Below are 57,356 nucleotides of genomic sequence, written 5' to 3'. Positions count from 1 at the left end.
GCGTTCTTAGCGAGTTCAATCTGCATCGCCATGTCGGCCAGCTTATGTTGGATGGCTTGAAACTTAGAAATCGACTGACCAAACTGAACGCGCTGTTTGGCATACGCAAGGGCGGTGTCAAAGGCAGACCTCGCAATGCCCACAGCTAATGCTGCAATCGCCACCCGTCCTCCATCCAACGTGGACAGGAACTGGCGAAATCCGGCATTAAGGGGTCCGAGCAGGTTGTCTGCCGGGATACGTACGTCCTCAAAAATGAGTTCGGCCGTGTTGGAGGCGCGCATGCCCAGCTTTTCGTACGGTTTGCCCACCCGAAACCCGGGCGTGTCGGTGGATACGATGAACGCACTGATACCGCGATCGTCCGGATTGGTCAGGGCGGTAACCACGACAATCTGGGCAACGCCCCCGTTGGTGATGAAAATCTTGTTGCCGTTGATGACCCACTCATCGCCCTCGCGCCTGGCGGTCGTTCGCGTCCCGCCCGCGTCCGATCCGGCCCCAGGTTCGGTCAGGCCGAACGCCCCAATCGCTTGGCCGCTGGCCAACGGCTTGAGATACTGCTGCTTCTGCTGCTCGGTTCCGTATAGATAAATCGGCATGCAGGCCAGCGACACATGCGCTTCGTAGCTGAGACCCGTGCCACCGCAAGCGTAACCAATCTCCTCCACCGCCAGGCAGTAGGAGATAAGGTCGCCACCGGAACCCCCGTAGGCCTCGGGAAACGGGATGCCCAAGAGACCCAGCTGCCCCATCTTGTGAAAGACTTCAACTGGGAAGTGCTCGGTCTGATCCCATTCAGCTGCGTGTGGAGCGATTTCTGCCGCGGCAAAGTCCCGCACCATGTCGCGAATCATCCGCTGTTCTCGAGTCAAATCGAAATCCACGCGGTCATCCTCTCCTCACCGCTGCAACCGCAGCGTGTCACTGAACACTTTCAGAAAATATTATAAAACAGCCAAGAAAGCGCTTGCAAAACGTGGTGAAAAATACGCCCCGCCAAACGACAGGGCGGGGCACAAGCTTAAACCGCATGGAATTTGTATGGATGGTTAAGTTTAAACCGACACGCTCGCGTGTCTGCCGTACACGAGCCGCACTTTACTCGAGGAAGTCCTTGAGACGCTTGCTGCGGCTGGGATGGCGCAGCTTGCGTAAAGCCTTGGCCTCAATTTGGCGAATCCGCTCCCGCGTCACCCCAAATACCTTGCCGACTTCCTCTAAGGTGCGCGTCCGGCCGTCATCCAGACCAAAGCGCAGGCGTAGGACGTTTTCCTCCCGCTCGGTCAACGTGTCCAGCACGTCCTCCAGCTGTTCCTTGAGCAGCTCATACGCGGCCGCATCCGCCGGCGCCAGAGCTTCGTCGTCCGGAATGAAGTCGCCCAGGTGCGAGTCGTCCTCTTCGCCGATAGGGGTCTCCAGCGACACCGGTTCCTGGGCAATCTTCTGGATTTCCCGGACCTTGTCCGGGCTCATGTCCATCTCCGCCGCGATTTCCTCTGCGGTCGGTTCGCGCCCCAACTCCTGCAGGAGCTGACGCGACACCCGGATGAGCTTATTGATGGTCTCGACCATATGCACCGGAATCCGGATGGTCCGCGCCTGGTCCGCAATCGCCCGCGTAATGGCTTGGCGAATCCACCACGTGGCGTAGGTGCTGAACTTATACCCTTTGCGGTAATCAAACTTCTCGACAGCCTTGATGAGCCCCAGATTTCCTTCCTGAATCAGGTCCAAAAACAGCATCCCGCGGCCTACGTAGCGCTTCGCGATGCTGACGACCAAGCGTAGGTTGGCCTCCGTCAACCGGCGCTTTGCCTCTTCGTCGCCTTCCTCAATCCGCTTCGCCAGCTCAATTTCTTCCTGGGCCGACAACAACGGCACCCGACCAATCTCCTTGAGATACATCCGCACCGGGTCACTGATCTTGACCCCGGGGGGCATCGTCAAGTCATTTAAGTCAATGTGTTCACCGTCTTCTGCATCGGTGTCCGGTTCCGCGTCGTCGTGACCCTCCAAGTGGAAGTCGTCCTGCTCTTCCTCGTCCTCATCAACATCGTGGTCTCCACGGACCTCGATGCCCATCTCCGACAGTTGATCAAACAAATCGTCCAGCTGATCCGGGTCTTGCTGCTCCAATCCGGTCAAACGCTTCGTGATCTCGGCGTATGTCAAGAAGCCTTTTTTCTTCCCCAACTCCATCAGCTGGGCCTTTGCATCCTGAAGGGTGTACTCGCGGCTATTGTCGCGTGTTTCTCTCTGTATCTCTTTCTTCATCGACTCCCCGCCTCCTTCCCCCCTCGCTCGCATCAGCCGAGAAGGGGCCGTTTCAATCGTTGGATCTCCTGCTGCAGCGTCTCCGCTTTCTGTCGCAACGTCTGTGCCTGTATCGCGTCCCCGCGCACTTGCGCGTACCCGCTGTCAATCAGGGCTTGCCGCCATGCCGCCTCGAGCGTGTTCAATCGAACCGTGCGCAGATACCCCATCATCTCCGACGCGTCCATCTCAGGAATGTCTTCCACCAGCAAGGAACTCGCAAAGCGGATGAGGTCCGGATCGTCCAAGGAATCTAAAAAAGATTGAACATCCCCCGAGCTGTGGGTCGCAAAAAATGCATAAATAAACGCCAATAAAGCCGTTTGCTCGGGAGTGGCCAATTCATCCACACCTTCATCCATAAGCAACTGGCGCGCCTTGTCATCCGTCAGCGCAGCCTGCAAGAGCCTGCGTCCAGCCAATACGTACCCAGGCTCCAGTGATCTACGAGGGGTTTGCTCGTGGACCTTAGCTGCCGGGGCATGGCGCCGTTTAGGCCGAAGACGCTTGCCGATGGATGCCAATTCCTCTTCTAACGCCTCGCGCGAAACATGAAACTCCTGCGCCAGACTGCGCAGATGAGTGTCCCGCTCGATGGGGGACGCCCGCTCCCACAACACCTGCAGGGCTTTGTGCAAAAAATCGGTACGCCCAGCCACCTGACTGAGGTCCGCCTCGGCCCGCAGACGCGAGATGAGAAATTCGACCGCCGACATGGCTTGATGAAAGATTAACTGACGAAATGCGGACGGACCTTCCTGACGAATGAACTCGTCCGGATCGACCCCTTTGGGGAAGACGGCAATCCGCACTTCCAACCCGGCCTCTTCGGCGATTTCCATCGCCCGCACGGCCGCCGATGTGCCTGCCGAATCGCCATCATAGGCGATGACTAGCCGATTGGTCATCCGTTTCAGCCGACCGGCTTGCTCTAGCGTAAACGACGTGCCGAGACTGGCCACCGCATTCTCGACACCGGCCTGCCACGCGGAGACGACATCCAAGTTCCCTTCCATCAGCACGGCTCGATCCGTTTGGCGAATGGCTCGTCGGGCCGCATACAGGTTGAAGAGGAGGCGCCCCTTGTGGAAGATTTCGGTCTCCGGCGAATTCAGGTACTTTGGCTTGCCGTCTGGAGACAAAACACGTCCTCCGAACGCGACCACGCGCCCCTGTCCGTCTTGGATGGGAATCATCAACCGGTCGCGAAACCGGTCGACCATGCGTCCCCCCAGCTCCACCACCAAACCTGCATCCACCAGGAGACGGTCTGTGAACCCCCTGCGCCGCAAAAACGAATACAAGGTTTTTCCGTCAGCGGGCGCAAACCCGAGCCGAAAGTCCATCGCGCTTTTCCGCGAAATTTTCCGGCCTTCCAGATAGCTTAGGGCTTGCACACCGGCAGACGTATTCATTAAAATGTAGTTGTACAGTTTCGCCGCCAAATCATGAGCCTGATACATCGCCTCCCGTCGGTTCTTTTGGGATGAAACCGTTTCGGAGGAATCGGGTTCAAAAGGTAATGGCAGATTGGCCCGGCGCGCTAAGGCGACAACCGCCTCTTGGAAGTCCAGACCCTCCATATCCATCACGAATCGGATTACGGTTCCACCCGCACCGCAACCAAAGCAGTGATACAACTGACGGTCGGGCGATACTGAGAACGAGGGTGTTCGCTCGTTGTGGAAAGGGCAAAGCCCGACAAAGGAGCGACCCGAGCGACGCAGCTGGACGTGCTCCGAGATAACGTCCACGATATCCACCCGCCGCCTGATTTCCTCGACGAACGAATCTGGAATGCGAGACATCTCATCACCCTCCCGCCCCTCAACATCCGTGGCACGCGGAAGTGGGAGACCGCCATCCGTTCGTATCCTGCTTACAAATCAGGTATTCTACAGGAACCCCGATTTTTCCTCCCTACAAACAAAAATCCTTTGCGAAACGTGGCGCAACATGTCGACAGCCTTGACACCCCGTTGTAGTGACTCATTCTAGTCAGGACTGTCGTATGGCGTTTCGGACTTTTGTCACAAACATTGTCTATTATCGACGGGCACTGGGCAATTTATCCTTCGTGCTGCGCTCCATGTACCCGTCCATTTCAACATATGGCGCCGATACCGAGCTTATGTGCGCGAGTGCTTTTCCCGCTTGTGAATATATTCGAGAATGATACCCGCGGTCTCTTCCACCGCTTTGTCACTGACGTCAATGACAAAGCACCCCAACCGCCGCATGATCTGTTCGGCGTAAGCAAGCTCCATCTCAATCCGCTCGTGGCTGGCGTAGTTCGCGGTCGGTGTCAGGCCGAGCGAGCGCAGGCGTTCCCGTCGAATCGCGTTTAACTTATCCGCGCGAATCGTGAGCCCCACAACCTTGCCTTTATCTCGAATTTGAAACAGTTCCTCGGGAGGATTGACTTCCGGTACCAATGGGACGTTGGCCACCCGCATGCGCCGGTGTGCCAAATACATGCTGAGCGGGGTCTTCGAGGTCCGCGAGACGCCAATCAGGACAATGTCCGCCCGTTCGAGTCCGCGCGGATCGCGCCCGTCATCGTACTTCACGGCAAACTCCACCGCCTCGACACGGCGGAAATAGTCCTCGTCCAGTTGATGCACTAACCCCGGTTTGCGCCGCGGGGGCTGACCGATAACCTGCTCGAACGCGTCCATCATCGGGCCCATGATATCCACGGCGTGCACACCAAGTTCGTTCGCCCTCTGCAACAGTCGTTCGCGCAATCCCGGAAGCACCAGCGTGAAGGCGATGATAGCCTGCTCTTCGTACGCGCTTTGTACGACCTCGTCAATGACCGCAGCACTATCCACGTGCGACACCCGCCGCAGTTCAAAATTTCCGCCGTCAAACTGACTCGCAGCAGCCCGAGCGACAAACTCGGCCGTCTCACCGACGGAGTCGGAAACAACATAAATGATTGGCAGCGTCACCAGATCCACCTCTTGTCCTCCATTCGCCACTCAAACTTCATGGTATGCCCCCAGCTCCACGAAGGCGCGCGCGATGGTGGTCTTGGAAACCCTTCCGATGAGCTCGAGCTCTGGATCTGCAGCCTCAGCCTGACCCGGCTCTCTCTCCTTTTCCCGCACCACGGGCAACGAATCCACTTCGTTCTGAACCATGCGCAGCGCCGCCTCGTACAGGGACTCCTCCGGGTGAGCCGTAACCACGTGCGCCCAGCGGGTCATCGCCACATTCACCGGGACATCGTGAATGTCTCCGCCGCCAATGGCCACTTTGAGCAAGTCCTTCCGCGAAATGACGCCAACCGGTTGCCTGTCACGCACCACGATTAACGTTCCCACGTCCTCCATGAACATCGTCACGATGGCGTTGTAGACGGATTCCGTTTCCTCAATGACCGTAGGGACCGATTTGTAGTCTTTGACTTTCAACTTACGCAGGGCATCTCCAAACAGATCTGCATTTTTCTTGCCGCTGTAAAAATACCCTACGCGCGGGCGAGCGTCCAGATACCCAGCCATCGTCAGAATCGAGAGGTCTGGCCGCAGTGTGGCCCGGGTTAGCGACAACATCTCCGCAATCCGTTCACCTGTGATGGGACCGTGCCGCTTGACGATATCGAGAATCGTTTGTTGTCGTTTGGTTAACTCGATGGTCCTCACCCTCCCGCCTAACCCTCTGGCATAGGCAAGTCAGAACGATACCTTATATAATAGCATTTTTCGCGAATTCGAGCCGCGCTACAAATTCAGGCTGTCGAGAAAACGGGCAGACTTCATAGACAGACCGGCATATTCGGTGAGCTGATGACGCAGCACAGCGCGCAACCGCTGCTGGGAATCTGCGGACAACTGGATGCGGCCGATGCGTGGCCACGGCACCGTAGAAAACTGTTCAAGTACACGTGCCAGTGCGGGGGAGAGCCAGAACAGGCGTTGTGGGTCTTCCTGCGCGGAGCAAATGGGGCATAGTAAACCGCCCTCAGCTCCGTCATAGGCAATACGTCCTGGAGGGACGTCATCGTGCCCGGAGGTCCGCCCGGGATGGACGACGTCGTGACCACAGCGGACACAGGTCAACCAGGATGGACTGGCGCCGAGCCAACGGAGAAGCTTTGCCTCCCAGACGAGCGAGGTCAAGCTCGCCTCGTCCGGGTGGGCGGCGAGTCGATCGAACGCTCCTTCCACCAACCGATAGAAAGCTTCGCTCCCGACAGGGGTCTGCTCGGCCACCCGTTCGGCCAGCTCGGCAAAATAGGCGGCATACGCCGCCAATTCCAGCTGCTCACGAAGCTTTCGGCGGGAGTCGGTCACCTCGGCCTGCAGCAAAGTGCCCATCCCATGGCCGCGCCGGATAGAATACACCCCTTGTACGCCAAGCTGCACAGCCGTGGCGAACCGGCTCTGAGGCTTCTTGGCGCCCTTGGCCATGACCCCCATTTTTCCGGACGGAGTCAGCAGGGTGACAATGACATGGTTTTCCCCATAAGCAAGACTGCGCACAACCGTTGCTTCCGTATTGAAAATCAATCTCGGTACCTCGATTCCGCCGTTAAAACCACCTAGGAAGACTGAATCGCATAGGTTTCCGGCCCACTGTTCTCCGCCTCGGTCTCAGTTTGCTCCTCGTCAGCTAACTCCTGCTCTGCCTTGAACAGTAGATACGCCTCAATGTCTCCGGTCATTGTAAAGTAACGCCATGAAAAGTCCCGCACGCAATCATCCCCTTGTGACGTGTTGCGTGGTACAGAAATTCGCGTCCGGAAAGGCCGAACAACCTATAACGTAGACAGAACAACCTATAACGTAGACATCTGTAGCATCCCGCCCACGCAGCCCCCTATACAGGGAGGAATTTGGCAGGAATACAGACGCCGCAAGGGTTTGCGGGACGGCGTGGCATTGGCGTGAACTACTGTTGGTCAAATCCCCACCGGTGCAAGAGGCTCGGCTCGTTCCGCCAATCTTTGCGCACTTTGACACGCAACTCGAGAAAGACCCGAGTTCCAAACAGGCTCTCCATTTCTCGACGCGCCAAGGCACCCACCTCGCGCAGCATCTGCCCGTGTTTGCCGATGAGAATCCCTTTTTGACTGTCCCGCTCGCAGTAAATCACGGCATAGCTGTATAAGACCCCATTTTCTCGGCGTTCCAGGTGTTCAACGTCCACCATAACCGAGTGCGGAACTTCTTCACGGGTTAACCGCAGCACCTTTTCCCGAATCAATTCGGCCATGATGAATCGTTCCGGATTATCCGTGACCATCTCGTCCGGGTAGTACTTTGGCCCTTCCGGAAGTCGTTCCGTAATCAACTCGCGCAGGGTGTCCACCTGTGTCCCTTCTCGGGCCGAGATGGGGACGATTTCGGCAAACGCAAAACGGTCTTTGTATTCGGCCATCATCTCCAGAACCGCCGGTTTGGCCACTGCATCCACCTTGTTAATCACGAGAAATACCGGGGTATGCACCCCTTTGAGCAAATCGATAACATGCTCATCCCCTGGGTGGTTTGGCGTGGTCGCGTCGCAGACTAGGAGAATCAGGTCAACCTCGCGCAAGGTCGCCACCGCTGCTTCCACCATGTACTCACCGAGCCGGTGACGGGGCTTGTGAATCCCTGGCGTATCAATGAATACCGCCTGCGCGTGGTCGGTAGTCAAAATCCCGCGGATACGGTTGCGGGTGGTCTGCGGGCGATTGGACATGATGGCCACCTTCTGCCCAACCAAAGCGTTAAGCAGGGTCGACTTGCCGACGTTCGGCCGACCGATTAAGGCGGCGAATCCGGAGCGAAACGAGCGCTTCTCCTCATTCATGGGTTAGTCCTCCTTGCGCAACCAAGCCAGTGCAGCAGTCGTCCACAGCGCCACGAGGACCACGGCATTGAGGACGGCCGCCGCAGCAAATTGATGACTGAACAGGCGCCAGTGCCATGGGTATAAGTTCACGGCCATGAGCACCGCTACGGCCACGCTCGCCACGGCCAAAATCAAGACGGCCCCTGCGGCGCAGTCTTTGGCCATCCGCACCAAGGGATGAAACGCCCCCTCGGCGATCCGGTCGCAGATGCATTCGACGGCTGTATTCATGAGTTCCGCCGCGAGAACCAAGGCCATGCACAGCAATAACACGCCCGCCTGGATAAGAGAAGGCCGGACAATCAATTCGGCCACCAGGACGACGCTCGCAGCCAGGATGTGTAAGCGCAGGTTCCGTTCACTGCGAATGCCGGCCAGGATCCCCGAGAACGCGCACGCAAAGGAACGCCTCAGCGGCATGGGGCGCCGTCCGCGCCCACGTCTGCCCCCGCGGGCGTCCTGAGTTTCTGGACTAGTGCGTGGCATCCCTGGTCAGCCCCAAATCCGCCAGCACTTCTTCCTGGATGGTGAACATTTGTCGTTCACTCGCCTCATCCTGATGGTCATAACCATTCAGATGCAGGAACCCGTGCACGAGCAAAAACGCGACTTCCCGATATACAGTGTGCCCATACTCCGCCGCTTGGCGTACAGCCGTCGGCATGCTGATGACTATATCCCCGAACGGCACGGGCTCCCCTGGAGGCAGGGGCATCTCCTCGCCTTCACTAAGCGAAAACGATAACACGTCGGTCGGCCGGTCAATGCCGCGATACGTGTGGTTCAACTCGTGGATCTCGGCGTCGTCTACCAGCGAAACCGAGACCTCGCCGGATACATCCAGGCGTGTTGCGGCTGCCTCCAGCACGCGCGCGACAAACGCCTCATCCACATCCGGCGCCTCGTCCATGTTCACCCGTATATCCAAATCCACAATGAGCCGGTGGTCACTCATCCCTTCGCCACCTCCTTGCGGATTTTGTCTGGATCGGGATATTCAATGCGGGAGTGATAGATCCCCTTTAAGGTTTTCATAAACGCCCCCACCATCGCATCTAAATCCTGTAGAGTCAAATCGCACTCATCCAGTTGTCCGTCCTGCAGCCGATCTCGAATGATCTTTCGGATGACGCCCTCCACGCGATTGGGCGTGGGTTTTGCCATGCTGCGCACAGCCGCCTCGACGGCGTCACAGATCATGACAATCGCGCACTCACGAGTTTTCGGCTTGGGCCCAGGATAGCGAAAGTCGTCCACCTTGACTGTTCCGTTTTTGTCTTGCTCCCGCGCTTTGTTGTAGAAGTACCACAAAATTGTCGTCCCGTGGTGAGTGGCGCAAATGTCGCGAATCGGCTTTGGCAGGCCGGCCTCCTCCAACATCGCCAGTCCGTCCGTCACATGCGAGGTGATGATTAAGTGACTGAGACTCGGTGCAATCTTGTCGTGCGGGTTTTCGCCGTTCATCTGGTTTTCCACAAAAAATAAAGGGCGACGTGTCTTGCCCACGTCATGATAGTACGCACCCACTCGGCAGATGAGCGGATCGGCCCCGACAATTTCGGCCGCAGCTTCGGCCAGGTTCCCGACGATGAGACTGTGGTGATACGTGCCCGGCGCCTCCATAAGTACTTTCTTCAGCAACGGATTATTCGGATTGGATAACTCCAACAGGTGAATCGCCGTCAGCAACCCGAACGCACTCTCAAAGAAAGGCAGGACACCCATGGTCAGGATGGCGCTGATGACGCCATTGAGCGCCATTAGACCGACGTGCAGCAGAAACGTCTGCCAGCTGAGCGAATGGTCGGTCTGCAACAGGTGGCGGGTACTGACCGCGAGCACCCCGATGCCGGCAACTAAGAACCCGGCCCGCATAAACGTGCCGCGCGACGTCACCTTGGCGACGCCATAAGCGCCGACCAAGGAACAGACAATCCCTAAAAACGTATACCAGTAGTCAAACCCCAAGGCGGCACCGAACAAGAGCGATACGTAGAAGCTGCCGACCACGGCCAGGGAGGAATCCACAAGGACCGCGAGCAACATCGCCCCGAGCGAAATCGGGGTCAGATACGGCGTGGAAGCCGGTCCACCCGCGTTGATGATCGCCTTCGTCACGGCGATTAAGATGGCCATTAAGACGATAATCAGGCTCGTGACCAGGAGCATCAGGTTATCCAAGCGGCGGCGCGGTGAGCGGTGTTCGATGTAGACTGCGAGCAGTCCAACCGCGATAGCAATCATAAGCGCGAAGCCAAACACCATGCCGTAGTTCGGACGGGTACTATAGAGACCGACGTCGCGCAGTTTACTCAGGACGCCAGCGGTAACCACTCCGTTTTTAGAGACAATGACATCTCCTTGATGGATGAGAATATCCGATACGGAGTTTGCTGCGGCCTCCCGCGCCTGCTCTGTCTTCTCGCGTTGATAGACCATATTCGGTTTGAGGACGCTGACGACGATGTCCTGGACGACCGCCCGCGACGTCCGGTCCAAATCGTAGTTGAGCAGCCTGCTATCGACCAAAAGCCGGGCCTGCTGAGCAGACTGTTGGTTAAAAGGAGCGCCCAAAAGGTCTTTGACGATGCTATCGGATACGGTTTGAGTGTCGTGGATTTGCCGCGGCGTCATGCCAATCAGGGTCTTGAGCGTGGCAGCCGAGACCTTGGCCGGTGCCGCCTTCTCAACCGTCTGCAGCTTCTCCTCTTTGGTCATGGACTTGTTGGCCACCGTTTGCGCTGCCGTCGTCAACAACTTGTCCACCGCGGCCAGCGCATTGGTCTCCACTTGCGACGACATTTCGTACTGTTTCGGAACCTTGTCCATGGCGGCTTTTCGCGCCGCCTCGGTGGCCTGTGTATCGACCGCGGTGATGGGCGCCCGAATCGTGACCGGGCTGATGTCACCAACCGAGAACTGATAGCGTACGGGCAGGATGCTATCCAAGAGAACCAGATACAAAACCACGCCCAGAAGTATGTATATCCCGATACGAATCCGCCTGTGAGAACGGAACGTATCGTCTTCGAGGTACCGGCGTATGGCCTGACCCCATCTACGAAACATCATCCGTGCAACCCCTCGACCCTTCTCGTGCCTTCAGGGAGAGCCAAAATGCGCCCCCCGTGTGCAGCTTGATTCACACGTTGTCGTTTTCGAGCGGATCCATCCGTTCATAGGCGTCGATAATCTTCTGGACCAAGTGGTGGCGCACCACGTCATGACCGGAAAAATAATGAAACGCAATCTCCGGGATGGACTTTAAGATGCGTGAGGCTTCGATGAGCCCGGACAGGCGTCCGCTGGGCAGGTCAACCTGCGTCACATCGCCTGTAATCACCATCTTCGAACCGAATCCCAGTCGTGTCAAGAACATCTTCATCTGTTCCGGCGTGGTATTCTGGGCCTCGTCCAAGATAACGAAGGAATCGTCCAATGTTCGGCCGCGCATGTAGGCCAACGGAGCCACTTCGATGGTCCCCCGCTCCATCGCCCGCGCCACCTGTTCGGCTCCATACACATCATACAGACTATCGTACAACGGACGCAGGTACGGATCGACCTTTTCCTGCAAGTCTCCCGGCAAAAAGCCAAGCCGCTCCCCCGCCTCCACCGCCGGGCGGGTCAGGATGATGCGCTTAACGTCCCCGCGTTTGAGCGCGTTCACTCCCATCGCGACGGCCAGATACGTTTTGCCTGTGCCGGCCGGACCAATGCCAAACACGATATCGTACTTCTGGATGGCTTCCACGTAGCGACGCTGTCCGACCGTCTTGGCGCGCACGACCTTGCCGCGGTGCGTGATTGTGACCTCCGAGGTGAATAGGTGGACCAATTCCTTCAGCTCACCGTTTTGCGCCAGTTCGATTGCGTAACGATAATCACCTTCGGACAACTGTGCACCAAGCTCTGTGAGTCTGGAAATGGTACGCACGATATCGACCATTTCCTCCACCTCAGCTTCCTCACCAATAAAAGAAACCTCGGTGCCGCGGATGACGACTTTTGCCCCGTATGCCTCATCGAGCAAGCTGAGCAGCAAGTCGCCCGGACCCAAGGTGTGCATCGCTTCCTCATTGTTCGCAAAAACCCATTTTCGGCACGTCGTTTCCCCGGCCAACCAACTACCAGCTCCTTCGTCAAGACACCGGCTGTACCCTAGAGGTAATCCGGAAAGGGTCAGAACACACACTGATACGGGTAAAAGCGGTCAGGCAGAACCCGTATTTGGCGCCACCTTATGTTTCTCAGGTGCAGGGGGAATCGGCGCTTCGGTGGCGATGTCCTCCTCGACCCGAGTAAAGACTTTTTCGTATAGCTTACCATGCGACACTTTCCGCTGTAAAACCTTTTGCTCAAGAACGACCCCATCGCCTCCCATTTGTCGACGCACGTCTGCCTTAGCCAAGGTGAGGGCCCGTTTTTCCGCCTCCGCCACGGAACTTTCCACCGCCTGCGGGTGGGCTTCGTAGACGGTCACCGTCTGTAGTTGCACCGGGAGAAGCCACTTGCCAATGTGCCACTGTGTTTCATCCGTACGCTCCACAGAAGCCTGGTAACGCGGCTCCTGCCATCCCCACACCCGGACAGCCAAGGGACCAAGCCGTAAGTATTCGCGCTGTACCGACTTACCGGTCAATCCGGATTGCGTCACCTGCATCGGCAGGGAAACCTGTGAGGTGTACCAAACCTCGGCCCAAACCTGCCCCTCGGCCGGAACTTCCTTCCCATCCGCCAGCAGTCCAGAGATTAAGAGCTGACCAGCCTGAACCACCTGCCCGGGCTTGACCACGGCCTTGCCGCGGCTGGCGAACACGCGACGGATGGTGGCCGGTTTGGCAGCGACGACGTTATGCGGCTCATCTCGCTCTTCCAATACGCCAGGGATTTTCTCCACCGCTTCGATATGCGCAATCGTCCCTTGCACATTTACCCCAACCCAGGTGAGATTTGGCAGACGCTTTTGGATATCCGCCTGGATTCGATCCATATCCGCCAGGCGCCCTCGCCAAGCGCCCACGTACAGTCCAGACTCGGCTGCAGCCTGCCGAACCGCTAATGCGGTATCCTCCGGGACCCCGTCAATCGTCACGCGCCAGATGACCTGGCTTTGCGTATACACCAAGAACACGAATAACAGCATGCCCGCCACAAACGTTTTCCGCCGCTTGATGCGGCGCACCGTAAACGGCATCCCGGCCCGCTCGAGGAAGCGGATCTTCACCCGATGTCTGCGGCAAACCTGGTATACCGCCCCAAAGTCGCGAACCCCCGCCAACAAGGTGGCCGACTCCTGACCGAGACGAACGTGTCGCAGTTCAACGCCCTTACGCTGCAGTTCCACGATCACGTCCGGCACATCAATTCCGCGTAACTCCATATGTAACGACCCAAACCACCACTCTTGTACGCGTGTCCAGTTCATCGCCAACTCTCCTGACCGCGAACAAACTCAATATGGTCAACCCGTCCCTGGATGTGAATTTCCCCTGAGGCAGCAAAGGTCACCTCAAACCCGGTCCCCGTTAACCGGATGTGTGCATGTCCAATATCGACCACAATCTCCGTTTCCCCCACCCGCTCCAGGCCCACTATGTTCTCCATCACCACTTGCTGGTCCGCCAAAATGAGAACCCGCGCAACACCCGTTACCATGTCAGGGGGCAGCGACAACCATTGTGAGGCCTTTTGCTTCCACGCCTTGCGCAAGTTTCGCATGCACATCCCCCTCATTCCTGGGACGGACGCGAGCCAAAGCAGCCTATCCGCCCTCTCTAATCCGTATGAAAGACCAGGTCAAGCTATGCTCACCTCCCTATGCATCGCACGCTCCCGGGCATAAAAAAAGACCCGCCCACTGGCGAGTCGTATCCTCTTCAAATGTCCGATGCTCAAACTATGTTCAAAAAGGGAGGGATCTTCTCTCCGTCATTCCCGCGTTTCCGTTTCTCACCGTCGACGGTGCCGTCGGCTAGCTGAGCAATTCCTGCACGATGCGCTGCGCCGTCTTGCCATCCGCGCGACCGCGAATCTGCGGCATGAGTTGGCCCATCACCTTCCCCATATCGGCCTTGCTGGCAGCCCCGACCTCGCGAATCACCTCGACCGCCAACGCCTTCAACTCGGCCTCGTCGAGCGGCTTGGGCAGGTATTCACCTAAGACGGCGATTTCCGCCTCCGCCTGCTCCGCCAAATCCGTGCGTCCGGCCGCTTTAAAGGATTCCAAGGAGTCTTTGCGCTGCTTGACCTCCTTCTGAAGGACGGCGAGGACATCGTCCTCGGTCAACGGAGCGCCCGTTTCAATCTCTCGGTTTTTCAAAGCCGACCGCACCATGCGAATCACAGACGTGCGGAGTTTATCGCGGTTTTTCATCGCCTGCTTGAGGTCATCCGACAACCGCTCTGCCAAGCTCATGATGGAGCCTCCCTATCCTACCAATCCTGAATTAATACGAGCGCCGCTTTTTGCGCGCCGCTTCGGACTTCTTCTTGCGGGCCACGCTGGGCTTCTCATAGTGTTTCCGCTTGCGGATCTCGGCGAGCACACCGTCTCTGGCAGTCGCCTTCTTAAAGCGCCGGAGTGCACTGTCGATGGACTCGTTTTTGCGGAGTTTGATTTCCGACATCCCTATCCCTCCCTCCGACACTTTCAAATCAAGAATCAGGGCTAATTATAGTACAGCGAAAAAACCAGTGTCAAACCGCGCAGTTGCGAAACCGAGTCATGAATCAGCCTATACGTCCATACAAGTAGACAGGGGGTGTTGTCCATGTGGATTGCGGTATTGGCCGCCATCGTTTCACTCATCGTATTTCTCGGCGGCTTGCGGACCATGCGCAGCGGTCTGGAAGCCATGGCAAAGGGACGACTCCCTGTCATCCTGAATAAGTTCGTTAAGACCCCGACGCGCGGCATCGTCACCGGCACCGTGGTCACCGCCTTGGTGCAAAGCAGCGCCGCTATAACTGCCATCACCGTCGGTCTGGTGGCCGCCTCGAGCCTCGGTTTTCGCGACGCTCTAGGCATTGTTCTCGGGGCGAACATCGGCTCGACCATAACGCCCCTCCTGTTGACGATGGACCTTTGGGGTATCGCGATTCCGTGCCTGGGTATCGGCCTCGTCTTGGTCAGCCTGCGCCGCCCCCGCTTGTACGCGCCCGGGAAGGCCCTTATCGGCTTTGCCTGCGTATTCATTTCCTTGCAGACCTTGACAACGGCTCTCCACCCACTGACGACCACCAGTTGGTTTACCCGCACCCTCGCCGCGGCCGGCCACAATCCACTGTGGGCCATTTTGGTCGGTTGCACAGCCAGCGCCCTTGTGCAGTCCAGCACCGCGACCACCGTCGTCACCATGGCCCTGGTGGACAACGGGGCGATTCCACTGGTGGGCGGCATTGCCATGGTGCTCGGTGCCAACGTCGGAACCTGTCTGACGTCCGTCATCGCCGCCATCGGGCAGCCGCGCGCCGCCGTTCAAGTGGCCGTCGCGCACGTGCTCCTCAACGTCGCCGGCGTCCTGGTGTTTCTCCCATTTCTCGCCCCGTACAGCGAGTGGATGACCTGGCTTAGCCCGCACCCGAAGGAGCAAATCGCCAACGCCCACTCCATCTTCAACATTCTCTGCACCCTCGCGGTCTGGCCCGCCATCGGATCGTTCGCCCACTTCGTCGAGCGGCTAGTCCCCAATCAGGGCCGGACCTGAACTGGCGCCGATGCGACTGGCCCCCATGCGAAGGAAGGTCAACGCCTGGGCGTGCGTACGAATGCCCCCGGCCGCCTTGACCCCTCGATCGCCGTTCGCCGCGAGCCCGGCCATCTGCGCCATGACGGCCACGTCGACCCAGCGAGCCCCCGTTGGAGCAAACCCGGTCGAGGTCTTCAAAAAGTCCGATCCGGCCATAAGCGCCGCATACCCGGCCTTGACGACCTGGTCCAGAGCGAGGTAGTGCGTCTCCAAGATGGCCTTGACCCGCACCCCCGGATGACTGCGGGCGGCCTCGACCACGGACTGGACGTGGCGATATACCGTCCACACGTCGTCTTCACACATCGAGCCAATCGGAATGACCATATCGACTTCGTCCGCCCCCGCCGCAGCCGCACGGTGCACCTCGTCCGCCAGGACGTCAGGGTTCTCCGCTCCAAAGGGAAACCCGACCACGGTACAGACCTTCGTTGGACTCCCGGCCACCCGCTGCGCCGCCAACGAGACATGCTGAGGATGAATGCAGACGGCGGCACACCGAAGCCGTACGGCCTCCGCGAGGACCCGCTCGACATCCACCTGACTGGCCTCCGGGCGCAACAGTGTGTGCTCGAGCGCCCCTCGCACCTGATCTGCTGGACGATCAATCGGCAAAGGCAATCGCAAAGGCAGGGGCTCAGGCAGTGACGCCCCCCAATCCGTGGTCGCCTCGAGTTCCTTTCGGGTAACCGCCAAAACACGCGCCACATGCGCGGCGCCTTGGTCCCACAACTCAGAGAGACGCTCAAGGCTTAAGTCTGCCGGTGTCTGCCGCCAGGATTCCCAGTTGTCCCGATACCAGGTATAGAATACGTCGGCTTTATCCAACACCCACGACCAGTTCGCATAGCCGCGCTCGCTGTGCGCCTTCACGGCCTCGTCCCAGGGCAGGTAGCGTGCTCCCTGTACCTCTTCGGCCTGGTGCACTGGCTCGGCAGACGAATCCACCGGGCTCAGCAGAAACAGGCGCACCTGTTTGCGAATTGGACGACCTTCCCGTTCAATCCGATACTCCACGCGACCTAGGGGCCCCAGGATGCGCGCCGCGATGCCGGTCTCTTCGGCAATCTCGCGGACCGCGGCGTCCTCCCAGCGCTCTCCAGGTTCCAGGTGTCCCTTGGGAAACGCCACGTGTCCGTACGCATCGTCAATCATCAGGACTTCGCGCCCGCGCCGTCCTTCGCGTACCACCAGGCCGCCCGCTGCGCGTTCCACCGCCTCGTTTGCCATGCCATCTCCCCCTTTAGGCTTCCATCGCCCGCGCCCAGGCACCTACCTCCGGCCAACCGTCCGCGCTCTCGGTGACGCGCCCGATGAGTTCCGCAAACTGTACGTCATCCGTACACCGCGTTAGGCGCACCTGACAAACCTCGCCCGTCAGGTCTTCTGGCCGCCATTCGGGCGGCACCGGAAACGCGACTTTCAGGTAGTTGTCGGTTCGTCCAATCAACCAGAAACCGGCCTTGTCTTCCGGATCGACACCCGAACGTGGGACATCCGTGTACGGTTCTTCGGGAATCACCTCAAGCAACTTGCCACGCTGGCTTTCCGCATAGGCAAACGTCAACTCGCGGGACAACTTGAGCAGGCGCTGCGAGCGCTCCTCCTTAACCTCCTCCGGGACCTGGTCCGGGAATTTTGCCGCTGGCGTGCCCTTGCGCGGTGAGTAGGGAAAGACGTGCAGCTGCGCAAACTGTTGTGCACGGATGAATGCCTCCCCCTCCGCGAAATACGCATCCGTCTCCCCGGGAAAACCGACAATCACGTCGCTGGTCACTGCCACGCCGGGCAGCGCTTCGCGCAAGCGGCGCAGTTTTTCCGCGTAGGCCTCGACCGTATAGTGCCGGTTCATGCGCTTGAGCACCTGGTTATGCCCGGCCTGCAGGGGAATGTGCAGGTGACGGCAGACCTTTTTCGACCGGGCCAGTACCTCAATCAGAAAATCGTCGATCTCGCTGGCCTCAATGGAACTGATGCGAATGCGGTAAAGTTCGTCGATCGCCTCCAGGTCCTGGAGCAGATGCGCCAGTCGATATCCATTCAAGTCAGCTCCATAGCCGCCCGTGTGAATTCCCGTCAGGATAATCTCGCGGTAACCGGCCTTGGCCAACTTGCGGGCCTGGGCGACCACCTTTTCCGGCTGTCGGCTGCGGATGAGGCCGCGCGCCCAGGGAATCAAACAAAACGTACAGAAGTTGTTGCAGCCGTCCTGAATCTTTAGGTTAGCGCGCGTTCGTTCTTCAAAATACGGGACATCCAGCTCGTCAAAGGTGCGTGTTTTCAGGATGTTGCCGACCGACTTGCGCACGGACGGGAACGGGTTTTGTTCCTGACGAATCTCGTTCACCAGTTCCACAATCTTGGATTTGCGGTCGTTGCCCACGACCAAATCCACACCCTCAATAGCCGCCACCTCGTCGGCAGCGACCTGCGCGTAACACCCCGTGACGACGACCGTTGCCTCCGGATTGGTGCGCACAGCGCGGCGGATCATCTGGCGAGATTTGCGGTCCCCGGTGTTGGTCACCGTGCACGTGTTGATCACGTACACATCCGCCTCTTCTTCAAACGGTACCTGTTCATAACCAGCCGCTTTGAACCGCTGCCAGATACCTTCTGTATCATAAAAGTTCACCTTACAACCCAGTGTATGAAACGCCACCGTAGGCATGGCGCAATTTATCCTCCTAACTCGTGGAATTCGTACAGGATGGCGGCAGCAGCTGCAATGCCGGCGGTTTCCGTGCGCAGAATGCGCGGCCCCAAGGTCACCGAAGCCGCCCTTGCAATCTCCGCCCAGGCCTTGCGCTCGACGTCGCTCCAGCCCCCTTCCGGTCCGACCGCGACAGCGGCCCGGAGCGGTCCGCCCGCCATCAAACCGGTCTGCACCGCAGTCCGCAAGCCATAGGAATCCTCTTCCTCATCCAGCAAAAACACCCGCTCGACACCGAGTGATTGCAGCCACGTCGCCGCCTCCGAAATGGAGTAGACCAGCTCCACCTTGGGTATGACATCCCTTTGCGCCTGCGCTGCGGCTTCGCGAGCCACCCGCCGCCAGCGCGCCAGCTTGGCCTCGGCCCGACGAGGCTCCACGCGCGCCACCGAACGATTCGTCTGGAGGAGAACAAAGCCGGCCATCCCCAACTCGGTGCCCTTCTGCACGATGGACTCTATTTTATCACCCTTGGCCAAGCCCTGAATCAGATACAGCTTTAGTGCCGGCTCGTGGCCCGGCAACTCCTCTTCTGGGAGCACGACCATCGCCCCCGCGTCACGGTCAATCTCGACGATCCGCCCCAGGCACGCCCTGCCGCTGCCTGCGACGGCGACCGGCTCGCCCACGCGGGCCCGCAGCACGCGCGCAAAGTGATGTCCGTCTTCCCCATCGACCGTCAACCGCTGGCCAATTTGCGGCTCCTGGTCGACGAAAACCCGCGGCATCATCCTTCCTTCACCGCCACCAAGGCCAGCCAATCCCCACGCCGACGCCGCTGCGCAACGCGGAAGCCAGCCTCTGCCAACGCCGCCTCAATAGGTGGAGCCTGCGTGTCCACGTAACCGGAACTGATGAGTACGCCACCTGGCCGGAGCTTGGCTGCCGCCTGGGGAGCGAGCGCAATCACGATGTCACGCAGGATGTTAGCCACCGCCAGGTCAAATCCGGTCTCGGACACGGCAGTGAGCAGGTCCCCTTGCCGCACCCGCACCCGGTCACTGACTTCATTGTCTTGGACATTTTCCCGGGCAACATCGACGGCGACCGGATCGATATCAATGGCGGTCACATCGGTGGCACCCAACTTGGCCGCTGCGATGGCCAGGATAGCGGTGCCACAACCGATGTCGAGCACCCGCCTGCCCGGTTGCACCCAATCTTCCAGCGCTTCCAGGCACAACTGGGTGGTTTCATGCATGCCGGTGCCAAACGCCATTCCCGGTTCCAGGCGCAGGGCAATGCGCTCATCCGAGGCATTGTCGACATCCGCCCGCCAACGTGGCACAATCCGCAGCCGGCGTCCAATGGAGATAGGCTCAAAGTCCTGTTTCCAAACGCTGTCCCACTCACTCTCATCGACCAACCGCAGCTTGACACTCGCAAGCGCGTCGGTCACCGCGAGACCGCTTCGCTCTACGGCCGTGAGCGCATCCTCAATCCGCTCCCGGATCTCGGCCTCCGGCGTCATTTCCGGGAGGTACACCTGAATATACACGTACTCGGCGCCGGTCAACAACGAGTCGTCAAACCACTCCCCCCATTCCGGGTGCAGGGGTGCGGTAGACACATCGCCTTCCATGGCCACCCCTCCGACCTCTGGCCACTCCTGCAGGAGCGCTGCCAGCGCCTCGGCGGATTCACTGGGTACACGAACCGTCAACTGCCACCAACGCAAGGTTCCCATCCTTCCTCGTTCAATCCGTCATGCCCTACTTCAATTGTCAAACAGGGCGCTCTTCATGCGTTCAATCAAGGTGCGCGACTGCTCCTGCGGCGTTTGCCCCAATTCCTTGCCGAGTTCACGCAACAGTTCTCGTTGTCGCTCGGTCAGATTCGTCGGTGTGATGACGTGCACCCGGACGTGTTGGTCTCCGCGGTGATTCGTGTTGATGCGGACAATGCCACGGCCGCGCAGGCGGAAGGAGGTTCCGGTCTGCGTGCCCTCTGGAATGCGCAGTTTCACAGGTCCGTCCAGGGTCGGCACTTCAATCTCGTCCCCCAACGCTGCCTGTACGAACGTTAAGGGTACGTCCACATACACGTTGTTGCCGTCGCGTTCGAAGACCTTATGCGGCCGGACGTGAATCACAATGTACAAATCGCCCGGTGGTCCGCCATCTGGACTGCTCTCGCCGGCCCCCGCGATGCGCAGGCGATTGCCCGTATCTACGCCCGCCGGCACCTTGACTTTCACCTTGCGGCGAACCCGTTTGCGCCCCTGCCCCTGACAGTCGGAACACGGGTGGTCAATCTTCACACCACGTCCGCGACAGGCGGTACAGACCCGGCGGTTGACCATCCGGCCAAATGGGGTATCGACTACACTCTGCTGCTCGCCGGTACCGTGGCAAACCGGACACTTATCCACTTTCGTGCCCGGCTTGGCGCCCGTTCCGTGGCAGGTCGGACACGTCTCGGTTCGTGGCACGGAGATCTCTTCCTCCACGCCGAAGGCCGCCTCTTCAAAGTCAATCTGCAGCTCGTACTCCAAATCCTCTCCGCGGTGCGGCCCACGGCTGCGACCGCCGCCGAAAAACATGTCGAAGATGTCGCCGAACCCACCAAAATCGCCGAAGCCGGCTCCACCGAACCCGCCACCGCCCATTCCCTGGGTCGGGTCTTCGTGGCCAAATTGGTCATAGCGGGCACGTTTTTGCGGATCGGAAAGAACCTCGTAGGCTTCGGAGATCTCTTTGAACTTGTCCGCGGCGTTTGGGTCATCCTTGTTGACGTCTGGGTGATACTTGCGAGCGAGTCGACGGTATGCTTTTTTGATTTCGTCGGCTGAGGCGTTGCGGTCAACCCCCAGCACCTCGTAATAATCCCGCTTGCTCACGCCTTATCCTCCGCTTTCCCAGTCTCTCCCGACAGTCGAAAAGGGCAAACGGCCCGCTAATGGGTGCCATGCCCTTTCCATACCCTCTCGGTGTTTAGACACGCATTCAAAATGCCGTGCAGAAAATTACTTATGTGTCTGGCAAGGGGTCAGAACCACTTGCCAGACACGGCTTTAAACTACCCTTCACAACCTCAGTTGCCTGTGTCACATTACTTGTCTTCGTCGACCACTTTGTAATCGGCGTCGACCACGTTATCCGACTGTCCCTGGCCGGTGGCTGATGCGCCGGCCGTTCCCGTCGCGCCGGAAGCGTTCTGGGCCGCTTGTTCGTACAGCTTCGTTGACAACTTATGCAGAACCTGCGTCAATTCGTCTGAAGCCGTCCGAATGGCGTCCGCATCCGTGCCACCGAGCGCGTCACGCAGCTTTTGCTGCTTCTCTTCGGCTTCCTTTTTCAAGTCAGCGTCGACTTTATCGCCGAGGTCTTTCAGGCTCTTGTCCGTCTGGTACAACAGCTGATCCGCCTGGTTGCGGATTTCCACCTGCTCGCGCCGCTTCTTGTCTTCCTCGGCGTGCAGTTCCGCCTCTTTGACCATCCGGTCAATCTCTTCCTTGCTCAAGCCGCTGGACGAGGTGATGGTAATCCGCTGACTCTTACCGGTGCCCAGGTCTTTTGCCGATACGTTGACAATGCCGTTGGCGTCAATGTCGAACGTGACCTCAATCTGCGGCACGCCGCGCGGAGCCGGCGGAATGTCGCTCAGCGTAAACCGCCCCAGCGTCTTATTGTCGCGGGCCATCTCGCGCTCGCCCTGCAGGACGTGGATTTCCACCGAAGTCTGGTTGTCTGCCGCCGTCGAGAAGATCTGGCTCTTCGACGTCGGAATTGTGGTGTTGCGGTCAATCAGCTTGGTGAACACACCACCTAAGGTCTCAATACCCAAGGACAGCGGCGTGACATCCAGCAGCACCACGTCTTTCACTTCGCCCGTCAACACGGCTGCTTGAATCGCAGCACCAATGGCCACGACTTCGTCCGGGTTCACGCCTTTGGAAGGCTCTTTGCCAATCAGGCGCTTAATCGCCTCTTGCACCGCCGGAATCCGCGTGGAGCCGCCGACCAGCACCACCTTGTCAATCTGCGCCGGAGTCAAGCCAGCATCGGACAACGCCTGGCGAGTCGGTCCCAGGGTCTTTTCGACCAAATCGGCCGTCAGCTCCTCGAACTTCGCCCGCGTCAAGTTCACCTCAAGGTGTTTCGGACCACTGGCGTCGGCCGAAATAAACGGCAGCGAAATGGTCGTCGTCAGGGTCGAAGAAAGCTCCTTCTTCGCTTTTTCCGCCGCGTCCTTTAAGCGCTGCATGGCCATCCGGTCTTGACGTAAGTCAATGCCGGTATCCCGTTTGAAGGTGTCGGCCAAGTAATCCATGATGCGTTGGTCAAAGTCATCGCCGCCCAGGTGGTTGTTCCCGCTGGTGGCCTTCACCTCAAACACGCCATCCCCCAGTTCCAGGATGGAGACGTCGAACGTACCTCCACCCAAGTCATACACCAGGATGGTTTGGTCGTCTTCTTTGTCAAGGCCGTACGCCAGCGCGGCTGCCGTCGGCTCATTGACGATGCGCAGGACTTCCAGCCCAGCGATTTTTCCCGCATCCTTGGTCGCCTGGCGCTGACTGTCACTGAAATAGGCCGGCACTGTGATGACCGCCTGCGTGACCGGTTCACCGAGATACGCCTCAGCGTCCGCCTTGAGTTTCTGCAGAATCATGGCAGAAATCTGCTGTGGTGTGTACTGTTTATCGTCAATCTGAACCTTATAGTCACTGCCCATATGCCGCTTGATGGAGATGATGGTCCGGTCGGGGTTGGTGATAGCCTGACGCTTCGCCACATCACCGACCAGGCGTTCCCCATCCTTCGTAAAAGCGACCACCGACGGCGTCGTCCGGTTGCCCTCGGCGTTTGGAATAACAACCGTTTCGCCGCCTTCCATGACCGCTACACAGGAGTTCGTGGTTCCCAGGTCAATTCCAATGACTTTTGCCATGTCGTGCGTCCTCCTCTATCCTCCACAACTTATGCTCAACGCCTCTCATCAGCATCGCCGCTGGGATCACAGCCCCACTCGCGAGGCCGATCAGGCAAAGCCCCGCATGCTGTCCAACGTTGTGACATCAGGCTTCCGTTTATACGGTTACCTTGACCATCGCGGGGCGCAGCACGCGTCCATGCAAGAGATACCCTTTTTGCAGCTCTTCCGCTACGATGCCTGGTTCGCGGTCGCCCGCTGGCTCTTGCAGTACAGCCTCGTGCAGCTTCGGATCAAACGTGTGTCCGAGCGTCTCCATCGGTTCGACACCATACTTCTCAAGCAGCGAAAGGAGCTGCCGTTGAACCATCTCGACCCCTTCGCGCACCTCGGCATGGCCTTCCATGGCGCCCAGGGCCCGATCAAAATTGTCCACGACCGGGAGCAGGTCAGCCAACAACTGACGCGTCGCGAAGCTGCGCAGGTCTTCCATCTCTTGGCGCGTGCGTCGGCGATAGTTCTCAAAATCCGCTCGCGAACGCAGCAACTGATTCTGCAGTTCCTGCACCTTTTCGCGCAGCTCCGCCAGCTCTTGCTGGACGGGCGACTCTCCTTCTGCTTGCGTGCCCTCTCCTTCGACCTCAGCCGCATCAACTTCATCTGGGGCCTTGGTATCGAACTTCGCGTCCGCAATCTCCCCATCGACCGCAGCCGATTCTTGTTCGGACTCGGCCGAACGTGTAGCTTGTTCCTGCTCCATCTGGTCTTCGTTGGTTGGCATGTTGATCCCCCTTGGCAAACCTTAGGCCTCAACCCAGTCGTTCCTGTAGTGTCCGGGTCAGCGCACCGGCGGTGTAATCGAGAATTTGCATGACGCGCGCGTAGTTCATCCGCGTTGGGCCGAGCACGCCAATCCGCCCCACGGGTTGTCCGTTGACGGAATATGTGGCGGCAATGACCGTGCAGTCCTGCAAGGTTGGCTCGGCGTTCTCGGCGCCGATGCGCACCTGAATGCCCACACTCTCCGTAGGCAACAGACTGTAGACCGCATCTGCTTGCTCCAACAGCGCCAACAGCGGCCGCGCCTTATCCACATCATGAAACTCCGGCTGCGCAAGCACGTTGGTCGCCCCACCGACGAACACTGGATCCTTTTTCTGCTCGGAAACCTTGAGTAGTTCGTCAAGCACCCCGAGCGCCCCTTCGTAGTGCTCAAGGACGCCAGCCATTTCATTGGCGATTTCGCGATACAGGGTTGACTTCATGTAGGCGAGCGATCCACCCGCCAGCTTGCTGTTGAGCAGGTTCACCAATCGTTCCAACTCGGCCGCCGACATATCCTCTGGGATTTGAATCGGCCGGTCGTAAACCGTACCTGCGGTGGTCACAATAATGGCCACTGCGCGCCCCGCGGCCAGCGGCAAAATCTGCACATGGCGAATCCGCTCCGAATGAACTCGTGGCCCCGAGACAATCGAGGTGTAGGAAGTCAGCTGCGAGACGACAATCGCCGTCTGCTGAATCATCCGTTCCACTTCGTCAATCCGTTGTTGAAACACCTCGCGCAAACGCTGTACGGTCTGCGCATCAATTTCTGTCTGCATCATGAGATGGTCCACGTAAAACCGATACCCGCGTTGGGAAGGAACTCGCCCAGCCGAGGTATGAGGCTGGGCCAAATACCCCATTTCCTCTAAATCGGCCATCTCGTTGCGGATGGTCGCCGCGCTGTACCGAATACGCTCGTGCTTGGACAGTGTTCGCGAGCCCACGGGTTCGGCAGAGAACACATAATCTTCGACAACGGCGCCCAGGATGAGTTTCTGCCTGTCAGTCAGCACCGCTATCGCCTCCTCCCGAGGATTCACTGCGACCCGACGTTCACTCGTTTTAGCACTCATCTCTCTCGAGTGCTAAACTGTATCTTGACAATAGCAAACTGCCGCGAGGATTGTCAATTCCCGCCGGTCAACGCACCGACAAACGGCTCAAAGACCACGTTGGCGACCGGCCAAGCCGATTCCGTCAACTGCAGCGCCCCATCGCGCCAACGCACCATCTGCCAATCCAGCAACCGCTCTACGATAGGACCAAACGCGTCCATAATGGTACACCCATGCTCGCGCTGGAAGCGTGCGTCGGCAACCCCTTCGGCCAATCGCAGCCCCAACATCATGGTGTCTTCGGCCGCCTCTTCGGCCGATACGACCATCGTCTCCTTCACGGGCCGCCTACCATCGCCAAGGGCGCGCCCATAGTCGGCGAGCGATTTGACGTTTTCATAGCGCACCCCGTCCACGTATCCGTGCGCCCCCACGCCGGCAGCCAGATAGGGATGATTGCGCCAATAGACGTGCTGGGCCCAGGCACCTGGCTTGGCAAAATTGCTGACTTCATAGTGAACGTAGCCGCGCTCGGTCAAAAACGCCCGTACGAAGTCGTACATCTCGGCTTCCTGGTCCTCTCCAGGCAGATTTAACAGTCCCTTATCCAACCAATCCGCAAACGGGGTCCCGGATTCGACCTTGAGCCAATAGGCAGAGAGGTGTTCAATCCCCAAGGCGGTCAGGGTCGTAAGCGCCTCTTCCACGTCTTTTATGGATTGATCTGGTAAACCGAACATCAAATCGACATTGATGCGGCGAAACCCACTCCGCTGCGCCAAATCGATGCTCTCAAGCACAGCGTTCGCATCATGCAGCCGCCCAATCGCCAACAGCAGCCGGTCATTGAGCGTCTGCGCACCAAAGCTGATGCGGTTGACACCATGGCTATGGAGCAGCCGCAGCTTCTCCAAGTCCACCGTTCCTGGGTTCGCCTCCACCGTGATTTCTGCATCCTCCGCCACCGGTAGCCGGCGCCGCAAGTCGTTCAGGAGCCGATCCCACTGGGCAGTGGTCAAGAGTGTGGGGGTCCCGCCGCCAAAAAAGATGGTTTTCAGCGGAGCAGGGACATGCTCTGCCAAGAGCCCCAGTTCCACCGCCAGCGCATCCACGTACGCTTCACGTACCGCCGGCGGCGCGACGTACGTTGTAAAGTCACAATAAAAACAGCGGCTCCCACAGAACGGAATATGAATGTACAGTGACGCTACCGGCGGCTGACGGTGCGGTCCGACCACCGGACGACGCGTTAACACCCTCCATCACTCCATCTTCAGAACCGCCATAAAGGCTTCCTGCGGAACCTCCACACGGCCAACCTGTTTCATGCGCTTTTTGCCTTCCTTCTGTTTCTCCAACAGCTTGCGCTTTCGGGTGATGTCGCCGCCGTAACACTTCGCCAAAACGTTTTTCCGCATAGCGCGGATGGTTTCGCGGGCAATCACGCGGTTGCCAATCGCCGCCTGCACCGGAACTTCAAACATCTGCCTTGGAATCAGTTCCTTCAGTTTTTCGCACAACGCACGCCCGCGCGCGTACGCCTTGTCGCGGTGGACGATGAACGACAGCGCATCGACCACCTCCCCATTGAGTAAGACGTCCATTTTCACCAGCTGCGACGGCTTATAACCAATCAACTCGTAATCGAACGACGCATAGCCCCGCGTGGAGGATTTCAGGCGGTCAAAAAAATCATAGACAATCTCCGCAAGCGGCAACTCGTAAACCAACGTCACCCGGGTCGCGTCCAGGTACTGCATGTCCTGAAACTCACCACGTTTTTCCTGACAGAGTTCCATCACTGGGCCGACAAAATCGTTCGGTACAATCACCGACGCCTTCACGTACGGCTCCTCGACATGCTCGATGCGATCCGCCGGCGGCATTTCGCTGGGATTGTCAATCTCCTTGCGGCTTCCGTCCGTCAGGTGCACGTGGTAGACGACACTCGGGGCTGTAGTAATCAAGGTCAGGTTGTACTCTCGCTCCAACCGCTCCTGAACCACTTCCATGTGCAGCAGCCCGAGAAAACCACAGCGAAAACCAAAGCCCAGGGCGCCGGAGGTCTCAGGCTCAAACGTCAGAGCGGCGTCATTCAGGCTCAGTTTTTCCAACGCTTCGCGTAGGTCTTGAAAATCGTTGCTGTCGACCGGATACAGTCCGCAGAATACCATCGGATTAATCTTTCGATACCCAGGCAAAGGTTGCGTGGCCGGCCGCTCGGCTGCGGTCACGGTATCGCCGACCCGGGTCAAACGGACATCCTTGATGGCCCCAGCCAGGTAGCCGACCTCGCCAGGCCCCAGCATATCCGTCTCTGTGAGGGCGGGGCGAAACACGCCGACCTCCGTCAGTTCCACCTCTGCGCCGGTGGCCATCATGCGCACGCGCATGCCCGGTCTGAGCAGCCCATTCACCACGCGCACGTAGACAATCACGCCGCGGTACGGATCGTAATGGGAATCGAAAATCAACGCCTGCAGCGGAGCGTCCGGGTCCCCCTGGGGCGGTGGCACCTTAGCGACGATTTGTTCCAGTACCTCGTCCACGCCGACCCCTGTCTTGGCCGAGGTCAGGACTGCGTCGCTGGCGTCGAGCCCAATAATGTCTTCAATTTCCTGCTTCACCCGCTCCGGGTCAGCGCTGGGAAGGTCAATCTTGTTGATGACCGGTAGAATCTCCAAGTCGTTATCGAGCGCCAGGTAGACGTTCGCCAACGTCTGCGCTTCAATGCCCTGCGCGGCGTCGACGACCAACAGCGCCCCTTCGCACGCAGCCAGGCTCCTGGACACCTCGTAGGTAAAATCGACGTGTCCTGGCGTATCAATCAAATTTAGGATGTACTCCTGGCCGTCGCGGGCTGTATATGTGAGTCGAACGGGCTGCAGCTTAATCGTGATTCCCCGCTCCCGTTCAAGATCCATTTGGTCTAAGAGCTGATCCTGCATCTCCCGCTCGCTGACGGTATGGGTCAACTCAAGGATCCGATCCGCCAGCGTCGACTTGCCGTGGTCGATGTGGGCGATGATGGAAAAGTTTCGAATCCGTTGTTGAACTTGCGATTGGCTCTCGGGCACGAAGTGTGCACCCTCCTCCATCTCCACATCCGTGGGAAACGACCGGGTATCCCCATCGATTCCCCGCTCAAGTACGAAGGAGATTATACCACACCGTGCCCTTGCCCGTGGTCGTGGCGACCGCCGCGAAACGCGGCGACCGACTCCCAAGCCTCGTGGAGAATTAGGACACAAAGTAACAGGGCGGCGAACGGATCGACCCACCAGAAGCCCCAGACCTGCTCGACCAAGAGACCGAACAAAAGCATCCAGGCCATCAGCGCACAGGTCATGGTGCAGGCGGCATCACCCAAGAGGGCTGGACTGTCGAGTTTGTACCCCAGGAGCCGCTTTTGCACCGCTAACCACGGCGTAATCACGCTCGAGGCGGCGGCCACTGCGAGCCCAAGGAGGCGCGGCACCTGAAAGGTACGCAGCGCGACCATTTGGCCGGCCCGCAGGCCAATCCACACCACCAAGGCAAAGAGGCACAGCCCGACCACCAGCGATGCCGCCCGCTCGACGCCGAGCACCCCATTTTCAGGGTGCCTTCTTTCCCAGAGCAGGCGCAGCAGTAGGCAGGCCCCCGAAATCCATTCAATCGCGCTGTCAATGCCGAACGCGGACAGCGCCACGGTGCCGGTCTGCCGCGCGGCGACCAGGCTGACCACGGCTTCCGCCGCAATCCACAACAGGCTCATGACTTCTACGGCGATGGCCCGCTTCAGCCAGACGCTGCGGCCATCCTCAGGCTCTGGCTGAATATGAGGAGGTACAGAGGGAGATGGATTAGCCATTCGGGTTCCCATCTCCCATGCCCCCGTTCACGGCTGAACGCTGTCCCGCTGGGCTCGCTGCGGGTTCCGAGACGCCTGCGGGCTGTTCTAAGAACAAAACGTGCAAGACCTTGGCCAACAGATGGCCAAACCCTTGTTGCACCTTGTCCCCAAGCACCACCCCGCCCTGGTCGATAGCCTCTCCGACCGGGCTGTAAAACCGTCCGTGCACGCTGTCGGTGCCAGAGGATGCGGTTGTTTGGGTCGATCCCGCTGTGGCATCTGGGCCCCCCACCTGCGACAGGCCAGGATGGACCGCCTGTTGGGACGATCCGCTCGCGAATCCGCTTGCCGATCCGCTCCCCGATTCGCTTGGCGATTGGCCGCTTGGCAAGGCGGAGATGCCGGCCGCAGAGGAGGATGGGGTTGACGCTGCGGAGGGTACTGTGGCCGCCGGGACGGCCCGTAGCCCGGAAAAGTCGGACAAGGCGCTCATGCCTGCGGCAAGTGCGGCAAACACCCCGGCGCCTGCGCCCACGAGAACGCATACGAACACGATGGCGGCTAATAAACGTTTCATCGTGTACCGCAGGGTATCAAGCTCATCGTTCACGGTTCATCCCTCTTTCCGTCGCCAGGCATCCCGGTCACTCCCATTCGGCTTGTCCCATCCGCCCGGCGTCGATTCTGGAAAGATGTATACGCAGGCATTCGCGAAGTTATGATTCTCATAACGCGGCGAGCACACTTTCGTCTAGCTCATGGGAGTATGCACCTAGAGTGTGCGGAAGGGGGCTCAGGGCAGGGTTTGCGCGAACTTTGTCGAATTTGAAGGAATGTGGAGCTTTACATAGCTTCGGAGGAAAGCATTACCGTGAGCGTGCCACTTCCTTGTGGGTGATGGCGAACGAAGAGGGAGGTGTATCATGACCAGTCTCAATCCGGTGTCCAATTCCCGCCAGCAGTCGGGACTGGGTGTTTCACCTGCACCCTTCCCGAACGATACGGCGTTTTCCGAGCTTCTCACTGAGTCGATGTTGGAGACGCCATCGAATCCGTTGGATGTGCAAAACAGTTTCTCATCGGCAGCAGCCCCTCTGTCGCCTGTATCGGTGGCTCAGGCCATGCAACCCGCGACGGCCATATGGATGTGGCTGCTCGAACAGATTCTCGAGGAGGCCACACAACCGACGACGGCACATTCTGCGGCAATAGCGGATACGCCTGTAGAGACTACGGCCGCCGATAGCACGGTCAAAACCGCGACAGGCACAATCCCGAGCGCAACCACCAGCGCGCCTCCAAGCGCTACAGCCGGGGTTCGGGCGAAAGCCACCGAAGGATCCCCGCTCGGCACCATTATCGAGAACGCCGCAAACCGCTACGGCGTACCGGCGGCTCTCATTCGCGCGGTGATTGAGCAGGAATCGGGAGGCCGCGCCGACGCCGTGAGCGCCGCCGGAGCAGCCGGTCTCATGCAACTCATGCCAGGTACTGCGCAGGCTCTGGGGGTTCAAGACGTATTCAACCCCAGCGAAAACGTCCTGGCCGGGACCCGCTACCTGGCGCAATTGCTGCAGCGTTTTGACGGAAACGTGCCGTTGGCCTTGGCTGCGTACAACGCCGGGCCGAAAGCGGTCGAAGAATATCACGGCATCCCTCCTTATTCCGAAACCCAGCGGTATGTAACGCGTGTTCTCCAGTTGGCCAACCAATACTCGGACGCTTAAAAGGTCGTCTGGAAAGAGACCCGCATAGACGAACGCTCAAAGACGTTTTCCGGAAAGGCCCGTTGCTAAACGGGCCTAGACGCTCCATGTTTAAGTTTTGCAAATTGAACGCGACAATCACGTTAGTGCGTTAACACATCCGCCTCTTCCATGGTCATCTCCGGGTGCAGGGCAAGGTTGAGCGCTTTGGCGACCAATTGCGAGATATCCTCAATGAACTCATCCACTTCTTTAGGGGTCACCATTAAATTGTCGCCCAGTGGCGAGAGAACTTCATCGACCATCTGGCGCTTCTCTTGTGCAGAAAAATGGTCAAAGATCTGGTTGGCGCCGTTGTTGGGCACGGATACACGCAGTCGATCCAACAACCGTTCCAGGCAGTCGCTCGCGATGGTCGAAGCCTGTACGACTGTCGGAACGCCAATCGCATAGACGGGCACCCCCAAGGTCTCCGTCGTCAGTTCCCTGCGATGGTTGCCGACGCCAGAGCCGGGATGAATCCCGCTATCGGCAATTTGAATCGTGGCGTTGACCCGGGCGAGTGAACGGGAGGCCAAGGCATCTAAGGCAATCACCAGGTCGGGCTGCACGTGCTCCACGACCCCGCGCACCACCTCCAAGGTCTCAATCCCGGTCACGCCCAATACGCCGGGAGCGATGGCAGATACGGTGCGGTACCCTTCGTCCAGGAGTTCTGGCATCAGTTGGAATACGTGACGCGTCACAAACAGGCGCTCGACGACCAGCGGGCCGAACGCATCGGGCGTAACATTGGCATTTCCCAAACCCACCACAAGCACACTGGCCTTGTCACTAAGGGTGAATAAACGCTGAAACTCATCCCGGAGAACCTCAACCACCCGCGTCTGCAGATCCGGATCGCGCCGGCGCAATCCAGGCGCCTCCAGCGTGATGTACCTCCCCTTGCGCTTGCCAATTCGTTTTTCTCCCTGTTTGGTCCGGACATGTACACGCGATACATGAATGTCTTCGTGTGGCTGTTCCTCGGAGAAATCCACACCTGGAATTTGCGGCTCTGGGCCGCGGGCGAGTTCGTGCGCTTCAAGCGCCAGGTCCAAGTTGGGCCAGGGATGATCGCTCTTGGGGTGAACTCTCACGGCCCAGTCCTGCATCGCCCGTTCGCGCTGTCGAGCCAGGAGCTGCCTGTACCGAGACAATGGATTCACCTCGTCTTCTTGCAGGTTGGAATACCGGTGTGATAAACTATTGTCCGTCATTTGAGCCTTTGGCCCGGGGAGGTGAAATGGGTGCCAAACATCAAATCCGCCGAAAAACGTGTACACATCACCGCTCGCCGGACGCTGCGCAATAAGTCACTGAAGTCGGCACTGCGCACGACACTCAAGAAGTTTGATGTTGCACTGACGCAGGATGATGTGGAACAGGCTCGCCTGGTCCTGCGTGAGGCTACGCGTGCACTGGATAAGGCCGTAACAAAAGGCATTATTCACCGCAATAACGCCGACCGCAGGAAGTCGCGTTTGGCGAAGCGGTTCAATGAATATGCGCAGGCGAAAGCTGCTCAATAGGGAACGGCAACCCCCTGCCAAGAGGACGCAAAACGGCCCATGTGTTGGGTCGTTTTTTCTTGCAGGTTTTTTGATGGCTGAGGACCAAAATCCCGCATGCTCGCCCGCAATTAAGAGCGCGGGTTTTGGTCCCTTTGCGCCAGCTCCTTTTCTGCGATTTGAATCAAGCGCTTTACCATGTTCCCGCCGATCTCGCCACCCAACTCACCGGCTTCACGCGTCGTCAGCATGCCACCATCCTTAGCCCGGATGGCCTCTACCTGCGGTCGCGGCCGCGGGTTTGCCGACGCAGGCACGCCGACACCGGCAGCCGCTGTGGTGCGTACCGCATGATTTCGCTGCGAGTCGGCGCCATCTGCCACCACCTGGCCTTTCAGCCTGTCCATCGCTTCCCGAGCCTCGGGTACGAGCAGGCGGTTTCGCCGTCTGGCCATGACCTCATCCCCTTGGTGAAACGATTATCGCCTATGGCTTACCTTGCCCAGACGGCATGGGGCTTACTCGCCAGACACGCCATCACCACCCATTCCAGGGCAACGTCCGGGTCTTGCCTGCCCGACTTAATGGCATACTCCGCATCCGCGATGATGACGAGCAATCGTTCAACCTCAGACAGGGCGACCCGAGGTGCGAGGCGAGCCGCCTGTTTCAGCGCATACGGATGCACCTTGAGCCGTGAGGCCATGGCCGATTCTGGGATACCGCGCTGCTGCAATACCCGCACAAACCCGAGCAGGCGCAAGCGGTGGGCCATCAGCGCCAAGAGCGACAGCGGTTCGGCGCCGCGTATGCGCATCTCGTGCAAGACCCGGATGCTGTCGCGAACCTTTTTCCTCAGGACCCCTTCGACCCATTGAAATACGTTATCCTCAATCGGCTCCGCCACCAGTTCTCGCACCGCATCGATGTCAATGGTACCGTTCTCGGAAAATGACCGCAGCTTGGCCAATTCTTGTTCACACAGTGTGAGCATGTGGCACCGTCGCCACAATTCGGCAATCGCTGCGTCCTTTACAACGACCCCCATCTCCCCCGCCAGTTCGCAAATCAGGCGTTCCGCCTCGGCGTCTTTCGGCGGATGGCAGTCAACCAACACGTGCTTTTTCAGTAGCTTCACGGCGCGCTTGCGCTCGTCCAGTTTGTCGGCCTCCACTGTAATGACCAGAACCCGGTGGGGGACCGGGTTATCCAAATAATCCTCCAGCGGCCCTAAATCCACCTTGCCCGCGGCCTTGGCACTGGTGAGCGCTGTAACCTGTTCGAGGACCACCAGGCTTGCTTCTGAAAACAGGGATTGGGTTTGGCAAGCGGCGATGGCCCCCATGCATCCCTCGTCATCGAAGCGGTGCCGCTCCAGATACGGCCGCTGGCCGTCCTGTTCCATGCGATCCGCCAGCTTGCGCAGAAATCGGCGCACTAGAAACGGTTCCGTGCCAACCAGCGCGTAGACCGGCCGGACGGGCTCGCGATTCAGTGCAGCGACCGCTTTTCCCCATTCCATCATGGCGTCCCGCCCCCATCAATGCAAAAGGGCCATGCTCAGGCCGTGCCCACAGATAGGCATTGGCCATCGGCATGGCCCCGTTGACTGGGTATCGTTGAGAGGTAGTCCGGAATTAAAAGTGAGCAATTTCAGGTGTCTTTTCTGCCGTCAATCGGAGACCGCCAATCTGATACAGGTACTTGAGCTTGCTGGCCTCTTTCGCCAATCCGGCCGCCAGACCCTTGACCGGAATGCCGAACATGTTACCGACGCCGACCTCGGGACCGACGGACGCGAGCGTCCCCATGTTGTGGGGATGGAAAGGCCGTAAAGGCTGACGGTGGATGGCCGAGCTGACGTTGGCTGCCAGCACATAGCCCATCTGAGTGGCATACTGGGCGGTCGGCGGCAGCGGACGGCCGTTTTCATCTTCGACCCACGCGCTGTCTCCACCGATGAAAATGTGTGAATCATCCACCGACTGCAGGAACTCGTTAACCTTCGCACGCCCACGCCGATCCACCGTGAAACCGGCCTCGGTCAGCAGGGGGTTAGCACGGACCCCGCCAGTCCAGATGATGGTCCGCGCTTTCACGCTCTCGCCGCCCTCAAGGTGCACCTCGTTTTCCGTCACTTTGACAATCTTCGTGTTGGTGCGCAGAATCGCTCCCTTTTCCGTCAGCATCCGCGCCGCCTCATTGCGCAGAGACTCGGAAATCATCGGGAGAATCGTGCTCATCGCCTCAATGTTCTGCAATTCGACCAGGTTCCGATCAATTCCGTATTTGGTGCACAAGGACGGCAGCCAGTCGAGCAGTTCGCCCGCCAGTTCGACCCCGGTCAGGCCGGCTCCACCGACCACAATCCGCAACCGCTCCGGGTTCGGATCGTCCTTGTACGCAGCAAACTGGTCTTCGATATGCTGCCGGATTTGAATCGCGGTATCCAAATCATTCAAGACCAAGCTGTGTTCCTTCAGCCCTGGAATGCCGAAGTACTCGGAAACCCATCCAAGGGCAATCACCAGCCATTCGTACTCGTGCTCCTGCCCGGAGCGAGTTTTCAACACCTTTTTTTCGCGGTCGATGGCCGTCACTTCATCCACGACAATGTTGGATGTCTCGCGGTGAATCAGGTCCGTGAGATTGACCGCGTAGTTCGTCGGCGTACCCCGGCCGCCGGCCGCTTCGTGCAAAAGGGTTACCAGCGTGTGATACGGCGTTTTGTTGATGAGCGTAAACGGTTCAGCAATCTTGTCCAGCTGAACCGCTGTCATGGCCCCTGCGTAACCCGCGCCCAGAACGAATGTCTTTGCCATTGTCCTCTCCCTCTCCGTAGTCTCTGACCAGTTCGTTTGTTACCATGCGCCAGCCGAGGACGGCGCATGCCATACCAGTGTGCCACTTCGTGGCGCGCTATGTACGACCGTTCCAAAGTAGGAGTATAGCACAGTTTTGGGACAGACATGAACCACTTCTGCACATTCACGACCGTAGCCGATCCGTTCGTCTCCACGCCTGACGCAGCCAAAACCAGGCCGCCGGGGTGAACACCCAGAGCACATACCAAGCCGCAATGAGGGACGGATCGACCGAGGACGACTGCCATAAGGAACCTGGTCGTGCGGAAATCCACGCCGTAAGGCGCAGGAATACGTGCAGAATCGATACGGCCAAAGAGAACATGCATCGGGTCAGGAGGGGGATGGGGCCCACCTGAGGCACCAGGCAAATAGCGTCGGTCGCAGCAGCCAAAGGCAAGAGCACTGTCAGCAGGGGTTCGGTTAAAAGGTTTGCCACGATGGAATACGGAGTGATCTGGTGGAACACCAGGTCGATAAAAGGAGCCAGGAGGGCGTCGATGACCACGGACACCCAGATGGTGTCAAGCATCCCCCAGACCACGCGCAGCCCGCGCCGCCCAATCTCTCTCGGCCGGCGATAGGGCCGACGCCAGAGTGCATACTGGATGGCACCGGTCGCAAAGAAGGAGAGCCACGCGCTGATGCCAAGCAGGGTGGTTGGCTGACAGAGCGCCATGACGAGCGCGGCGACCAACATGCCGTCCACCACCCTGGGCGTCCGTCCGAGATACCCCCCAAGTTCATGATAGGCGGCCATGAGAGCGGCCCGAACAATCGAAGGCTGGGCTCCGCACAGACGCGTAAACTCCCAGAGAAAAAGGAATTTCAGCAACAGAAACGGGAGCCGGCCTGCGGCGTACAGACGCTGAAAGGGACGCAGACAGGCGTTCACAACCCCTAACAGCAAGACCACATTGGCGCCGCTGGCAGCCAACACGTGGAGCAATCCGGCGCGCAGAAACTCGTCGTGGAGGTCAGGGGTGACCTGACCGCTGCCGAAGACAAGGCTGTCGAACAAGGCCACATCCGTAGCCAGGTCCGAACCGGCCAGCGCGTTGAGGTGCGCATCGATGTTCTGATGCAAGGTATCTTCCAGGGTCGGCGCGTGTGGCGTGACCGACAGGAGGCGGCCGCGAAACCCGTATTCAGGGGGCTGCCAGGGCAATAGTGAGGTGGATGGCGCGATGAGGACGCCACGCAAAAGCAGCGTGTCCCCGGCTGTGGCGATTGGACGGGAAGTGGCGCCGGGCCACCATACGGACACCTGACAACGGTGCCAGGCAGCGTTCGGTGCCAACATCCGGAACTGAGTGACCTCAATCATCCAGCTACCCCCGTTGGACGCCTCCAATAGGGTGCCCTTCATCTCTGCCGCTTGCCCCTGCCATTCTGAGACCCACGCTGGGCACGTCGCTTCCCGCCAGGCGCCGAACACCACGGCGCATACCAGCACCAGCACGCTCACGGCAAGGTGCCGAACCCAGCGCGGCCGAGGGGACAGCGTCAACACGATGACAAGCACACACGTCATGAGGACCAGGGCAGAGACGCCCCAGGTCCTTATCGGTACCCCAGTTCCCTGAACGAAAAATCCGCAAAGGACAGTAAAAATGCATAGGCAGATTTCGATTCGCCAGCGACCGGGACGGCTCACCGCACCCCCCGAATCGCAATGGCATGTTCGAGCACGTGTGTGGCGGAGAAGTTCGGCGGATCAAACCACATGTCCTGCTCAGATCCCCACGTGGTATCGAGCGGAATCCACCGATGATTCTGGGCATCCCAAACCTCGTTCCAGGCGTGCGGCCCGTGCTGTTGGGCGGTACCGCCAATGCCTTCGTCAATCTTGACCGTCAAGCCGACCGCGTGCGCCATATCGGCGTAAAGCAGGGCATAATCGGCACAGACCCCCTTGTGGGTACGCAAGGTCGTGAGCGGGGTCTGATTATCCCAGTGATGATGATAGACATAGTCGTCATACTTTTTCCAATCATAGTGGATATGATGAATTTCCCATTCGTAAAGTGCGTACGCCTTCTCCCGATCCGTCTGGTCCTTGCTGGTTATCTGCTTTGCCAACTGGGCGATGGGTTTCGGCACGGCCAGCACCCCTTGACTCTGATTCGTCGAACTCGGGACGGCGACCAGGCTGATATTCTGCACCAAGGGCTGGAATGCGCCTTGACTGAGCACGGGAATCTCCCGCGCCATGAATGGTTTCAGCCAGGGTTGGTAGACGGTCGTACGCAGCCATTGATAGGCACTCGAATCTTCTGCCTCGGTGTTCACCTTCGGTGCATTGAAGTACTGCAAACCGAGAAAGATGAGGCCGCCGGCAGCCAGACAGCGGCCGGCCCCGACGAGACAACCAAGCAGACCGCCGAGCAGCCGGCTCGATTTCAAGCGCCCCGGGACCATGCGGACGACTGCCCGTGGCAAGATGTCAAACCAGCTCCGAATCATGCTGGAGGCCATTAGAAAAATCAAGACAAAGGCCAACAGTTGCGCGACGCCTGGCGCCTGTTGCCAAAACGTGACCAACGACGCCAGCCAATCCGGCTGGGACGTGGGATGGGTGTGTAAGGCCAACAGGTTAAGACGATTGCTCCCCCACCAAGCGAGCGTCAACGCCGCGCCGCCTGAAATGAGAGACACGAGCAACGAAATCACGTGAGCACTCTCATACGCAAAGCCACGGTTGAGTCCTGCAAATGCTGACAACACAAAGATGATGGCAAGTCCTGCAGTGACCCAGTTGATATCCACCAAAACCCTCCTCATGTTTCTCGATCGACTTGTTCCCTGAACGGGAGTGGCTCCGGAACTCAGGGTGAGCTACGGTGCAGACGTTGTCCCCGCGTCCGACACATAGAGATACGGAGAGAGCCGCGCCAAAGTGGCTGCCCCAATCCCCGTCACCTTGTCTAAATCTTGTACGGAGGCAAACGGTCCATGTTGTTCGCGATACTGGATGATGGCTGTCGCGCGCGCAGGTCCAATCCCGGGCAGTGTCTCAAGGGTTGCTGCGTCGGCCGTATTCAAATCGATCTTGCCGGATACGCCAGTCTCTTTGTCTGTATTACCGCCGCCTGCCGTTCCGGTGGACGCTGCACCGTTGGTACCCGCCAGCGCCTGCAATCCCCCCGACGCCGCCGCAGTGTTCGAACCGCCGCCCGGCGTCGACCGGTTCACCGTGGCCGCGCTCGCCCCACCGTCCTGCGTCTGTTGCGTCCGTCCCGCTGCGTTCGGAATCACAACCTCTTGCCCGTCGTCGAGCAGTTCCGCCGCGTTGACGACCCCGGCATCCTCTGCGTGGCGATAGCCTCCCGCCGCCCGGACGGCGTCCGCGATGCGTGCGCCAGCGGCCAGTTTGTAAAGCCCCGGTTTTTTTACGTCTCCATGTATATCAATTATAATTTGATTCCCTTCCGATGAGCGGCTGGCAGAGACGCCAGATTTTCCTGTTGATTGCCCGGAGGGCGCTGACGCGGTCACGGACACGGAAGCGTTTGGCACGGTCCGGGCATGAAGACCGCCTAATATATACCCCCCAGCAATCAACACAAGCGCTGCCGAAAAGACCTGAAGTAGACGAGTGACCCTACTTCTGATCCAACTTCGATGCGACCGTTGCCCAAACCGGAGCGACCGCTTCTGTCCCTCCTCTCCGTCCCTATCCTCGCTCGTCAGGGATACTACCTGGTCATCGAGCTCCCTCGCTTCCTCCGCGAAGGTGAATGAAACGTCGAGCGCTTGTTCTGGGTCTTCGGGCCACTCGGCTTCGGTCAGAAACACCACCTCGTCGGACCTTGACGAATGGCCTTCTTCCCATCGATGACACGGTTTTGCCTGGCCTGCGGCTTGCATCTTTTGCCTCCTCCATCCCCTTGGTTTTCGCTCAAGCGTTTGACAGGACACACGCTTCAAATTCGTTTGCAGTACCCTGGGCTCCTGTTTGCTATCGTTGAAGAAAGACAACACTTTGCGTACTCACCTGCATACATTGCCGATAAGCACTCGTATGTGTAAGATAGAGAGGCACACGCCCGCCAGATGGATGGGGCCCAGTGGGGGTTATGAACTTGTTGACTCCAAGTATGGAGGATTATTTAGAGAAGATTTATGAACTAATGAATGAAAAGGGGTATGCGCGCGTCTCCGACATCGCATCCTCGCTCGATGTGCAGCCTTCTTCTGTGACAAAGATGTTGCAAAAGTTGGATGAGAACGATTACGTCACCTATGAGAAATACCGGGGCATCGTTTTGACCTCGCGCGGGCAACAGCTCGGTAAACTGATGAAACAGCGCCATCATCGACTGGCGGAGTTTCTCCGCATGCTCGGCATTGAGGAAGACATCATTCAAAAAGATGTGGAGGGCATTGAGCACCACGTCAGTCCCAGCACGCTTGACTCGCTCCAGTCCCTGGTTTTGTTCTTCGACGAACACCCTGAGTGCTTGGCTGGCTTTCAGGCCTTCCAGGAGCAGCGCAAACAGGCAGGAAAGACCGACGAATAGGGAAGCTCGACCGATGGGTGACGGCAACACCAAAGCCCCCGGACGTTTTCACTGATGTTTACCCACACGCTTAAGCGTCCGATCTCGCCACGACCAGCCACCGTTCCGCCAGCGGCAAGGGAGAGGCGCCAAAATCACCGGTTACTTCCACGCGTGAAAAACCGCTTTTCCTCAGCAGGTCTCGGATTTCCTCGTACGCATAATAGCGTTGCTGGTGCGCTTCGATAATCCGTTGGTAGTCCCCATTCTCCTTCTGGATAAAAGCATGGACTTCGTAGTCAATCCTGCCGTCTTCCTGAACCACGCTTTCGAACAATACGGCCGCATCGTCGGCCAGTTCATAAGATAAACCTTCTCGAAGCGCGGCTAAGCGGCTGGGGCCAATCAGGTCAAAACACAGCCACCCGTCCTCCGTCAGGTTGTTTCTCATCGCTTGAAAGGCCTGGCGTAGATCCTCCTTGTCAACCAGGTAGTTCAGACTGTCGCAGGTGGCCACCATCAGGTCGACTGGAGACGGAAGTTTTAACTGAACAAGGTCTTGGCACAACCACTCCACCTGAACCCGCGTTTGTCGGGCGCGATTGTGCGCCAGTGCCAACATGTCATTGGAGGCGTCGACACCAATTAGGCGCCGGACCAAGGGGGCCAAGCGCACGGTGAAACGTCCCGTGCCACACCCCAAATCGGCTGCCGACCTGCGGCTTAAGTCTGGGATGTGGGCGGCTATCCACTGTAGCCAGGCGTCATCCGGGGCGTCCGCCATGAATCGGTCGTAGACGGACGCCAGCAGGGTGTACGGTGCGCTCATGTCAGCGGAATCTCCTTGGCGTCACCCCAGAGCCGCTCCAAGTGATAGAACTCCCGCTCCTCCGGACGAAAGACATGCACGACCAAGTCCCCGAAGTCGATGAGCACCCAACGGGCCTCCTCCAACCCCTCGGTTCCTTTGCAATCCACACCCATCTCCGCCAGCTTGTCGCGAACCGCCCGCGTGACCGCCTCAACCTGAGTTCCTGACCGGGCTGAACAAATCACAAAGCAATCCGCAATTGGCGTCAACTCATGGATGTCCAGCGCCACAATGTCCTGCGCCTTTTTATCCGCGGCTGCATCGGCTGCAGCTCGCGCCAGTTCCAAGATGGATGCTGGCATGCATGTTCCTCCCTCACAAATTGGTGCTGCCCTGTGAATCCAGGTTCCCCGCCTCGGCCGCTTGCACGCGGTGCCAAAGTTCGTTGCGTGCCGCGACCGTGCCAGGATAAATGGGCGCATGGCGAAGTAGCAAGTACTGAATGGTCGAGTCGAACGATTCCGCAAGCGCCTGCGTCAGATTCCGTTCCGCTAGCTCCCGCAGGTGTTCCACACGTGGATACGAGCGGGAAGGCTCTATCGCATCCGCGAGGCAAAGGATGCACTCCAGTTGCGACATGCCCACTCTCCCCGTCGTGTGATAGAATAAGGCGTTTCGGATCTCCTCATCCTGTATTTGAAAGCGGACGTACGCTTCCTGCGCAGCCACCGGCCCATGCAGAAGCTCTGGGATCGCCATCATGTCCGCTGGCAAGCCTAGCGTTTGCGCGTATGACCACAGCCGCTCGACGGGCCACTCACGGGCGTAATCATGGAGCCAAGCTGCCAGCCGGGCCTTACCCACGTCCACGCCGTGTCTTACGGCCAGATGAGTCGCGGTTTCCACCACCCCTTGGACGTGTTTGAACCGTTCCGGGCTCAGCCCCGCTCGCACCGCGTCGACAATCTGCTCCTCACTCATGCCTTTTCTCCCCTCCCGACACTGACCCAGCTTTTTTCCGATCCGGTTTGTGGACACTATCGGGTGCCTGGTTCCAAATCTCCAGCACCCGGTCTGGCATCAGCCCGCAGGCTGACTTTCCGGCCAACAGGCGCTGTCTCAGCCAGGTTGAGGAGACGTCGATAATCGGCATGTCCAGGGTCTTCAGCAAAAGCCCGGGCAGGCTTTGCGCGACGCGCCGATAGACCTCCGAAATGTCGTAGCCGCTGCGCGGAGCCACGAGAAACGGGATCTGCCGCACGAGCTGCGGGGCACCCTGCCATGTCGGCAACGAAGCGAGGCTGTCGGCGCCAATCAGGAAGCAAAAGTGTTCACCTGGGTAGCGCCGCTTAATGGCCGCCACGGTATCCACCGTGTAGGACGGCAGCGGCAATTCTTGTTCAATCGTCGAGATTTGAAAATGGGACCTGCCCACGATGAGCGCCCGTAACATCTCCACTCGCCAAGTGAAATCACGTTCCGGCTGGGGCTTGTGGGGCGGGGCGGCCGCAGGCACAAACCAGACTTCGTCCGCGCCCGTCTGCTCCAGCGCCAGCTCAGCCATCACCAGGTGCCCGATGTGCGGCGGATCGAACGTCCCACCGAAAAGAATGATGTCCGTGTTGATCCCCTCTTTCCGGCTTACAGTCCCAGGAACTCACGCGCCGCGCTGCGCATTACTGACACGGGAGCGGTCTTGCCCGTCCAAAACTCAAACGCGGCGGCACCCTGATGCACCAACATCTCGAGGCCATCCACCCGCACCGCCTGACGCCGGGCTGCCTGTTGCAAGAGCCGTGTTGCCAGCGGACGATACACCATATCCTGCACGACCTGTCCGCGCTGCAAACACCCTTCATCGTCAATCGGCGACGCCTCATCGTTTGGCCACATGCCAATCGGGGTCGCATTAACAATGACGTCCGCCTCGGCAATGGCGTCCTCCCGCTTTGCCCACGCAATCGGCTTTACGGATATGTATTCTTGAAACGATTCTACGGTCGCGGCAGCCTTCCGCTCGTCGCGGGCAGCTACCAGAACCTCTGCCGTCTTGGCATATAAAGCCAGGCCCGCCAAAGCAGCCCGGGCCGCCCCTCCGGCGCCGAGAATGACAACCCGCCGCGGCGGCTTTCGCAAGGCCGCTTGCAGGCTTGTCCACCAACCCGAAACGTCGGTGTTATGCCCTATGGTCCCTGCTGCGGCCATCGCCTCGCTTGAGTCGGGAACCTCGGCTGGAAAGCGTAAGGTATTGACAGCCCCAGCCAGTTTCGCCTCGTCAGTGTGCTCTGCCGCCCACTGGTAGGCGCCCAATTTGTGCGGAATCGTAATATTGACTCCACCTGCGCCAAGCGCCCACAGCCCATCCAAGGCGGACTGCAGGTGAGTTTTAGGCACCGCAAACGCGAGATAGACGCCGTCCACGCCGGAGGCCGCAAACGCCGCGTTCATCATCGCCGGCGACGCCGAATGGGCCACAGGCCAGCCAAGCACGCCATACAGCTTCTGCATCTCGTTCCCCCCTCATCAACCCGCCAGAGGTAGTCCGGAAAGGGGTCAGAATTCCCCTTCCCGGACACATGCTCCACGACTCGCGCGGCCGGTCGTGCCTGCCATCGCGGTGTCCTACTCTATCAGCCCTGAAACCGCAAGACCGCCTCGAGGCTCCCATCGCTGACCCGGAGCCGTACGTCGTTCAGGCGACTGTCGGCTAGCTCTGGATGCTCTCGGCGAACCACTTGGACACACTTGCGAATCTGATAGAGAAGCTGGTCTACAGGCAGCGGATTCTCTCGCATCACGGTAACGACAACCTCCCGGCACCCCACCTCTGGTCACGCTCCTCCTGCGAACTAACCTCACTCGGGCTGGCCCATTGGACTGGGCGGCTATCGTAGGTGTATTCGCAAGATTGGAGCAATATGCCGGGTCCCGTTACCCCCGTTACCGGCGGCTGAGGTCTCCCAACAGCCGCGGTCGCACCGCGTATGTAAGCGGATTGGATAACCATAGATTACCGCGCATTCGGCGGCCAAACAAGGAAAGCCAGCCAATCCCGGCAAGTGTGATATCTGCGCCCTTGCGCCCAAAGTGAATCTGGGCAGCCCCCGCTTGCGGCATCTGCCGTACCGGCCCTTCAATCGCAACACGGCGTAGCTCGCCCAGACGCGCGCGGCATGCAGGGCAGGGGACACGCAGAATGTCATCCGCGTGATTTTTGCCAAACGCCTCGGCACGTTCGAGTTTTGTCCGATGCACGGTCAATCGATTGCTGACGTAGCAGACAATCGGTTGGTATTCCCCTTCGACCAGGTCAAACCGGGCAAAGTTCCCAATCCAGAGGGACTGCCCCGGGTTCAACTGGTAAATACGTGGGCGCAGCCGCTGCTCGGGCACCGCTACCTTTAAACAATCGGCGCACAAAAGGTCAATCGCCCGCCGTCCGCGGATGAGGCCAGGGGTATCAAATAGCCGCACGGTCCGGCCATTTGGGGTCTCATACTCCGTTCCCACCAGCCCGAGGGTGGTTCCGGGCACCCGCGAGACGGTGAAATTCAGGCCACCCGATTTCCCCTCTGCCAGCAGCCGGTTCAACAACGTCGACTTGCCGACGTTGGCCATACCCACCACGTACGCACGCGCCTCTGCCATGGTCTCAATCTGTGCAGCCACCTGCTCTAGCCCGCGCCCGTGGCGGGCGCTGACGAAACAAACGCCAGCCGGTTCAATCCCAGTGCCACGTACGACGTGCGACACCCAGTCGGTAAGGGCATCCACCCGGACTTCCCGCGGAAGCAAATCAACCTTGTTGACGACCACCAACGTCTTGCTTTTGCCAATCAGCGAACGAAGCCCCGGCACCAAGCTGCCTTCGAGATCGAACACGTCAAGGACGTACAGCACTAAATCCGGGTGTTTGCCGACCTCAGCCACTTGCCGCTCATATTCCTCGACAGGCACCACAATCGGGGAAAACTCCCCGTAATGGGTGATCCGGTAACAACGCCGACAGACCGGATCGATCCTTGTCAACGCCGACACCGGCACATAACCTGGTTCATCCTCGCGTTCCGTCTGTAACGCGACCCCACACCCACTGCACACCAACGTTTCCCTCATCTATGCCTTTCCCTCCCGATTCGGACGGACCAAACCGCGGCGCTCCAACCCCCGAAAAACCAATCGTTCAGCTACGCGGGTAAAGCGCGTTCCCCACCACTCGCGCTCCGATATTGGCAACACTAAAATGGTGTAAATGCCGAGTCGACGGGCCCCGCGAATATCGGTAAACAGCTGGTCGCCGACCATCACCGTCTGCTGGGGCGTGACCCCAGTCGCTTGCATCGCCGACAGAAACGCGTCCGGCTTGGGTTTGCGGGCCGCGGCAATCGCCCTAGCTCCCAACCGCTCGGCAAACTCCACCACACGCACACCCCGATTGTTCGAGACAATGCACAGCTCAAATCCTAACCGCGTGACCCGCGCGTACCACGCAACCAATTCGTCCGGGATGACCTCATCGTTCCACGGCACCAGCGTGTTATCCAAGTCCGTTAACAATAAACGCCGGCCGTCCTGATACAGCTTGTCCAAATCGATGGCATAGACGCTCTCGACGTACTCATCCGGCATAAAGTTGGTCCACAGTTTTGGCATTTCATCCCCCATCCGACATATCGCTTTCACTCTAGCACATCGAACAGCGATGACCAAGAGCAGGCAGGTCAATGAACTCGACCCGCCCGCATTTGTTCATACAGCCGATTTAAGGCCTTGCGTTCAATCCGCGATACATAGGACCGCGAAATGCCCAGTTCCTGGGCTATCTCGCGCTGCGTCTTCTCTTCTCCGTCCGGGAGTCCGAACCGCTTGCACAACACCTCCCGTTCCCGATCTGGCAGATTGGGTAGGTGCTCGAACATCTTTTGCTTCTCCCACGACAGGTCGACTGCCTGCACCACCTCGTCTGGATGTGTGCCGAGGAGGTCAGACAGCGTCAGCTCATTCCCTTCTTTATCCTGGCCAATCGGCTCCTCAAGTGACGTGTCCCGCCGGTGCTTGCGCGTACTGCGAAGGTACATGAGGATCTCATTGTCGATACAGCGCGCCGCAAACGTGGCCAGTTTTGTGCCGTACTTGGGGTGATAGCTTTCCACGGCTTTAATGAGGCCGATAGTGCCGATGGAAATCAAGTCTTCCGGGTCCTCTCCGGTGCCTTCATACTTCTTGACCAGATGGGCGACCAGGCGCAGGTTGTGCTCAATCAGTTTGTTTCGGGCGTGAGTGTCTCCGCGGAGCATGCGCTCAGCGTACATTCGCTCTTCTTCGGCAGACAGCGGCTGCGGAAACGTGTTATTGCGGACATACGAGACAAATAGGGAGACATCCTTCAACACCAGCATCAGCAGTGTGAACAATCCCGGCATCGTCCGCACCCCCGTTCGTAAAAGCGCGTGTCCGGAAAGGGGTTAGGTAAGACCCAAGCAGTGCAAGGAAGCTAGCCCAAAATGCGATCTGGGCCTGGTCCCCAGTGGGGACCGTATAGGCCGGCGACAGCCCGTGCGTACGTCTTTCGGTACGTGAAGGAGCATTTTGGGCGCTGACGAAGCAATGCGCAGGGGAGTTCTGACCCCTTTCCGGATCACCGCTAAAAGCACGATGCGCACTATTCCTAACGTATGCCGCAGACCCCGTGAAACTGCCTGTACCAGTGCGCCAGCTTCCTGACCGCTGTGAACACCTGCCGGTGCGCGGCAGTCTCCGGTGCGTTCAGCACGGCCACAGCAAACGCGACACGCGGCCGGTCGGCAGGCAAGAGCCCGACCACCCACGCATTAACACGCCCAGCATGCGGCAACTCGGCCGTACCGGTCTTAACCGCCAATGGCTCTTCCGCGTCGTGGAGCACGTGGGCCGTTCCTGCTGGATTTTCCACAGCTTGTCGCATCGCCTGCCGTAAGATATACGCCGTCCCCGGCGACATCGAACGCACCGCCGGGTGCATGGAAAACTCGGTGCGGACCCCGTCAGGGGTTTCCAGATCTGTCGCCAAGCGCGCGTCGCGGTATACCCCGCCTGCTCCGATGGTAGCCGCCAGATTGGCCGCCTGGAGTGGCGACATGCGTACGTCCTCTTGGCCAATGGCCGTGTTGGCCAAAAGCCCCGCGTCGTCACCGGAGCGGACGAACACCTGGCCACGTATGGCCTCAGGGAGGACCGGCCTACCGCGAAACGTCTGCAGGCCAGTCTGCCGGATGCCGAGCTGTTCAGCCATCCGTTGAACCCCGGTTCGCCCAACGGCCGCCCCGATGAGCGCAAACGCTACGTCGCATGATTCCGCCAGGGCTTCGGTGAAGGTTTCCGGTCCGTGTCGGCGCCAGCAGTGCATCTTCACCCCCGCCAACGGCACCACCCCCGCACAGAAGAAGCGTGAATTGGCTTGAAACCGAAACGATTCGAGAGCGGCCGCCGCGGTGATGAGTTTAAAGATCGACCCGGGCGTTTCCGGTCGTACAGCGTGGTTCAACCACGGATGATGCACGTCTCGACTCGCCATGGCCAAAATGTCGCGGGTTTGCACATCAACCACAACCAGGGCCGCGCGCGGGCTGCCCATTTGGTCGAGAATCGCGTCTGCGGTCGTCTGCCAGGCCGCATCGACCGTCGTGCGCAGGTTCAATCCACTGTTTCCGGGGCGTTTATACCACCCCCTTTGGGCTCTCCCTCGAGCATCCACGAGCCAGGCGAGAAAGCCAGGCTTGCCGGTGGATAAAAAGCGGTCAAACCGATACTCGAGACCGGATCGACCTTGCACGGGTACCGACCGTTGCACATCGGGCCAACGGTCGGGAAGACCGACAAGGCCAACGACCGCATCCGGACGCTCTGCGGCCCGCTCTTGATGAATCGGCCAGTCGATGCCCAATCCGTCTGGAGCCTCAAGGTGGGACCTGCGCGTGGTACCCGACCACGGCTGGCCATTTCGGAACAAAATCCGTCCCCGACCGTCATCCGTCTGAATTACGTGAAAGTGCTCCGCGTCCAGTGCGATAGCCGGACGTACGAAGGTTAGGTGATGACCGCCGGCAGGCCATACGGAGACGACAAACAGCCGCCCCAACAGGGCGGCTAACCCAACAAAGCACAGAGACGTTATCCATAACCACCGCCTGCGACTCATGACAGCCCTGAGTTCAACCTCCTTGAAGCGGTTATCCGAACCCCTTTTCGGATGCGCGCTTGCACTCAGGGTGCCCTGCAGGCCCGCAGTAAATTCCGTATTATTCCAGTTCCGCTACCGAGCACGAACCATACAACCGCTCACGAGCGGATATTGAGGTTGTGTTGACTCTTCGCTTCATTGCGCAGCTGCTGCGCGTACGTGACCGCGAAGTAGTGCTCCCCGGAGCCATTGTTTTTCGCCACGTAGTACAGGTAATCGGTCTTCGCCGGGTAGAGCACCGCGCGAATGGACGCCGACCCAGGGTTCGCGATGGGCCCGGGTGGCAGACCGTAGTATAGGTATGTATTGTACGGGCTCTTGACGCGTGTGTCCTTGACGGTGACCACGTTCCGATGACCGAGGATGTACTCAATCGTCGCATCAATTTGCAGCTTCATCGGCGGCTTGTGGTGGAGGCGGTTGTCGATCACGCTCGCGATAATGGGTCGTTCGCGGTTGACCTTCGCCTCCTTTTCAATCAACGACGCTTCCGTAATCACCTCCGGCAGGGACAACCCCCGCTGTTTGATGACCGGTCCTAATGGACTAGCAACCCGTTGCTGGAAATCAGCCAACATGTCATCGACGACGTCGTGGGCCGATTCGCCCTTGTCGAACTCATACGTATCCGGAAACAGGTAGCCTTCCAAACGCCAGCGAACCTGCTTGTTGTTTGGCAAACTTTTGAGAAAGGGCTCGGAGAACTGTCCGTGTTCCACCTCATGCAAAAACGCCTGCCGCTTGACCACCCCGGCCGCCTGCAGTCGGTCAGCGATTTGGGTGACGGTAAACCCCTCCGGGATGGTAACGCGAACGACCGCCGCGTCTTTCCCGCGCACCAGGTCGTGCACGAGGCTTGGCAGCGACTCTCCCAGGGGCAAACGGTATGTCCCCGCCTTCAGGTCGACCCCTTGCTCTGTGTAGCGAAGATACCAACGAAAAACGGTGGCATTGCGAATGAGCCCGGCCGCTTGCAATTTCTCTGCGATGGAGAACACCGACTCTCCAGGCCGAATGATCACCTGTACCCGGCCCCTATCTTGGCTTGGCGGTCGCAGGTTGACCCCAATCCAGGCCGCAAACGCCACAACCGCGCAAACCACCAGAAGCAAAGGTGCCGCCCACCATAAGCGGCGCCAGCGGGTCAATCCGTCTGCACCTTGCTGGGAAGGTGACTTGCCTATCCCAAACCTTGACAACCGTTACTCGCTCCTATCCTCGGCCATCCGTCCGTGCGGCCCAGCGGGTCCACGATGGCGATCCAGCCATCCCTGCAGCATGACAGCGGCGGCCAGCTTGTCCACCACTTTCCGCCGCTTGTCGCGGCGAACATGGGCATCTATCAACATCCGCTCTGCCGCAACCGTCGTAAATCGTTCATCGTACAGCTCCACCGGGGTGTCAAGCCGGTTTGCCAAGCGCTTGGCAAATGCCTGGCACGCCTCCGCCCGTTCGCCGAGGGTGCCGTCCGTTTTACGCGGCAGGCCGACGACGACCATCTCTGCCCCGTACTCCAACACCAGGCGCGCAATCGCCTCGGCCGCCTCGTCGTCACTTTTCCGTTCCAACACAGTCAGCCCCTGCGCCAAGAGTCCGGTCGGATCGCTCACCGCGACACCGATGCGGGCGCGGCCGTAGTCAATGCCGAGGGCCCGCATCCTGCACATGTTCGGCGTAGCACCGAACCAGCTCTTCAATCAATTCGTCGCGCTCAATCCGACGGATGGTGTTGCGCGCATCCAAATGACTCGTGATGTAGGCTGGATCGCCAGAGATGAGATAGCCAGCAATCTGATACACGGGATTATACCCTTTTTCGGACAGTGCGCGATAGGCCAATTGAAACGCCCGGCGCGCCTCTGTGTTTTCGAGACGAGACTGGAACCGCATTGTTTCATCGGATCGGAATGCCATGGTGTTCTCCTACCCCCCGTCTACCGTTCCCCTGTAAGGGGTTGTCCGGAACGGCGTCAGAACTCCCCTTTCCGGACACACACACTTTTATTGTACTGTATTTTCGTGCAAGACGGGGACCCTTCCCCCATCGATTCGCCGCGATGTTGAGAACTGTTCAGCCGCTCACCTTGACGGCGTCCGCGATGATCTCTGGGACGCGCTCGATGGCCACCGGGAGCTTCGCCGCGTCTCGTCCCCCGGCCTGCGCCAAGTCCGCGCGCCCACCGCCACCGCCGCCAGTGATTTGGGCGACCTGGCGGATAATCTGGCCGGCGTGCAGGCCGCGCGTCTGCAAGTCGGCGGAAACGGCCGCCACCAGCTGCACCTTGCCGCCATGGTGGCTGCCGAGCACCACCACGACGCTGTCCAGGCGTTCGCGCAAGCTGTCGGCCAACTGGCGCAGTCCTTCCATGTCGGTGTCCGGAACCACCGCCGCGACCACCGGGATGCCGGCCACGTCGATCACCTGATTGGCTAGTTCGTCCGCCCGTGCCTGGCTCAGACGACTGCGCAGGGACGTCAGTTCGCGATCCCGCTCGTGCAGGTCCTCGAGCACGCGGTCAATACGCCCAACCAGGTCCGCAGTGGTGGTCTTCAACCGCTGGGCCGCCTCGCTTAGCAACCGTTCCTGGCTTTGTGCGAAGCGATACGCACCGCGTCCGGTGACCGCCTCAATCCGGCGCACCCCGGAACCGATGCCCGACTCGGAGACAATCCGAAACTGCCCAATCAGCCCCGTCCGTTCGACGTGGCAGCCGCCGCACAGTTCGATGCTCCAATCCCCCGCCTTGACCACGCGCACCCGCTTGCCGTACTTCTCACCGAACAGGGCCATCGCCCCCATCGCTTTGGCCGCGTCCAAATCCGTCTCAAAGATCTCGACCACGTCATCGCGCCAAATCGCGTCGTTGACCAGTTCCTCCACGCGCTCCAGCTCCTGGGCGCTGAGAGCGCCAAAGTGGGAGAAGTCAAACCGCAACCGGTCCGGTTCCACGAGCGATCCCGCCTGAGCCACGTGCGTTCCCAACACCTCGCGCAACGCCTTGTGCAACAGGTGGGTCGCCGTGTGGTTCTTGGCGATGTCCCGGCGCGCCGCCTTGTCGACTGCGGCGTGAACGCGGTCGCCCGTGTGCAGAATACCCGAATCGACGCGTACGGTGTGCACGTTCTGGCCATGCGGGGCTTTTTGCACATCCAACACGGTCATCTGCACGTGTTCCGCCGTTATGGTACCGGCATCGGCAATCTGTCCGCCACTCTCGGCGTAAAACGGCGTTTGATCAAGAATTACCTGGACTTCGGCGCCGTCCTCGGCGGTCTCCACCGACTGCCCGTTTTCCACAATGGCGAGAACGGTCGCTTCACACTCGAGCTGATTGTAGCCGATGAAGCGGCTGACGGCGGTAATGGACTCGAGCGCACCCCGGGTTGCGTTCATGCCCTCGACCGACTGACGGGCGGCGCGGGCCCGCTCCCGCTGCGCCTCCAGTTCCGCCTGGAACCCTTCCCGGTCGACCGCGATGCCGTGCTCTTGGGTGATTTCCTCGGTCAAATCGACCGGAAAACCAAACGTGTCATACAACCGAAACGCCTCTTCCCCCGAGAGGCGGTCTCCGCCCGCACGCCGAATCCGGTCCACCAGTTCCAAGAGCAGGGCTTCACCCTCGGCCAGGGTCGCCTGAAACCGCTCCTCTTCGGTCCGCACGACGCGCCCTATGAGCTCCTGTTTCTCGCGCACCTCGGGGTAATCGTCGCCCATGATAGCCGAGACCACCGGCACGAGTTGATACAGGAACGGCTTCTCCAACCCCAGCTTGCGCCCGCTGCGTACGGCCCGCCGCAGCAATCGGCGGATGATGTAGTGGCGTCCTTCGTTCCCCGGCAAGACCCCATCGCCCACCGCAAACACGACGGTGCGGACGTGATCGGCGATAATCTTGAAGTGCACATCCGCAGCCGGATCCTGGCCAAACGGTCGCTTGGCGATCTCAGCTATGCGCTCGAGGATGGGCAGGAACAAATCCGTCTCGAAGTTACTGTTGACTTCCTGTAGAACGGATGCGATGCGTTCCAAGCCCATGCCGGTGTCGATGTTCTTTTTTGGCAGAGGTGAGTATTCCCCGGACTTGTCTTTGTTGTACTGAGTAAACACCAGGTTCCAGATCTCAAGGAAGCGGTCGCAGTCGCAGCCTGGGCCGCAATCGGGGGAACCACAGCCAAACTCCACCCCGCGGTCGTAGAAGATCTCCGCACAGGGACCGCACGGACCCTCACCAATCTCCCAGAAGTTGTCCTCTTCGCCGCGGACAATGCGCTCATCCGGCAGGCCGACCACCTCGTGCCAGATTTGATAGGCTTCGTCGTCGGTCACGTGCACAGTCACCGACAAGCGATCCGGATCAAGTTCAAGATACTGGGTTAAGAACTCCCAAGCCCACGTAATCGCTTCGCGCTTGAAATAGTCCCCGAACGAAAAATTGCCAAGCATCTCAAAGAAGGTTTGGTGGCGCGCAGTGTGCCCCACATTCTCGATATCATTGGTGCGGATGCATTTTTGCGAGCTGACAATGCGCGGGCGCTCAGGAATCTCCCGACCGTCAAAGTACGGCTTCAAGGGTGCCATACCAGCATTAATCCATAACAGCGTCGGGTCGTGATGTGGAACCAAGCTGGCGCTGGGAAATACCAGATGCCCGCGCTCTGCGAAAAATTCTTTGTAGAGTCTACGGATTTCTTGTCCACTGAGGCGTTTCATCGAGACTGTCTCCTCCATTTCACCATTCACCAAAAAACTCCCCACATCCCAACAGGGACGAGAGGAGTCTACTCGCGGTACCACCCTGATTACGTACAACCCGGATATGGCTGTACGTCACTCGTGTCCGCAATAACGGGCGGATCCCGGTAAAAAAGGTCACTCCAGACTGGCTTCCGTCAGCCGGGGGGAGCGTCTCGCAGCCTGGGACGCCCTCTCTGAACCACCCGTGTGTCCCTGACGTACTTGGGTCCTTCATCGTTTTCGCATATAAGGCCTTTCAGACTACCTATTTCTGTCTCGCCTTGACGCAAAGTTTGCCTTATTGTACACGTGCCGGAAAGCGGTTGTCAAACTACCCCGCAACCAAATTGTGCCGCACGTCCACCCGTCCCTTCACATCAAGCCTTGGCGAACTGCTCTTCCTCTGTGGACCCCGTCAGCGCTGTCGTCGACGATAGACCGCCCGCAATCACCTGCGCGACTTCGTCAAAATAGCCGGTACCGACTTCACGCTGATGACGGGTCGCCGTATAGCCTCGCGCTTCACTTTGGAACTCGGCCTGCTGGAGTTCGGAATACGCCGCCATGCCGCGGCGGTTGTATTCATAAGCGAGTTCGAACATGCTGTGATTGAGCGCGTGAAATCCAGCCAGTGTGACGAATTGAAACTTATAGCCCATCTTCGCCAAAGTCTCTTGGAATTCCGCAATGGTCTTCGGATCAAGTTTTTTTCTCCAGTTAAACGAAGGCGAACAATTGTAGGCAAGCAGCTTGCCCGGGAATTCCGCGTGAATCCCTTCAGCAAACCGGCGGGCTTCGTCCAAATTCGGCTCGGATGTCTCACACCAAATCAGGTCCGCGTATGGCGCATAAGCCAACCCACGCGCAATCGCCGCCTCGATACCGCCCCGCATCCAATAAAATCCTTCGGGTGTCCGCTCCCCGGTTAAGAACGGTCGATCTCGTTCGTCAATGTCGCTCGTGATGAGGAAAGCCCCGTTTGCGTCGGTCCGTGCCACGAGCACGGTGGGCACACCCATGACGTCGGCCGCAAGGCGGGCCGCAGTCAAGTTGCGAACCGCGTGCGAGGTTGGAATCAAGACCTTGCCGCCCATGTGCCCGCACTTTTTCTCGGACGACAACTGGTCCTCGAAGTGCACGCCGGCCGCGCCCGCCTCAATCATCTGCTTCATCAATTCAAACACATTCAGCGGTCCGCCGAATCCAGCCTCTGCATCCGCCACAATCGGTACCAGCCAGTGGGTGTCGCCCGTTCCTTCCACTTTCTGAATTTGATCCGCCCGCAACAACGCCTGGTTGATGCGTTTGACCACGTGCGGGACACTGTTTGCGGGATACAGGCTCTGGTCTGGGTACATCTGTCCGGCCAGGTTGGCATCCGCCGCCACCTGCCAGCCGCTCAGGTAGATGGCCTTTAGCCCCGCCTTCACCTGCTGAACCGCCTGGTTCCCCGTCAACGCGCCTAGCGCGCGCACGAAGTCCTCCGTATGCAACAGATGCCACAGACGCTCCGCACCAAGCCGAGCCAGGGTGTGTTCAATCTGGATTGATCCACGCAGGCGAATCACATCCGCGGCAGTGTATGGCCGCTGGATGCCCTGCCACCGACTGTCCGTTTCCCAATACCTCTGCAACTCCTCCACAGTTTCAAAGTGTCCCATGCAAAGTCCCTCCCTTTTGTGTTGGTGAATTAACTGTAATACAACACGAGCAATAATGTAAATGTGTTATGTAACACCGGTCTGTGAACATTTTGTGTCTGAATCAATTCGCTGTTCGAGATTCCCGTTCCCTAATGAGTTCTCCCAAGAATAAAAAAACCAAGGACGCACCCTTGGTTGTTTCATGGGAATTTTGTATTTCGTATGAATACTGTCCTGGGCAGTTAAACAGGTTGACCGCCCAACCAGTTCAACAGCGCAATTAGAGCTTGACAGCCGGGAGCCAACGCCAATAACACACACAGCGTGGCATCGCGTAGGTAGCGTTCTTTATATCGGATTAAGACGACGAAACCGTAAATTCCGAGGAGCAGGCCGAGGCCAGCCAAAACCTCGTAGCCGGAGAAAAGATATGAGGGCAGCAAAGAAAGACCACGACAAACCGCCAACGCAAGGAACAGAACACAGTCCACCAATGCGACGAAGGTGGCCATCCTCTGCACACAGTCACCTCCCTGGAGCGGCGCTCCTATGTACGGCTTATCGCTTTCGGGGCCATTTTGCCATGCCCATCTCTGAACTGTCTAGGCCTTAGCCGGAGGGCGGTGTGTGATTGCGATATTCACGGATGTGCTGCCAGGCCACTTTGATGACGGCGACCAGGGGCACGGCTGCGATGAGCCCCAACATCCCCCCAATCTCTCCGCCAATCAAAATCGCCGCCACAATCAACATCGGGTGTAGATCCAAGGTCCGGCCCATAATTTGTGGGGAGATCAGATTCCCCTCCAGCTGCTGGACAGCCGCGTTGACCAAGATGACCTTCAGAGCCATTTGCGGACTGATGGCAAACGCCAACAGGACAGCTGGCGTCGCGCCTAGAAACGGCCCGATGTACGGAACTAAATCCATCAACGCCATGAGCAGAGCCAAAAGGAGCGCATACGGCATATGGACAATCAGGAGTCCGGCATAGGTCAAGATCCCCACCACGACCATGACCAGGAGCTGTCCCCGGACGTAGCGGCCCAGGGTGTCGTCAATTCCGGTGAGGATGTGACGTACTTCGTCGCGGTGTTGGGCAGGAAACAGGCGCACCATGGCACGGCCGATGGCGCGCGCGTCCTTGAGCATGTAAAACACCAGAAACGGGATGGTAAACGCTACGAAAATGGCGTTCACGGTTCCGCTCAGACCGGAGATCAGACGGGTTAACCAGGCGTTGACGCGCTGTTCCAAGTGGGCCGTGGCCGACTCCACCGTTTTTCGCAAAGTGTCTGGCAAATACCGCGTGTGGACCGATAAATTGTCCAGCCACGTGTCGACACGCTTGACGAGTCCAGGCAAATGCACCATCAGCTGATTGATTTGCTGGGATACGAGCGGAATGCAATTGACTACGAGCACGGCCACCAAGAGGATAAAGGCGATGTAAATCAGGGCAATCGCCGCCGTCCTTGGTACCCGGCGGCGCACCAACAACTCGACAATGGGCTGCAGGACGTAGGAAATGATGAGGGCGGCGAGGAACGGAATCAATACGACCTTGATGACCGCCCAAATGTCCCCAAAAAACGCCCGTAGTTGACCAATCAGATACAAGCAGAGCAGGGTGACGAAAACGGCGACCACAAAGCGCAGGTAGCCATCGGTGACACGCAAGTTCCATCCCCCCTGCCCCTACACAGCGAAACCATTCTCGTTGCAGTATATGCAGGCTTGGCCCCCTTCCATTCTCCCTGGCCGGGAAGTAGCCCAGACACGCGTTTGCGGAACCCGCTTTCTGCGCTCCCCGTTATGCCCAGAGAGTTCCTTGTGGCGCTTGTCCACGGTGTTCAAAATTTCGTATACTCTACCTACATTCTCGTCCAACGTATGGAAAGGGGAAGCTCGTTATGCCGTATTTGGCCGTCGCTCTCGGAGGATGTATCGGCGCTTGTCTGCGCTACCTCATCAGCGAATGGGTGGGTACGGTGCACGGCTTCCCGGTGGCGACGCTAGTCATCAATTGGTCCGGCAGCTTCTTCTTGACCTGGTTCTACACCGTTACTCTGGAACGTGTGTCCATCCACCCACACCTTCGACTGGGAATTGGCACCGGACTGGTAGGGGCGTTTACCACGTTCTCCACATTTACGACCGAGGTATGGACGCTCATCGTGGCACGGGCCTACCTGTGGGCGGGATTGTATGTACTCGCTTCATTTCTTGGCGGCCTGCTGCTCGCCGCGGCCGGTTTCTACATAGCGAATCGCAAGTCGCGTTTGTCGATCCCGGAAGACGTTCGGGAGGAGGCGTGAATATGGCGTGGGTGTGGGTCGGAGTTGGCGGTATCCTGGGCGCCTTGTGCCGGTACCAGTTGTCGCGCTGGATTGGGGAACGCATAATAGTCTCTTTTCCGTTGGCAACTCTCATCATAAATGTCAGTGGTTCCTTTCTCTTGGGATGGTTGACGCACAATCTGGGTCTGCTGCTGCCCGAGTCCATCAGTCCCGCTGCGATGCTGTTATTGGGGACCGGGCTGTGTGGGGCGTATACAACCTTCTCGACGTTTTCGTACGAGTCGGTCATCCTGCTCCGCGAACGCCGATTTGAAGCCGCAGCCGTCTATATCTTGGCCTCGGCCTTCTGCGGCATCGCTGCAGCAGCGCTCGGTCTGTATGGGATACCCACCGCACACTAACCGCTGGTGGTTAAGAACGGATAGAGCCCCCATGCCGGGCGTACCGAAAAAGGCGTGCAGGGTGACCTGCACGCCTTTTTCGGTACATCGAATTATGATCGAACAGCCAACGCGCTTTAAACGGCTTCCGAGCCTAAGCCCACCGATGGGCCCTCCAATTGGTCGACCGCCACCAAAGAGCCGTCCTCTGCCACTTCGTAGACCTTGACCTCTTCGCCAGCCACGTTAAACTCCATGAAGCAACCCCAGCAATAGTACTGGTTCGCCCCAATCTTCCCGACGTCGCGACAATTACAATGTGGACATCTCATCGTCCTGACCCCTTTGCCAAAAGTCCTAACATTATCCTATCCACTTGCACATCTTTGCAAACGGATGATGCAAAGAAGAAGTCCATGAAAAAGA

59 protein-coding genes and 1 other annotated feature (1 of these 60 cut by a window edge) are annotated in these 57,356 nt (G+C 58.9%); of the genes, 6 read left to right on the top strand and 53 right to left on the bottom strand.

The features are described 5' to 3' along the window. From H522_RS0101410 to rpsU, 16 genes are all read right to left on the bottom strand, one after another. On the bottom strand, positions 1-887 hold the 5' portion of the coding sequence (locus tag H522_RS0101410) for an acyl-CoA dehydrogenase family protein (protein ID WP_026960935.1). The gene continues 247 nt to the left of window position 1, outside the view; the window shows 887 of its 1,134 coding nt (coding positions 1-887); the start codon lies at positions 885-887; its stop codon lies off the left edge, out of view. A gap of 214 nt (positions 888-1,101) precedes the next feature. Beyond that, positions 1,102-2,277, bottom strand: a complete 1,176-nt coding sequence (rpoD, locus tag H522_RS0101405) for an RNA polymerase sigma factor RpoD (RefSeq protein ID WP_051343615.1) — start codon at positions 2,275-2,277, stop codon at positions 1,102-1,104. A 32-nt stretch (positions 2,278-2,309) separates the two neighbouring features. Further along, positions 2,310-4,124, bottom strand: coding sequence for a DNA primase (gene dnaG / locus H522_RS16875; RefSeq protein ID WP_035451984.1), 1,815 nt, complete (start codon positions 4,122-4,124; stop codon positions 2,310-2,312). A 321-nt stretch (positions 4,125-4,445) separates the two neighbouring features. Next, entirely contained in the window at positions 4,446-5,273 is an 828-nt protein-coding gene (locus H522_RS16870) for a pyruvate, water dikinase regulatory protein (protein ID WP_155836111.1), read from the bottom strand. Positions 5,274-5,300: 27 nt separating this feature from the next. After that, a complete protein-coding gene (gene ccpN / locus H522_RS0101390; protein ID WP_211230626.1) occupies positions 5,301-5,966 on the bottom strand; it encodes a transcriptional regulator CcpN in 666 nt (221 codons plus the stop codon). A 78-nt stretch (positions 5,967-6,044) separates the two neighbouring features. Further along, positions 6,045-6,833: a DNA repair protein RecO gene (gene recO, locus H522_RS20225; protein ID WP_051343613.1), complete on the bottom strand. Its 789-nt coding sequence runs from the start codon at positions 6,831-6,833 to the stop codon at positions 6,045-6,047. Between the two features lie 32 nt (positions 6,834-6,865). Beyond that, positions 6,866-7,018, bottom strand: a complete 153-nt coding sequence (locus H522_RS20840; RefSeq protein WP_081411756.1) for a YqzL family protein — start codon at positions 7,016-7,018, stop codon at positions 6,866-6,868. Positions 7,019-7,215: 197 nt separating this feature from the next. After that, the gene (era, locus tag H522_RS0101375; protein WP_026960932.1) at positions 7,216-8,121 is read right to left on the bottom strand and encodes a GTPase Era; all 906 of its coding nucleotides are present in this window, start codon (positions 8,119-8,121) and stop codon (positions 7,216-7,218) included. A 3-nt stretch (positions 8,122-8,124) separates the two neighbouring features. Next, positions 8,125-8,583, bottom strand: a complete 459-nt coding sequence (locus H522_RS16860) for a diacylglycerol kinase family protein (protein WP_051343611.1) — start codon at positions 8,581-8,583, stop codon at positions 8,125-8,127. A 52-nt stretch (positions 8,584-8,635) separates the two neighbouring features. Then, positions 8,636-9,118: an rRNA maturation RNase YbeY gene (gene ybeY, locus H522_RS0101365; RefSeq protein ID WP_155836105.1), complete on the bottom strand. Its 483-nt coding sequence runs from the start codon at positions 9,116-9,118 to the stop codon at positions 8,636-8,638. Then, entirely contained in the window at positions 9,115-11,235 is a 2,121-nt protein-coding gene (locus H522_RS0101360) for an HD family phosphohydrolase (RefSeq protein WP_026960930.1), read from the bottom strand. Before H522_RS0101360 ends, ybeY begins: the two co-directional genes overlap by 4 nt. Positions 11,236-11,305: 70 nt before the next feature. Continuing rightward, positions 11,306-12,232, bottom strand: a complete 927-nt coding sequence (locus H522_RS0101355; protein ID WP_081411765.1) for a PhoH family protein — start codon at positions 12,230-12,232, stop codon at positions 11,306-11,308. Positions 12,233-12,376: 144 nt separating this feature from the next. Next, complete coding sequence (yqfD, locus tag H522_RS16855) at positions 12,377-13,591, bottom strand: sporulation protein YqfD (RefSeq protein WP_051343610.1); 1,215 nt, start codon at positions 13,589-13,591, stop codon at positions 12,377-12,379. Next, positions 13,588-13,884: a YabP/YqfC family sporulation protein gene (locus H522_RS0101345; RefSeq protein ID WP_026960928.1), complete on the bottom strand. Its 297-nt coding sequence runs from the start codon at positions 13,882-13,884 to the stop codon at positions 13,588-13,590. The genes yqfD and H522_RS0101345 overlap by 4 nt, the downstream gene beginning before the upstream one ends. Before the next feature lie 253 nt (positions 13,885-14,137). Next, on the bottom strand, positions 14,138-14,581 hold the full coding sequence (locus tag H522_RS0101340; protein WP_026960927.1) for a GatB/YqeY domain-containing protein: 444 nt from the start codon (positions 14,579-14,581) through the stop codon (positions 14,138-14,140). Positions 14,582-14,612: 31 nt separating this feature from the next. Further along, positions 14,613-14,792, bottom strand: coding sequence for a 30S ribosomal protein S21 (gene rpsU / locus H522_RS0101335; protein ID WP_026960926.1), 180 nt, complete (start codon positions 14,790-14,792; stop codon positions 14,613-14,615). Between the two features lie 144 nt (positions 14,793-14,936). Here rpsU and H522_RS0101330 point away from each other — a divergent pair, with 144 nt between their 5' ends. Then, the gene (locus H522_RS0101330; protein WP_026960925.1) at positions 14,937-15,872 is read left to right on the top strand and encodes a Na/Pi cotransporter family protein; all 936 of its coding nucleotides are present in this window, start codon (positions 14,937-14,939) and stop codon (positions 15,870-15,872) included. On the opposite strand, the gene deoC is transcribed toward H522_RS0101330, so the two are convergent. From deoC to H522_RS0101270, 12 genes are all read right to left on the bottom strand, one after another. After that, a complete protein-coding gene (gene deoC / locus H522_RS20220; RefSeq protein ID WP_051343608.1) occupies positions 15,846-17,144 on the bottom strand; it encodes a deoxyribose-phosphate aldolase in 1,299 nt (432 codons plus the stop codon). The genes H522_RS0101330 and deoC overlap by 27 nt on opposite strands. 13 nt (positions 17,145-17,157) lie before the next feature. Beyond that, positions 17,158-18,585: a tRNA (N(6)-L-threonylcarbamoyladenosine(37)-C(2))-methylthiotransferase MtaB gene (mtaB, locus tag H522_RS16845; RefSeq protein ID WP_051343605.1), complete on the bottom strand. Its 1,428-nt coding sequence runs from the start codon at positions 18,583-18,585 to the stop codon at positions 17,158-17,160. Between the two features lie 8 nt (positions 18,586-18,593). Beyond that, positions 18,594-19,355, bottom strand: a complete 762-nt coding sequence (locus H522_RS0101315) for an RsmE family RNA methyltransferase (protein ID WP_051343603.1) — start codon at positions 19,353-19,355, stop codon at positions 18,594-18,596. Further along, a complete protein-coding gene (gene prmA / locus H522_RS0101310) occupies positions 19,355-20,305 on the bottom strand; it encodes a 50S ribosomal protein L11 methyltransferase (protein ID WP_026960922.1) in 951 nt (316 codons plus the stop codon). Before prmA ends, H522_RS0101315 begins: the two co-directional genes overlap by 1 nt. 39 nt (positions 20,306-20,344) lie before the next feature. After that, positions 20,345-21,466: a molecular chaperone DnaJ gene (gene dnaJ, locus H522_RS0101305; RefSeq protein WP_026960921.1), complete on the bottom strand. Its 1,122-nt coding sequence runs from the start codon at positions 21,464-21,466 to the stop codon at positions 20,345-20,347. Between the two features lie 212 nt (positions 21,467-21,678). Further along, a complete protein-coding gene (gene dnaK / locus H522_RS0101300) occupies positions 21,679-23,520 on the bottom strand; it encodes a molecular chaperone DnaK (protein ID WP_026960920.1) in 1,842 nt (613 codons plus the stop codon). 139 nt (positions 23,521-23,659) lie between these two features. Continuing rightward, positions 23,660-24,283 (bottom strand): nucleotide exchange factor GrpE, encoded by a 624-nt coding sequence (gene grpE / locus H522_RS0101295; RefSeq protein ID WP_026960919.1) that lies wholly within the window; start codon positions 24,281-24,283, stop codon positions 23,660-23,662. A gap of 28 nt (positions 24,284-24,311) precedes the next feature. Then, the gene (hrcA, locus tag H522_RS0101290) at positions 24,312-25,343 is read right to left on the bottom strand and encodes a heat-inducible transcriptional repressor HrcA (protein ID WP_026960918.1); all 1,032 of its coding nucleotides are present in this window, start codon (positions 25,341-25,343) and stop codon (positions 24,312-24,314) included. A 113-nt stretch (positions 25,344-25,456) separates the two neighbouring features. Continuing rightward, positions 25,457-26,641 carry a radical SAM family heme chaperone HemW gene (gene hemW / locus H522_RS0101285; RefSeq protein WP_245577962.1) on the bottom strand — a complete coding sequence of 395 codons (1,185 nt, stop codon included), beginning with the start codon at positions 26,639-26,641 and terminating at the stop codon, positions 25,457-25,459. A 6-nt stretch (positions 26,642-26,647) separates the two neighbouring features. After that, positions 26,648-28,462: a translation elongation factor 4 gene (gene lepA / locus H522_RS0101280; RefSeq protein WP_026960916.1), complete on the bottom strand. Its 1,815-nt coding sequence runs from the start codon at positions 28,460-28,462 to the stop codon at positions 26,648-26,650. Between the two features lie 83 nt (positions 28,463-28,545). Continuing rightward, positions 28,546-29,238: a cation efflux transmembrane domain-containing protein gene (locus H522_RS16840; protein WP_051343600.1), complete on the bottom strand. Its 693-nt coding sequence runs from the start codon at positions 29,236-29,238 to the stop codon at positions 28,546-28,548. After that, positions 29,231-29,830 (bottom strand): hypothetical protein, encoded by a 600-nt coding sequence (locus H522_RS0101270; protein ID WP_026960915.1) that lies wholly within the window; start codon positions 29,828-29,830, stop codon positions 29,231-29,233. Before H522_RS0101270 ends, H522_RS16840 begins: the two co-directional genes overlap by 8 nt. 313 nt (positions 29,831-30,143) lie before the next feature. Here H522_RS0101270 and H522_RS20215 point away from each other — a divergent pair, with 313 nt between their 5' ends. Beyond that, a complete protein-coding gene (locus H522_RS20215; protein ID WP_051343598.1) occupies positions 30,144-30,947 on the top strand; it encodes a lytic transglycosylase domain-containing protein in 804 nt (267 codons plus the stop codon). 122 nt (positions 30,948-31,069) lie between these two features. On the opposite strand, the gene gpr is transcribed toward H522_RS20215, so the two are convergent. Next, a complete protein-coding gene (gene gpr / locus H522_RS16830; RefSeq protein ID WP_245577961.1) occupies positions 31,070-32,125 on the bottom strand; it encodes a GPR endopeptidase in 1,056 nt (351 codons plus the stop codon). A 90-nt stretch (positions 32,126-32,215) separates the two neighbouring features. On the opposite strand from gpr, the gene rpsT reads away from it, so the two are divergent. Then, positions 32,216-32,497, top strand: a complete 282-nt coding sequence (gene rpsT, locus H522_RS0101255) for a 30S ribosomal protein S20 (RefSeq protein ID WP_026960913.1) — start codon at positions 32,216-32,218, stop codon at positions 32,495-32,497. Positions 32,498-32,607: 110 nt separating this feature from the next. Here rpsT and H522_RS0101250 read toward each other — a convergent pair whose 3' ends face one another. The 6 genes from H522_RS0101250 to H522_RS20210 all read right to left on the bottom strand — a co-directional run bounded on the left by H522_RS0101250 (position 32,608) and on the right by H522_RS20210 (position 39,210). After that, positions 32,608-32,931 (bottom strand): alpha/beta-type small acid-soluble spore protein, encoded by a 324-nt coding sequence (locus H522_RS0101250; protein ID WP_026960912.1) that lies wholly within the window; start codon positions 32,929-32,931, stop codon positions 32,608-32,610. 38 nt (positions 32,932-32,969) lie between these two features. Next, positions 32,970-34,001, bottom strand: coding sequence for a DNA polymerase III subunit delta (gene holA, locus H522_RS0101245; protein ID WP_026960911.1), 1,032 nt, complete (start codon positions 33,999-34,001; stop codon positions 32,970-32,972). 112 nt (positions 34,002-34,113) lie between these two features. Then, on the bottom strand, positions 34,114-35,298 hold the full coding sequence (locus tag H522_RS16825) for an NAD(P)/FAD-dependent oxidoreductase (RefSeq protein ID WP_035451977.1): 1,185 nt from the start codon (positions 35,296-35,298) through the stop codon (positions 34,114-34,116). A 166-nt stretch (positions 35,299-35,464) separates the two neighbouring features. Next, on the bottom strand, positions 35,465-36,997 hold the full coding sequence (locus H522_RS0101235; RefSeq protein ID WP_026960910.1) for a ComEC/Rec2 family competence protein: 1,533 nt from the start codon (positions 36,995-36,997) through the stop codon (positions 35,465-35,467). Beyond that, positions 36,994-38,109, bottom strand: a complete 1,116-nt coding sequence (locus tag H522_RS0101230) for a transglutaminase domain-containing protein (protein ID WP_051343596.1) — start codon at positions 38,107-38,109, stop codon at positions 36,994-36,996. Before H522_RS0101230 ends, H522_RS0101235 begins: the two co-directional genes overlap by 4 nt. Before the next feature lie 69 nt (positions 38,110-38,178). Further along, on the bottom strand, positions 38,179-39,210 hold the full coding sequence (locus tag H522_RS20210) for a helix-hairpin-helix domain-containing protein (RefSeq protein ID WP_051343593.1): 1,032 nt from the start codon (positions 39,208-39,210) through the stop codon (positions 38,179-38,181). Between the two features lie 230 nt (positions 39,211-39,440). On the opposite strand from H522_RS20210, the gene mntR reads away from it, so the two are divergent. After that, positions 39,441-39,863: a transcriptional regulator MntR gene (gene mntR, locus H522_RS0101220; protein ID WP_035452113.1), complete on the top strand. Its 423-nt coding sequence runs from the start codon at positions 39,441-39,443 to the stop codon at positions 39,861-39,863. A 70-nt stretch (positions 39,864-39,933) separates the two neighbouring features. Here the strand turns inward: mntR and H522_RS0101215 are convergent, their stop codons facing one another. The 17 genes from H522_RS0101215 to H522_RS0101135 all read right to left on the bottom strand — a co-directional run bounded on the left by H522_RS0101215 (position 39,934) and on the right by H522_RS0101135 (position 55,930). Next, positions 39,934-40,671 (bottom strand): class I SAM-dependent DNA methyltransferase, encoded by a 738-nt coding sequence (locus tag H522_RS0101215; protein ID WP_026960907.1) that lies wholly within the window; start codon positions 40,669-40,671, stop codon positions 39,934-39,936. Then, positions 40,668-41,015: a ribosome silencing factor gene (gene rsfS / locus H522_RS0101210; protein ID WP_026960906.1), complete on the bottom strand. Its 348-nt coding sequence runs from the start codon at positions 41,013-41,015 to the stop codon at positions 40,668-40,670. Before rsfS ends, H522_RS0101215 begins: the two co-directional genes overlap by 4 nt. A 13-nt stretch (positions 41,016-41,028) precedes the next feature. Next, on the bottom strand, positions 41,029-41,634 hold the full coding sequence (yqeK, locus tag H522_RS16815) for a bis(5'-nucleosyl)-tetraphosphatase (symmetrical) YqeK (RefSeq protein WP_051343591.1): 606 nt from the start codon (positions 41,632-41,634) through the stop codon (positions 41,029-41,031). After that, positions 41,627-42,265, bottom strand: coding sequence for a nicotinate (nicotinamide) nucleotide adenylyltransferase (nadD, locus tag H522_RS16810; RefSeq protein WP_281173057.1), 639 nt, complete (start codon positions 42,263-42,265; stop codon positions 41,627-41,629). The genes yqeK and nadD overlap by 8 nt, the downstream gene beginning before the upstream one ends. Positions 42,266-42,294: 29 nt before the next feature. Then, positions 42,295-43,161: a shikimate dehydrogenase gene (gene aroE / locus H522_RS0101195; protein ID WP_026960905.1), complete on the bottom strand. Its 867-nt coding sequence runs from the start codon at positions 43,159-43,161 to the stop codon at positions 42,295-42,297. 122 nt (positions 43,162-43,283) lie between these two features. Continuing rightward, positions 43,284-43,451: a hypothetical protein gene (locus tag H522_RS0101190; RefSeq protein ID WP_155836103.1), complete on the bottom strand. Its 168-nt coding sequence runs from the start codon at positions 43,449-43,451 to the stop codon at positions 43,284-43,286. A 142-nt stretch (positions 43,452-43,593) separates the two neighbouring features. Continuing rightward, complete coding sequence (locus H522_RS0101185; RefSeq protein ID WP_026960903.1) at positions 43,594-44,769, bottom strand: GTPase; 1,176 nt, start codon at positions 44,767-44,769, stop codon at positions 43,594-43,596. After that, positions 44,770-45,306, bottom strand: a complete 537-nt coding sequence (locus H522_RS0101180) for a YqeG family HAD IIIA-type phosphatase (RefSeq protein WP_026960902.1) — start codon at positions 45,304-45,306, stop codon at positions 44,770-44,772. A 68-nt stretch (positions 45,307-45,374) separates the two neighbouring features. After that, positions 45,375-46,076 carry an RNA polymerase sporulation sigma factor SigK gene (gene sigK, locus H522_RS0101175; protein WP_026960901.1) on the bottom strand — a complete coding sequence of 234 codons (702 nt, stop codon included), beginning with the start codon at positions 46,074-46,076 and terminating at the stop codon, positions 45,375-45,377. Between the two features lie 245 nt (positions 46,077-46,321). After that, entirely contained in the window at positions 46,322-47,830 is a 1,509-nt protein-coding gene (locus tag H522_RS0101170) for a penicillin-binding transpeptidase domain-containing protein (protein ID WP_026960900.1), read from the bottom strand. A gap of 140 nt (positions 47,831-47,970) precedes the next feature. After that, the gene (mltG, locus tag H522_RS0101165; RefSeq protein WP_245577959.1) at positions 47,971-49,071 is read right to left on the bottom strand and encodes an endolytic transglycosylase MltG; all 1,101 of its coding nucleotides are present in this window, start codon (positions 49,069-49,071) and stop codon (positions 47,971-47,973) included. Between the two features lie 3 nt (positions 49,072-49,074). Continuing rightward, positions 49,075-49,530, bottom strand: coding sequence for a Holliday junction resolvase RuvX (gene ruvX / locus H522_RS16805; protein ID WP_051343586.1), 456 nt, complete (start codon positions 49,528-49,530; stop codon positions 49,075-49,077). Further along, the gene (locus H522_RS0101155; RefSeq protein WP_026960898.1) at positions 49,511-49,786 is read right to left on the bottom strand and encodes an IreB family regulatory phosphoprotein; all 276 of its coding nucleotides are present in this window, start codon (positions 49,784-49,786) and stop codon (positions 49,511-49,513) included. The genes ruvX and H522_RS0101155 overlap by 20 nt, the downstream gene beginning before the upstream one ends. A gap of 157 nt (positions 49,787-49,943) precedes the next feature. Further along, positions 49,944-52,583, bottom strand: a complete 2,640-nt coding sequence (gene alaS / locus H522_RS0101150; protein ID WP_026960897.1) for an alanine--tRNA ligase — start codon at positions 52,581-52,583, stop codon at positions 49,944-49,946. A gap of 50 nt (positions 52,584-52,633) precedes the next feature. Further along, positions 52,634-52,851, bottom strand: a binding site (T-box leader). A gap of 133 nt (positions 52,852-52,984) precedes the next feature. Next, positions 52,985-54,268, bottom strand: a complete 1,284-nt coding sequence (gene aceA, locus H522_RS0101145) for an isocitrate lyase (protein WP_026960896.1) — start codon at positions 54,266-54,268, stop codon at positions 52,985-52,987. A gap of 224 nt (positions 54,269-54,492) precedes the next feature. Beyond that, a complete protein-coding gene (locus tag H522_RS0101140; RefSeq protein ID WP_026960895.1) occupies positions 54,493-54,771 on the bottom strand; it encodes a hypothetical protein in 279 nt (92 codons plus the stop codon). 88 nt (positions 54,772-54,859) lie between these two features. Next, positions 54,860-55,930 carry an AI-2E family transporter gene (locus H522_RS0101135; RefSeq protein WP_035451975.1) on the bottom strand — a complete coding sequence of 357 codons (1,071 nt, stop codon included), beginning with the start codon at positions 55,928-55,930 and terminating at the stop codon, positions 54,860-54,862. Positions 55,931-56,163: 233 nt separating this feature from the next. Here H522_RS0101135 and H522_RS0101130 point away from each other — a divergent pair, with 233 nt between their 5' ends. Continuing rightward, on the top strand, positions 56,164-56,568 hold the full coding sequence (locus H522_RS0101130; RefSeq protein WP_026960893.1) for a fluoride efflux transporter FluC: 405 nt from the start codon (positions 56,164-56,166) through the stop codon (positions 56,566-56,568). A gap of 2 nt (positions 56,569-56,570) precedes the next feature. Then, on the top strand, positions 56,571-56,951 hold the full coding sequence (gene crcB, locus H522_RS0101125; protein WP_026960892.1) for a fluoride efflux transporter CrcB: 381 nt from the start codon (positions 56,571-56,573) through the stop codon (positions 56,949-56,951). A 116-nt stretch (positions 56,952-57,067) separates the two neighbouring features. On the opposite strand, the gene H522_RS16800 is transcribed toward crcB, so the two are convergent. Continuing rightward, complete coding sequence (locus H522_RS16800) at positions 57,068-57,262, bottom strand: hypothetical protein (RefSeq protein ID WP_035451973.1); 195 nt, start codon at positions 57,260-57,262, stop codon at positions 57,068-57,070. Positions 57,263-57,356: the final 94 nt, after the last annotated feature.

The organism is Alicyclobacillus herbarius DSM 13609, assembly GCF_000430585.1.
Taxonomy (GTDB): Bacteria; Bacillota; Bacilli; order Alicyclobacillales; family Alicyclobacillaceae; genus Alicyclobacillus_G; species Alicyclobacillus_G herbarius.
The sequence above is the reverse complement of the archived record's forward strand: the minus strand, read 5'-3'. Positions and strand labels throughout refer to the sequence as shown.

Excerpts from the sequence above, each read along its gene's own strand:
- rpoD (WP_051343615.1), bottom strand. The coding sequence starts at position 2,277 with ATGAAGAAAGAGATACAGAGAGAAACACGCGACAATAGCCGCGAGTAC.
- dnaG (WP_035451984.1), bottom strand. The coding sequence starts at position 4,124 with ATGTCTCGCATTCCAGATTCGTTCGTCGAGGAAATCAGGCGGCGGGTG.
- era (WP_026960932.1), bottom strand. The coding sequence starts at position 8,121 with ATGAATGAGGAGAAGCGCTCGTTTCGCTCCGGATTCGCCGCCTTAATC.
- H522_RS16860 (WP_051343611.1), bottom strand. The coding sequence starts at position 8,583 with ATGCCGCTGAGGCGTTCCTTTGCGTGCGCGTTCTCGGGGATCCTGGCC.
- ybeY (WP_155836105.1), bottom strand. The coding sequence starts at position 9,118 with ATGAGTGACCACCGGCTCATTGTGGATTTGGATATACGGGTGAACATG.
- H522_RS0101360 (WP_026960930.1), bottom strand. The coding sequence starts at position 11,235 with ATGATGTTTCGTAGATGGGGTCAGGCCATACGCCGGTACCTCGAAGAC.
- H522_RS0101355 (WP_081411765.1), bottom strand. The coding sequence starts at position 12,232 with ATGCACACCTTGGGTCCGGGCGACTTGCTGCTCAGCTTGCTCGATGAG.
- yqfD (WP_051343610.1), bottom strand. The coding sequence starts at position 13,591 with ATGAACTGGACACGCGTACAAGAGTGGTGGTTTGGGTCGTTACATATG.
- H522_RS0101345 (WP_026960928.1), bottom strand. The coding sequence starts at position 13,884 with ATGCGAAACTTGCGCAAGGCGTGGAAGCAAAAGGCCTCACAATGGTTG.
- H522_RS0101340 (WP_026960927.1), bottom strand. The coding sequence starts at position 14,581 with ATGAGCTTGGCAGAGCGGTTGTCGGATGACCTCAAGCAGGCGATGAAA.
- rpsU (WP_026960926.1), bottom strand. The coding sequence starts at position 14,792 with ATGTCGGAAATCAAACTCCGCAAAAACGAGTCCATCGACAGTGCACTC.
- H522_RS0101330 (WP_026960925.1), top strand. The coding sequence starts at position 14,937 with ATGTGGATTGCGGTATTGGCCGCCATCGTTTCACTCATCGTATTTCTC.
- deoC (WP_051343608.1), bottom strand. The coding sequence starts at position 17,144 with ATGGCAAACGAGGCGGTGGAACGCGCAGCGGGCGGCCTGGTGGTACGC.
- mtaB (WP_051343605.1), bottom strand. The coding sequence starts at position 18,585 with ATGCCTACGGTGGCGTTTCATACACTGGGTTGTAAGGTGAACTTTTAT.
- H522_RS0101315 (WP_051343603.1), bottom strand. The coding sequence starts at position 19,355 with ATGCCGCGGGTTTTCGTCGACCAGGAGCCGCAAATTGGCCAGCGGTTG.
- dnaK (WP_026960920.1), bottom strand. The coding sequence starts at position 23,520 with ATGGCAAAAGTCATTGGAATTGACCTGGGAACCACGAACTCCTGTGTA.
- grpE (WP_026960919.1), bottom strand. The coding sequence starts at position 24,283 with ATGCCAACCAACGAAGACCAGATGGAGCAGGAACAAGCTACACGTTCG.
- H522_RS16840 (WP_051343600.1), bottom strand. The coding sequence starts at position 29,238 with ATGGCTAATCCATCTCCCTCTGTACCTCCTCATATTCAGCCAGAGCCT.
- H522_RS20215 (WP_051343598.1), top strand. The coding sequence starts at position 30,144 with ATGACCAGTCTCAATCCGGTGTCCAATTCCCGCCAGCAGTCGGGACTG.
- H522_RS0101250 (WP_026960912.1), bottom strand. The coding sequence starts at position 32,931 with ATGGCCAGACGGCGAAACCGCCTGCTCGTACCCGAGGCTCGGGAAGCG.
- holA (WP_026960911.1), bottom strand. The coding sequence starts at position 34,001 with ATGATGGAATGGGGAAAAGCGGTCGCTGCACTGAATCGCGAGCCCGTC.
- H522_RS16825 (WP_035451977.1), bottom strand. The coding sequence starts at position 35,298 with ATGGCAAAGACATTCGTTCTGGGCGCGGGTTACGCAGGGGCCATGACA.
- H522_RS20210 (WP_051343593.1), bottom strand. The coding sequence starts at position 39,210 with ATGCAAGCCGCAGGCCAGGCAAAACCGTGTCATCGATGGGAAGAAGGC.
- mntR (WP_035452113.1), top strand. The coding sequence starts at position 39,441 with ATGGAGGATTATTTAGAGAAGATTTATGAACTAATGAATGAAAAGGGG.
- H522_RS0101215 (WP_026960907.1), bottom strand. The coding sequence starts at position 40,671 with ATGAGCGCACCGTACACCCTGCTGGCGTCCGTCTACGACCGATTCATG.
- rsfS (WP_026960906.1), bottom strand. The coding sequence starts at position 41,015 with ATGCCAGCATCCATCTTGGAACTGGCGCGAGCTGCAGCCGATGCAGCC.
- yqeK (WP_051343591.1), bottom strand. The coding sequence starts at position 41,634 with ATGAGTGAGGAGCAGATTGTCGACGCGGTGCGAGCGGGGCTGAGCCCG.
- aroE (WP_026960905.1), bottom strand. The coding sequence starts at position 43,161 with ATGCAGAAGCTGTATGGCGTGCTTGGCTGGCCTGTGGCCCATTCGGCG.
- H522_RS0101185 (WP_026960903.1), bottom strand. The coding sequence starts at position 44,769 with ATGAGGGAAACGTTGGTGTGCAGTGGGTGTGGGGTCGCGTTACAGACG.
- H522_RS0101180 (WP_026960902.1), bottom strand. The coding sequence starts at position 45,306 with ATGCCAAAACTGTGGACCAACTTTATGCCGGATGAGTACGTCGAGAGC.
- sigK (WP_026960901.1), bottom strand. The coding sequence starts at position 46,076 with ATGCCGGGATTGTTCACACTGCTGATGCTGGTGTTGAAGGATGTCTCC.
- H522_RS0101170 (WP_026960900.1), bottom strand. The coding sequence starts at position 47,830 with ATGAGTCGCAGGCGGTGGTTATGGATAACGTCTCTGTGCTTTGTTGGG.
- ruvX (WP_051343586.1), bottom strand. The coding sequence starts at position 49,530 with ATGCGGGCCCTCGGCATTGACTACGGCCGCGCCCGCATCGGTGTCGCG.
- H522_RS0101155 (WP_026960898.1), bottom strand. The coding sequence starts at position 49,786 with ATGGCATTCCGATCCGATGAAACAATGCGGTTCCAGTCTCGTCTCGAA.
- alaS (WP_026960897.1), bottom strand. The coding sequence starts at position 52,583 with ATGAAACGCCTCAGTGGACAAGAAATCCGTAGACTCTACAAAGAATTT.
- aceA (WP_026960896.1), bottom strand. The coding sequence starts at position 54,268 with ATGGGACACTTTGAAACTGTGGAGGAGTTGCAGAGGTATTGGGAAACG.
- H522_RS0101130 (WP_026960893.1), top strand. The coding sequence starts at position 56,164 with ATGCCGTATTTGGCCGTCGCTCTCGGAGGATGTATCGGCGCTTGTCTG.
- crcB (WP_026960892.1), top strand. The coding sequence starts at position 56,571 with ATGGCGTGGGTGTGGGTCGGAGTTGGCGGTATCCTGGGCGCCTTGTGC.
- H522_RS16800 (WP_035451973.1), bottom strand. The coding sequence starts at position 57,262 with ATGAGATGTCCACATTGTAATTGTCGCGACGTCGGGAAGATTGGGGCG.